Here is a 57671-nt window from a genome sequence, read left to right as displayed (position 1 = left end):
CATGTACGTGACCGACGTCCAGGGCATCAACGAAAACCCCAGCGCATTCGTCGACTACGCGGTGGTTTCCAAGTGAGCGAGACAGACCGAGTGGGTACACCTCAATCAGCTTCCCGCACAACAGATACGGAGAATAGAGAATGTTGATCGACGCACTCCAGTTCAGCAAGCCGGAGCGAGCACGATTCGTCGAGTGGCGCGAGGGCAACGTAACCGCCGTCCACGTCACGATCGCGATTTGGGAAGACTCGACCGAGACAATGCGCGAACTCGGAAAGTGGCAGCGTCGCCTGGAAGAGAACGCCGATCTCATCGTCCAGGCGCGCACGGTCGAAGACATCGCAGCCGCAGAACGAGAGAACAAGACTGCCGTCATCCTCGGCTTCCAGAACTCTTCCCCCTTCGAGAGCGACCTCGACTTGGTCAGCGCCTTCTACGAGGCCGGCGTGCGGATCGCACAGCTCACGTACAACACTCAGAACTCCGCCGGCGCCGGATGCTGGGAAGATGACGAAGCGGGCCTGTCGAAGACCTACGGACTGAACCTGATCCGGGAGATGAACCGGATCGGTATGCTGATCGACCTTTCGCATTGCAATGAGAAGACGAGCTATCAAGCAATCGAAGCGTCCGATTGCCCGGTCGCAATCACTCATGCCAACCCCGTCGATTGCGTCGGAATGGACGCCGAGTTGGCCGTCCGGAACAAGTCGAAGGACCTACTGAAGGCGCTGGCTCAGCGGAATGGTGTTGTGGGGCTTAGCATGTACCCGCGAATCGCTCCCAACGGCGTCAACTGCTCGATCGACGACTTCTGCGACATGGTCTTCTGGACGGTGGAGAACATCGGTATCGATCACGTCGGCTTCGGGTCGGACTTCTACATCGGATATGCCGACGAGGAGGTCCTGTGGTGGAGACAGGGCCGATGGTCACGCACCTCGATGATCCCGCTCACCGGCTACACACCGTTCCCACGCTGGTTCGACTCCTCGCGTGGATACACGGACCTGCTCGCCCGCCTGGAGCAGCGCGGAATGTCCCCGGCCGAGGTGAGCGCGGTCGCCGGCGGCAATTGGGCTCGTGTCTTCTCGGCAGCATGGAAGTAAGGAAGAACGTCATGGAGTTTCTCGTCAACATTCGCATCAACATTCCGGCCGACATGCCCGAGGAACAGTACAACAAGCTCGTCGTAGACGAACGAGAGTTGGCCGCGCTGCTCGCCGAGAAGGGAACGCTCAAACGTATGTGGCGGGTCCCGGGGCGCCGCGAGAACTGGGGTCTCTGGTCGGCGATCGATGCCACCGAGCTGCACGAGACGCTGTCCTCACTACCGGTGTGGCCCTGGATGGACCTGGATGTACACCCCCTGGCCCAGCACCCCGTCGATCCCGCTTCTCGATAAATTCCTCCGATGACACTGCACAGCAGCGGCTTTCGAATCAGCAAAGGTATGGGATATCGGTGACTGAGAACCTTGTGAGTGAACTGGATCGAGTGGTTTCTCGCGCGACCTCTGCGCATTCCGTGTGGGGAGGTAGCGTTGCAGTCGAGCGTTCCCGCGGACTCCATGCGGCGGCACAGGCCCTCCGAGTGGAGTCGACCCGTCTCGCCGAACTGATTGCCGCGGAGACGAAGAAGACCGTGAAGGAGGCTCAGGGCGAGCTCGCAAATGCCTGCAATCTCCTCGACTTCTTCGCCGGTACTGCCCTACGGCCCATCGGTGACACGTTTCCGTCCAATCGTGCCGGGGTCACCGTGTACACCCGACGGTTTCCGCTCGGCGTCGTCGGGGTAATCACGCCGTGGAACTTCCCTGCCAATATGGCGATCCTCAAGGTCGCCCCCGCGATCGCCGCCGGGAATGCGGTCGTCATCAAGCCCTCCGAGTTCGTGCAGCAGTCGACCGCCGCCATCGCAGATGTCTTGGCACCCCACTTCCCCCACGGGTTGATTGCGTCTGTCGGTGGATCAGTGGAGGTAGGCAAGGCGCTCGTCGCCCATCCCGAGATATCTGCAGTCGCCTTCACCGGGTCTACCGCTGTCGGCAGGGAGATCGCGGCAGCCGCGGCCAGTCGCGGCATCCCTGCCCTCTGCGAGATGGGTGGAAAGAACTGCATCACGGTCACTGAATCAGCCGAGTTCGCCAAGAGCGTGGACGCAGTGCTGACGAGCGCGTTCTCGATGAACGGCCAGAAGTGCACCGCCGCCGCGAATGTGTTCGTCAGCACCCAGGTCTACGACGCCTTCAAGGAGACGCTGCTAGCGCGGCTGCCGAACTGGGCGGATGAACAGCGAGAAATGCTCGGCGAGGACTTCATCGAAACGGGTCTGGTCGACCAGGCGGCATGGGACCGAGTGAAAACCGTTGTTGCCCAGTCGAAGGGATCGAATGCCCTGGTTACCTATCCCTCAGACGGGGTGATCGACCGGAACACTCCGGTGGTGCTCGAGGACGTCACGCCACAGATGCCGGTGTACCGCGAAGAGGTGTTCGGTCCCGTCATCTCCCTCATCCGGTACGAGAGCCTGAGCGATGTGATCGCGGAGATCAACTCGCTTGAATACGGCCTCGTGGCATCGATCTACACCAAAGACCTGCCGGAGGCGCTCAGCTTCAGCGAAAGCGTCGAAGCCGGAACGGTATTGGTGAACCAGCCGACGACCGGTCTCGACTTCAACATCCCCTTCGTCGGATGGAAGGCTTCCGGTTTCGGACCGAGCGAGCAGGCCGATGACGCCGTCAAGGCCTACACGCGTGAGAAGACGATCTACCTGTCGTGAGCCCGTACCAGCTTGCGGCCGAACAAGTCACAGAAGACAGAAATTGGAGAACCAGAAAATGATGCTTGGCTGGCGTGCAAAGATCGGTCAGATTCGTCCGGCAACGGCCATCGAGGGTGCCGAGGAATGGCGCACTGTGGCCCCGAAGGGAGTGGCGTTCGCCGACGCTCGCACCATCGTTCCGCGAGTAGACAACGACGGACTCGAGGTGATGATGGCCCAGGTCATCACAGCTGCAGAGCAGCTCGCGACCTCGAAGGTGGACCTGATCGTGCAGTGCGGCGCTCCAGGCACCTTCCTCAAGGGTGCCGGCGCCGATGAGCAGATCAAGAAGGAGATCTTCGACGCAGTCGGAATTCCTGCAATCACGATGGCGGAGTCCGCGATTGTCGCCCTCAAGGCCGTCGGAGCCGAGAGCGTAGCAGTCGGCACGATCTACACAGACGATGTCAACGAAGCACTCGCGAAGACGATCGAAGCCGCAGGACTCCGCGTGGCGGCTATCGAGGGCCTGCAGATCACCGATCCGTACGAGGCGAGCCTGCACGACGCCGACAGTGCGTACCGTCTCGGTCGCTCGGTATTCCGGAAGGCTGGCAAGGCCGACGCCATTCTGATTTCCTGCGGCACTTACCGAACCTTCGAGACACTCCCCTACCTCGAGATGGACACCGGCGCAGCCGTCATCTCGAGCAACCAGTCGACACTGTGGCACGCGCTTCGCACCCTCGGCCTTCCGGACCGCATTCCGGAGCTCGGCCGCCTCTGGCAGTACTGACAATCCACGAAGAAGGTGCTCGGCATGGCGCTGCTCCAGTCAAGACAACCTGTACCCAATAGCCAGACCAGAAGACGATTCTCGCTGAAGTATCGAGGAGGGACGCTCTATTCGCTCGCCGCAGCGTCGTTGGTGATCCTGTTCTTGGTGGCTGTGTTTGCGCCTGCCGTGGCACCCTACGATCCACTGGCCGCGAATCCGATCGACAAGTTTCTTCCACCGCTGAGCAGTGGGCACATCCTCGGTACCGACGAACTGGGGCGCGATATCCTCAGCCGGCTGATCTACGGTGCGCGAATCGCTCTCTTCCTCGCCGTCGTCCCAACTTTGATTGCGCTCGTCGTCGGCGGATTGATCGGACTTCTCGCGGGCTACTGCGGCGGAGTCGTCGACGCGGTCATCATGCGAGTCTTCGACGTGATGTTCGCGTTCCCCGGAATCCTTCTGGCGCTGGGCATCAGTGCGGCGCTCGGCGCCGGATTCGGCTCGATGCTCACCGCCATGGTTGTGGTCGCGATACCGGAGTTCGGCCGGCTGGTACGCGGCTGCGTACTGACGGTGAAGGAGAACCTCTACGTCGAGGCCGCTCGCACTCTCGGGCTCAGCAACATCAAGATTGCATTGCGCCACGTCCTGCCCAACCTGCGTGCGCCGATCATCGTGATGACAGCCATGCAGACCGGAAACAACGTGATCCTCGGAGCAAGTCTCAGCTTCCTCGGGTTGGGGGCGCAACCGCCGACGCCGGACTGGGGCGCGATGCTCGACGGCGGCAAGTCGGCAATGCTCAACGCACCCCACGTGGCAACAATCGCGGGACTCGCCATCGTGTATCTGACGATCTGCTTCAACCTCGTCGGTGACGCCGTCCGTGATCGCTTCGATCCGTCCTCAACCAACCGATGACCGCACGAATCACCGCACTTGGGAAGGCCTGGAAGCTATGTCGAGATTCTTGCTGAATCGTGTTCTTCAACTCGTTCCAGTGGCACTGGGCGTCACCATCGTCGTGTTCCTGATGGTGCAGATCATCCCCGGAGACATCGTCGATGCGCAGCTCGGAAGCCAGGCGTCCGGCGCAGAGAAGGCCGCATTGCGCGAGAGCCTCGGCCTCAACCAGAACATCGTCGTCCAGTACTTCGTCTACCTCTCCAACGTAGTTCGGGGTGACCTCGGAGTCTCTTCGACGTACCACGAACCGGTAACCAGCATTCTCTTTGCACGCCTTGGCAATACCGCAATTCTGGCCATCCCGGCAGTCATCATCGCGGCGGTGTTCGGCATTCTGCTCGGTACCGCAGCGGCGCTGCGGCAGAACGGACCAGTCGACCGCGTCGTGACGATCTCAGTCCTGTTCGTCACCAGCATGCCCTCGTTCTGGCTTGGCATGCTCTTGGTTATCGTATTCGGTGTAGGCCTCCAGTGGGTGCCGACATCCGGCATGGAAAGCACCCTCGGTGGCGGTAGTTTTTCGGATATCGCCTGGCACGCAATTCTTCCCGTGATGACACTCTCGGCCTGGTCGTTGGCGGTGATCGCTCGAATGACCCGCTCGTCGATGATCGAGACACTCAAGAGTGACTACGTCCGCAGCGTTCGAGGTAAAGGCTTGCCGGAGCGACTGGTCGTCGCCAAACACGCCCTTCCCAATGCTCTGCCTCCCGTCATCACCGTCGTCGGACTTCAAGCCGGCTTCCTGCTCAGTGGTGCCGTACTGACCGAAACGGTATTCGCTTGGCCTGGTATCGGATTCGCTATGTCGCAAGCGATCGAGAATCGTGACACCGTGCTGCTCCAAGGAGGAATTCTCTTCATCGCGATCATCTTCGTGCTGGTCAACTTCTTCGTCGACGTGCTGTATGCATTCCTCAACCCCAAGCTGCGCCGACAACTCCAGCGGGCATAGCCCGGAGTCCGTTTCCATATGAAGATTCCATCGACCCGGGAGAAGGATCGGTTCATGACTACATACGACGCCGTGGTGATCGGTGCCGGCCACAATGGCCTGGTATCGGCGTCCTACCTGGCCAACAACGGCTACTCGGTGCTCGTTCTGGAATCCAGATCGGTGCCAGGCGGAGCTACAGGCGATTTCGAGTTTCTCCCGGGCTACCGTGGAGCGTTCACAAACTCGCCCGGATCATTCGACCCACTGGTGCTCCGGGAACTCGAGCTCGAACGGTACGGGCTCCGGTTCTTCAGACCCGAACTGGCCGTAGTTCACCGCTTCGAGGACCAAACGTTCATCGGATGGCGCGACAAGACGAAGCTCGCCGCGGAGATCGACCAGTTCCGCAGGGGCGAATCGGACCGATACGCGACGCTCATTGCAGACCTGGACTATCTCGGCAAGAGCCTGCCGGTCTCGCTCTACCATGTCCCGGACCCACTCGAAGTTATCGAGCGCAAACTCGAAACAGACAGGGCGCGAGCACTGTTCAAGAAGGTCTTCCACGGGTCTCTGCGTGAACTCATGGACGAGTATCTCGAGACGCCGCAGATGAAGGCAGTACTCATGATGCTCGCGCTCAATGGCAACCGAATCTCGCCCGAGGAGCCGGGAAGCGCCGTCGGCCTGCTCCTGCGGCCGCTGTCCATGTCGGCCCACACCCAACTGGACGCGGCATTCCAGGCATCGCCACTGCGTGGCTCCGCCGGCCTGCCCGTCGGGGGCATGAACAGTATCGTCCGAGCCCTCGTGAACCTGATCTCAGCTCATCCGGGGAGCGCGGTGCGCACGGACAGCCCCGTCACCGGCGTCCAGCGCAATTCCCGCACCGGAGCGCTCGATGTGGTGCTCGCAGACGGAACGACCGTTGCTACGCGGCGTGTCCTGTCGGCGATCGACCCGCGCCAAACCGTCTGCGAGATTTTCGGTTCGTTCGAGGAGCTGGAGTCGGCGCGGAACGATTTTGCTGACAAAGAGATTCACGGTAGCGCATTCAAGATCGCGCTGGCGTTGGACGCCCTGCCCGAGTACGCGGGGCTGCCTGAGGGCGTGACGAGCGCAGACGCATCGACCTGCCAGTTCCGCGTGGCCCATTCGGATCAGGCGATCTCCGCTGCACTCGCTGAGGCCCTGACAGATCAGCCCAGCACCAATCCGATCATGTGGGGCCTCAATCTATCGGTCGCATCGCCCGGCTATCACTCACCGACAGGTAAGTACCTGCTGAGCGTCAATGCTTGGCACGCGCCGTACAGTCTGGCCGATGGGACGTGGAATCGCGAAACCGTCGATGCTTTCGGCAGACGCTGTCTCGACGATATTCGGGGACTCCTGCCCGATATCGACTCTAAGATCGTGGATACCCGTTTCATGGGGCCGGTTGAGATAGAAGCAACCCTCGGGCTGCCCAAGTCGAATATCACCTACGGCGACATGAGTGTTGCCGGGCTGTTCGAAGGCCGGCCATTACCGTCGTTGCAGGGAGCCCGCACACCAGTTGCGGGGCTTTATCTGTGCGGAAGTGGAGTTTGGCCCGGCGGCTACGTCACGGGTATTCCGGGCCGAAACGCTGCGCAGGCGCTGATGGCGGACTCACCACCCGGTGGGGTTGCTGAACGAGGGAGTTTGACGTGAGACCACCGATGATGAATTCAGAGGCTCCGGGGAGCGAGGCAGAAGCGCCCGTTCACCAACCTCTCGCTGAGCGCAGCTCGAACGAGGTCGCCACGATCGCGGACGTCGCGCGCATCGCGGGGGTATCCGTTGCGACCGTCTCGCGTGCGTTCAATCGCCCGGAAATGGTGAGTGAGAAGACCAGGCGAGCAGTCTCGTCGGCCGCCGAATCTCTCAATTTCCATCTCAATCGGGCGGCGTCCGGCCTCCGCTCCGGACGGCACTTCTGCTTGTCGATGCTGATGGCGGATGTGTCCCAGCCTTGGTATGGAGGCATCGCGCGCGCCGTCGACAGAATCTGCGATAGCGAAGGATACGCGGTCAAGATTCGCAGCTTCAGCCATGACCGACAGCGGATGCTCGCCTATCTGGAAACTGTCATGTCAGACGGCGTCGACGGGATCATTCTCAATACAGGCGATGAGCTCGACGACCCAGAAATCACCGCGGCTATCGAACGCGTCGTGGCATCTGGGGTGAGCTTTGTGCTCATCGGCCAGCGAACCAGCGCCGTGAACTCGGTGGATACCGTCCTCTACGACGATGTGCACTCCGCATACGAAGCAGTTGGGCACCTCCACAGCGTATGGGGCAGCAAGATCTGCTTCGTCGGCGACATCGCCGGTTCTGCCGGTGCGACCGACCGCAGACTGGGCTTCGATCGCGCCGTCTCCGAACTCGACATCGAAGACACGGTCCTGCGCCTCGGCTTGGACGGCTATGGAGCCGGACACGGCTATGCCGCCATGAGCGCCCTGCTCGAAACGGCGAACCGGCCGAACGGGATCCTGGCAGTCAACGACCAGATCGCACTCGGTGCATTCAGGGCCCTTCAAGATCACGGACTGGCTGCAGGAGTGGACGTCGGGGTGGTCGGCTTCGGCGACGTCGAGTTCGCCTCGTACCTGGCGCCGTCGTTGAGTTCGGTGTCGGGCTGCGTCGACGAGATCGCCAATACGGCCCTCGAAATGCTCTTTACACGAATCAACTCGCCTGTGGATGAGCGCTTGGAATCACGAACGGTCGTGGTGAAACGAGCGCTGACCATACGCGAATCATCGTCCGGAACGTTGAGGAGAATCTGATGAATGTTCCCAAGGTGCAGCCGGGAGATGCCGCTGTGTTGTCAGTCGAAGAACTGACCATCAAGTACTCGCACCGCGGCAACGCGGTGGCAGCGGTCTCTCAGGTGTCATTCACAATCGAACCGGGACAAAAGGTCGCACTCGTCGGAGCCTCGGGTTCCGGCAAGAGTTCAACCATCGCAGCAATCATCGGATTGCTCGCGGAGAATTCGTCGGTGGCGCACGGGAGCATCAACTTCCTGGGACGGAATCTGCTCGAGTTGTCGACTCGGGAGATGCGCCGGGTCCGCGGACTCCACATCGGGTTCGTTCCGCAGGACCCCCTCTCCAACCTCAACCCGATGCTCAAGATCGGCACCCAGGTTGCAGAGTGCCTCACCGCCCACGGCAAATTCTCCCGCGATGCGCTCGAGGAGCGGGTCCTCGAAGCCCTGCGATCTGCGGGAATCGCCAACCCCGAGGAACGAGTCACTCAGTATCCGCATGAGCTTTCCGGGGGCCTGCGGCAGCGCGTACTCATTGCGATGGGGCTGGCCAACAAGCCGGAGTTACTGATTGCGGACGAACCGACGAGCGCACTGGATGTCACTGTGCAGCGGCAGATCATGAATCAGCTCGACGAGATGGTCGCTCAAACCGGCACCTCACTGCTCCTGGTGACGCACGATCTCGGTCTGGCTGCGGAGCGCTGTGACCGTGTGCTGGTGATGGAGCAAGGCCACATTGTGGAAATGGGATCTTCGGCGGATGTACTCCAACGCCCACAGCATCCGTATACGAAGGCGCTACTCGCCGCGGTCCCTGCCGGATCCGCTCCTGCGTCAACAGAAGTCGACGCATCGAGCACTGCACCCGCACTGGTCAGGTTCGACGGAGTCAACAAGACGTACCAACTAGGAAGGCGGCGCACGCCCATCGCCGCAAACAAGGACATCCACCTCGAGGTCCCCCGGGGCAGTGCTGTCGGTGTCGTAGGTGAATCCGGATCCGGGAAGACCACCATCGCCCGATTGTTGTTGCAGCTCGAGAAGCCGACATCGGGCCGAATAGTCTTCGACAACGAGGACATCGGTACGATGTGCAAGCAGCGCCTGCTCGCTTTTCGTCGCCGGGTGCAACCGGTCTTCCAGGATCCGTACTCCTCTCTCAACCCTTCGTTCACGGTCCGGTCGATCCTGGCCGAACCACTGAAGGTGCACCGAATCTGCCCCTCCTCCGAGGTTTCGGCGCGAATCGACCAGCTGATGGACCAGGTGGGCCTGTCGCGGACGCTTCGGGACAGACACCCCGCAGAGCTCTCCGGCGGACAGCGTCAACGAGTGGCGATCGCACGGGCGCTCGCGGTCGAGCCCGAGCTTCTCGTTTGCGACGAACCGGTGTCGGCGTTGGACGTTCTCGTGCAAGAGCAGGTTCTCGAGGTGTTCGAGAAGCTCCGGCTCGAGTTCGGGCTGAGCTACATGTTCATCTCGCACGACCTCGCCGTCGTGAGAAAGCTCTGTGACTACATCTACGTGATGAAGGGCGGCCACATCGTCGAATCCGGTGCCACATCCACGGTTTTCGACAACCCCCAACACGACTACACCAAGCTGCTACTCGAATCTGCCCGGATGCGTCCCGTCGAGAGCATCTGCGAGGTCCTCCGTCCGGGTGCGTGAGAACGGGCCTTCACAGCTTCACCGCACCCAGATCCCGCCGGCCGGGCACGAGTCGACCAATCGGGCCCGTTCGTCTGACCCGGTCCGGCTAGCGGCTACGCGAGGTGGTCGCGGTCCGTGCGACTGATTGTCACGGCCGCAACGAGAACACCCACCACGACACCGATCACCGTATCGGCGACCCGACTGATCGCGACCTCCGGCGAGATCGGCGAGGTGAAGCCGATCAGCACCAAGGCCATCGGAGTGACCACGAGCGTTGTGAGCGCGTAGTTGACGAGTACCAGCAACTCCGCGGCGATCTGCAGCAGCACTACCGCGATCACCGCCTGCCAGTAGCCCGGCGACGCCGCGATCAGCGCCACCGCGATGATCGCTCCCCCAACATTGCCTACAGCTCGCTGGATCCCACGGTGCAACGTCTGGGTGAAGTTGAGACCCTGCAGTGCCGCAATCGCGCCCATCGACGCCCACAGCGGATGCTCGACACCCGCGGCGATCGCTACCCACCCCGCAACCGCTGAAGCGACCACCACCCGGACGGCGACGTTCCGCAACGACGCCGATCGCAACCGCGCCATTCCGGCCGACATCACTCCCACGGACGGCGGCAACTCCGACGCCACGGATGGACGCTCCCCGACACCGCCAAGGGTGCTGACGCGCTTGAGTTTCCGCAGTTCACGCTCGTGGCGTGTGATCTCCTGGAGCACCGAAGGATCACCGACCGCGGCCCAGTCGTCCATTGCTTCGTCCGCCGCATCGAGGAGCGTCGCAAGATCCCGGGCGTGGCCATGCCAGAGATGCGAACGTCCGCTTGCCACAAGCACTTCGCGCGCCCGCCAGATCGCTGACCGTGCGCTGTCGACACTGGCGCCGTCCCCGTGCTCGAGAGACGCGACCGATGCCAGCGCCCGTGCGGCGGCGAGGCGTGCGGGACCCAGTGGCAGGACCAAGGCCGGAACCATCGCCGCCACCCATCCGACCAGGACGCCGATCGCGGCCGCCAGCGTCACCTGGCCGACATCCACTGCGGACGTGGTGTATCCCGCCGCGCCTGTCGCCGCGAAAACGAGGATCACCGGTCCCGGACCGATCAGCTGGAAGCCATTCATATACGCGGACGCGACGCCCGCCGACAGTGACAGCACACCTACCAGCGCCCACATCGGGAGTCCCAAGGCACCCAGGACACCGCCTAAGCCGACGAAGCCGATCACTGCGACGCCGACGAGCGCGAGCTTCCCGGCCAGCCTCGGGTACGGCTCGTATCGCCCGAATGCCGACGCGAGCGCGCCCAGCGCGCCGAAACCAGCGAGTTCCCAGAATCCGAGCAGCCCGCCGCCGACCAGAACTACCGCCGTGGCGAGTCCCACCCGAAGCGCGGGTGCGATGGTCGCGTCAGCCGTCCGCAAGTGGAAGGCACGACGCCAGGCTCCCCGCGAGACCGAGTGCGCCAGCGCTCCCCGAGCATGGCCGATCCTTGTCGTGCCCGGGGTACCTGCTGCGCTCACGCGCCCCAGTCTAGGGCATTTACTTCACTAGTAAATTACTAATGAAGTTGTGTTCGCTCGTAGATAGGATGGTCGTGTGGATTCCGCGGATGAGCACGATTTCATCGACCGGGTGCGCCAGGAATGGGCGAACTCGAGGCCGGGTATCGACACATCGCCGATCGAGGTCATCGGCAGGATCACGCGGATCAGCTCCCAGACGTTGCACCGCCTTGAACGTGCGCTGGGACCCAGCGGCGTCTCCCGGGCCGAGTTCGAGGTGCTCTGCGCACTCGCACGCAGCGACCGACCGCTCCGCGCAAGCGAGGTGACCGCTGTGACGATGGTCAGCGGCGCCGCGACCACCAAACACGCGGATCGACTGGTCCGGATCGGGTTGCTCGAACGCAAGAGATTCGAGCGGGACGGCCGAGTCGTCCTGCTCGAGCTCACCGACGCCGGCCGCGAACTCGTCGACCGCGAGTTTCCCCAACGCGTCGATCGGGATCGGCTATTGCTGGACGGCCTCGATGACGACGAGCGCGCCCAGCTGACCCGCCTACTGCGAAAAATCGGGCGCAACAGCGACGACGCCGAACGCGCCTAGAGCAGCAGACGCCGCACCCCCGACGGATGCGATCACGCCGCATGGAATCGTCGCAGGGTGGTCAGGCTCTCGCCAGGTCTCTTCTCCTGCAAGTCCGCACCGGCGGTCTCTATCCACTCCGATGTTGCTGTAACAGTGCGGTCGGTGATGCTGACGTCCAGTCGCGGTGGGAGGTTGTGGCCACTTCCGACGAGCGCTTCGACGACGCAGCAGAGCTATCTGGTCAACAGGGGTCACGTTCGGAAAGCCGGGACGGAGTCTGTCGTCGCTGTCGGGGATGGCGCCCGGCCGAAAGGCGTCAAGGTTGGCAGAGATCAAAAGTCCCGGCCTGGAAGGACGACCGGAGTCTCCCAGCGCACTCCGCTTGTGATGTCCTCAACTACGAGGTGGAACCGGTAGGGAGGACCGGGCAAATCTGCGGGTCGGCGTGCCAGGAACTGGAATTCGGCGCGCCGGTTCGTATTGCTTCTTCCGTAGCCGACCTCGTGCTCGGCACCGCCAAAGGCGAGAAGCGCACGAGCCCGGTAGTCGAGGACCGATGGTACGTCTTCCCAGACTGCCATCGCGGTATAGACGAACTGGAGCCCATCCAATCCGGACGTCACTGCCGAGATCCAACTGGCTATCCCGTTATCCTCGCCCGTCGAAACGAGAGACGGCGGCACGCACACCTCGAGGTTGGGGCCAGAGAACCCGCGGGACCGGTAGTTCTTGATCATCTGACTTCCTCACCCCGAGGTGTGCGCGAATGAATGCCGATCCTATGCGGTTGTCAGGACTCCGATCTGGGAGGCGCCGTCAGCGGCGAACACAGGGATGTCACGCGACGGCGTCTTCGCAACTCCGTTGTTCTGGGGCAAAGACCGAAGGCCATCGATCGACGCCACAGGTACGTTGAGGTCCGCGCTACGGATGTACCCCTGCTGGCCATCGTTGGTGTACGCAGCAACGAAATCGGGTTGCACTGCGTCCGACTGCTCGGGATCCAGGACGCCGAATGTCTTCCCCTCCTTCGTGAAGGGGTTGATTTCGGAAGGTGCCGACCGGAGGGCCGGCGTCGGTGCGGTGTAGCCGATTCCGCTGCTGGGGAAGGTGAGGTGCTCCTGGAAGCCGTTCGTCGAGCTGAAGGTCTTGACGAACCCATGACTGTTGTACGGGCCTGAACCGCAGTCGCCTGACGTGGCGATCTCGAGGCTTGCCGCCCACGTCGCGTTGTACTGGTAGTCCACCACCTGGCAGATGACACTGCCTTTGAACAGCCTTGCGCGCACTGCCATGTGGAACGCATCAACTTCGGCGCCGGTCATCGTCCAGATCTTGCTTTTCGCGGCCAGAGGGCCATCGTTCGTGACCGTCGAGTTGTGCATAAAGATCTGGCCATCAATAGGGAGTGTGGCGCCCGTCCACCCGATCTGAGTTTCTGCCACGGCGGGGGTGGCTCCGAGCCCCAGCGGGGGATCGCGTGGCTGGTACTGGACCTTGGGATAACGTTTTGGCATCGCACGACCCTGTGCATGCCGCGACCACGGCCTAGCTGGGCCTCATCCGTGGTCGTGGAGTCCTCTGTAAGTCACTGCGGCGCGCTCTCGCATGGATCGTCCTCCGAGTCTGTATGCAACAGTCTTCAATTGGCGAGAGATACGCCGGCCGAGAACCTGCTGCCTTCATCAGCCTCAGCCTGATCGAGGTCGAGTCCGTCCAGAGCGGCATGTCCGGTGATGACCCGGAGATGTTTGTCGTTGGGAAGACCTGCCGGACCGCCTTCGATGTCACGATCATCGTCGGGTCGTCAGGGCCTCGTACCCATGCTGCAAGCATCCATCAAGAGCAAGGACCCAGGTGCAGATGACCGACATCCGAACCGTCTCGTGGTGCATCAGTCGCCTTCCGACTCGTCGAAGCGTGTACGCGCGTCTTCGATCTCGGGCATGTGCTTGTCGGCCCACGCGAGCAGGACGTCGACCGGATGACGAAGGGTCTTTCCGAGTGGGGTGATCCGGTATTCGACGGCTACCGGGCGGGAACTGAGAAGCTCGCGCTGAACGATGCCGTTGCGCTCCAGTCGACGCAGGGTAGCGGTGAGTGATTTCTGTGTCACCGCGGGGATTGCGCGGCGCAGATTGTTGAAGCGGCTGGGTCTCTCGCACAGTTCGTTGAGCACCGCCAGTGACCACTTGTCGAGGACCTGATCGAGCAGCTCTCGATGAGGCGGGGTGATCGTGAGTTCGCCGGGATCGGCCTGGGGAGTATCGCGCATGCTACCTAGTCTCGTTGAAGTGCTCTTCATGTACCAGGTATCAAAGTTATACCTATCCAGTTCGGTATTTCGAGGAGAGCTTCATGGCCGTTCGTTATCTCACCCCCGAAGGCATGACACACCCCACTCCGTATCACCACGTCGCTGTCGGGTCCGGGACCAGACATGTTCATGTCGCCGGTCAGATCGCGCGGCTCGCCGACGGAACCCCGGTGGCCGAAGGCGATCTCGCGGGACAGGTCGCGCAAGCGTTGCGCAACACTGCGACGGGGCTGGCCGGCGCGGGGGCGAGATTCGACGACGTACTTCGCCTGACCTTCTACGTGACGGACTGGCGGCCCGAGAAGATCGGTGAATTCATGGCCGGTGTCGAACAGGTCGGCGAGGAGATCGGGCTCGCACTGCCGCTACCGCCGGCATCGCTGATCGGCGTGGACTACCTGTTCGAGCCGGGCGTGCTCGTCGAGGTCGAGGCGACCGCCGTCGTCGACTGATCCCACAGCGGGACGCGGCCTCGGGTGGTGCGTAAACAATGCGCCCACTCGGGGTTCCGCCCGGCCCTGGGTCCAGAGAGATTCGGCCGTGACGATCAGTATTCTCCTCGCGGGAAAGGAACGCCGCCCACGGGAACACCTCGGGCAACACATCGGTGACCAACTCCCGAGCCCGCGAATCACGCTGCGTCAACGCCACGAACATCCGTGTCGGCACCGACGCCACGGGGTGCTGGGGCTCCGCACGCAGTCCACGGGAGTCGGCCTGATGAGCTGTTGATTCGGGCCATACCGGATCAGCTACGGAGGAACGTAAGCACGGCGAGTACGCGCCGGTGACCGTCTGTGTCAACGGGCAGGTCGAGCTTGATGAAGATGTTTCGAATGTGTTTGTTGACTGCAGCCTCGCTGACGAAGAGCTTCGCCTGGATTTCCGAGTTTGATCGACCCTCTGCCATGAGTTCGATGACCTCACGCTCTCGGCCGCTCAGCCGCTCGAGTGGATCCTTACGCTGGTTCAGGAGTTGCCGGACTACCTCGGGGTCCACGATTGTGCCACCTTCGGCGACACGCTCGACCGCATCGTTGAACTCGGCGACAGCTCCGACACGGTCCTTGAGCAGATAGCCCACGGCCACGCCATCATTCGACCCGAGTAGCCGAGCAGCGTACGACTGCTCGACGTACTGGCTGAGCACCAGCACGGGGAAACTTGGCTTGTATGTCCGCAGCGCTACTGCGGCCTTCAGTCCGTCGTCAGAGTTGCCGGGAGGCATGCGCACGTCGGTAATGAGAATGTCCGGCTGGTACGCCTCCATGGCGGCGGGGATTTCGGTGGCGCTACCCACGGCTGCGACGACCGTGTGGCCGAACCTGTGCAGCACGCTCTCGAGCCCTTCGCGCATCAGGATCGAGTCCTCGGCCAGTATCACTCGATGCGGCATGGGATTTCGACTCTGAGTACCGTCGGACCTCCAGCCGGGCTCGACAGCCGCAGCCTTCCGTCGACGACGTCGAGGCGATCGGCGAGCCCGGACAGGCCTGTGCCACGGCGAGGGTCGGCTCCTCCGATCCCATTGTCGGATATCTCGATTACGAGAATGTCGGTGTGATGACGCCCGTACACGGTGGCGTCGCAGGCCTGGCTGTGCCGCGCGATATTGGTCAACGCCTCTGCGACGACATAGTAGGCCGCAGTCTCGATACCGACAGGAAGTCGGCTGGGCAGGCACACGTCGACGGAGATCGGCACCGCCGATCTCCCCGCGCTGTCGGCGATCGCCGCCACGAGCCCGTTGTCGGTGAGCACTTGCGGATTGAGGCCGCGAACAAGGTCACGCAACTCGGCTAACGCCAGAGTCAGCTGATCCTGTGCGTCATCGAGACGGGCCGCGAGAGCGGGGTCGTCGATATCCAACCGGGTAAGGCCCAGCGTCATTCCCAGAGCCACCAGACGCTGCTGCGCCCCGTCGTGCAGATCGCGTTCGATCCGAACCCGTTCGATCTCGAAGGCGTTCAACAGTCGCCTCTTGGTTCGATCGACATCGGTGATTTCCGCACCGATCTCGTCATCACGTGGTGCAAGGAATATGCGGGTCAACCCAGCGCGGGCTCCTGCCCAGGCCGTGATCATGTAAGGGCCGGAGCCGATCGCTACCAGGCCGATGATCACCCACGGCCATGCCGCAGGGTCGCCGATCGGTGCCCGGAAGCACAGAACAGGGAGGACGAAAGCGAACCCGAGAACGGTGGCGTCGATCCACGACAGCGTTGTCGCTGAAAGCAGGGCGAATCCCAGCTCACGCCACGTCGACCGTTCAGCCAGCCTGGTCGAAAGCCAGGCACCGACACCAGAACCGAGAGGTGGCCTGTGCGGATCCGGAGCACCGTCGAGATCGACCAGTCGAAGGCGCCACCGTTCGAGCCGCCCGACCACGATGCCGGAGAACCCGATCAACACGAACAGCGCAGCGCCCACGACCACCACGAAGAACGCTATCCCGAGCGCAGCAGAGGTCGCGAGAACAACGAACATCGCCCCACCTACGAGCACGCCAGACGCGAGATAAAGCAGGCAACGCCACGGCCACCATGAGAGCAGAAACCGAAATGGGTGTTGTGCCATCGCTTGCCAAGCCGTCGCGACGCGCATCGTCCCACCGTATGTCACCAAGTCGACCATGCGCGGTAGTGCCAGCACTACCCCATTCGTACAGATCGGGTGACTGCAAACCTGACGCTAGACCAATTCGATAGCAATATGACGACGACTCAACAAACAACGATGTCCGTCCAACTCGCTGATGTACGCAAGACCCATGGGCAAGGAAATCGCTCTGTCACCGCTCTCGATGGAGTCACGATCGCTTTCCCTCGAAGCAGTTTCACCGCAATCATGGGTCCATCCGGGTCAGGCAAGTCGACACTCCTGCACTGCGCGGCAGGCCTCGACCGCCCCACCAGCGGCACGGTCGTCATTGCCGACTCCGACGTCGCAGCGATGGACGAAAGAGCTCGCACCGAACTGCGCAGACGCCACGTCGGGTTCGTCTTCCAGGCGTTCAACCTCGTCAGTTCACTGACCGCCGCACAGAATGTCGAGTTACCTGCCCGGTTCGCGGGCCGTCGCGTCCCACACGATGGGGTCATGGCCGCCCTCACCGAGGTGGGGCTCGCCGATCGCGCTTCGCACCGGCCGGCGGAACTCTCCGGCGGTCAGCAACAGCGTGTGGCGCTGGCACGGGCCTTGATCACCCGCCCCGCAGTGTTGTTCGCCGACGAACCGACGGGTGCACTCGACACGCGGACTTCACACCACGTCCTGACACTTATGCGGCGCCTCGTGGACGAACAGGGGCAGACAACTCTCATGGTCACCCATGACCCAGTCGCAGCCTGCTATGCCGACTCCGTGGTCTTCCTCCAGGACGGGAGGATCGCCTACTCCCAGCGGCTCGAACGAAGCCGGGCTGACAACGCCGCGGTGATCGCCACTCGCATGGCCCGGATGGAGCCGTAAACGTGCTTGCCGTCGCAAATCTTCGCACCCAATGGACCAGCTTCCTCGCCGCGTTCATCGCGACCGCCTTCGGAGTCGCGCTGATCACCTCGACCTTCATCGTGTTCGACTCCTCCCGCCCACTCGTGCAACCCCGTCTGTCCGAGTCGACAGCACTGGCACTGCCCGCCCGGTCGTTCGACGAGTTCGGCAACCGCGCCGACTACATCCCGTGGAGTGAAGAAGAGGCCCGACGGATCGCCACCGACCTGACCACTGTGCCCGGTATCGACACCGTGGTGACAGACCGGGCCTTCTACGTACAGCCCTTCTTGGACGATGTGCCGGTCGCTGACGACGGAGCAAGAGAGGCCGGTCACGGCTGGTCGAGTGTTGAGCTCGGACCATTCTCGCTGGTGGACGGCGACGCACCGGCCACACCCGAGCAGATCGTCGTTCCCGCAACCCTCGGAGTCGACGTCGGCGGCACGGTCGCGGTCAATCTCAGTGCAGGCCCGCGTGAGTTCACGGTGTCCGGTGTACTCGACGGCCCAGGCTTCTACGTCACCGACGAGCTCGCGGAGACGCTCCAGCCAGGGGTTCGCGCCATCGGTGTGGTGAAGGCGGTCGGCGCCTCGGAAGATGACGTGGTCCGGCAGGCGGAGGAGGCGCTCGCTGCCCGAGGCACCGTTGTCAGCGGCAACGATCGCGCAACATTGGAACCCGAATACCTCTGGCACCGCCGTCACCTCGGTGATCAACTGATCGTCGCGATGGCGGTTCTCGCAATGTTCACCACTGTTTTCGTGGTTGGTTCGACGCTGGCTCTGGCTACCTCGGAACGCCGCCGCGAGATCGGCCTCCTGCGCACAGTCGGTGCCAGCCCGCGGCAGATCCGGCGAATGGTCCTCGGGGAAGCTGCGGCGTGTGGGCTGGGAGGGGGAATCGTTGGTGCGGCGGCGGGGCTGGCCCTCGCTCCGGCGCTGCGCCTGCTTCTGCTCGGACTCGAGGTTCAACCACCCGACTTTCAGATCCGTGTCTCGTTGTGGCCGTTGGCAATCGCGATTGGATTCGGGGTGGCTGCGGCAATGACGGGGGCGTGGATTCCCGCTCGGTCGGCTGCCAAGGTGGCCCCGATCGAGGCTCTGCTGGATGCAGATGTGGAGCGCCGTCCGATGACGGGGGGCCGGTGGATCGGCGGGCTGTCAGCTCTCGTTGCCGGTGTTGCCGCCACGCCGGCGACCGCCACCGCAGGACCCGACGCCCGGGTCAACGCAGCCATTGCGGCCGCGATGGCCTTCATCGTCGCGGCCGCAATGCTCGCGCCGGTCATCATCGGTGCGATCGTCAAAGTCGTCGCCGTGCCGCTTACCTCCCTGTCGAAGTCTGCGGGTCCGATGCTGATCTGCGCCGAACTCCGGACAAGGACGCGGCGAGCCGCAGGCACTGCAGCTCCGGTCATCGCCGGCGTCGGATTCGCGGTGCTCCTCAGTGGAATGGTCGAGACCATGTCCGCCGCCTATCCGGCAGAGCAGACACGGCAGCTCGAGGGACTCGCCCTCGTAACTCCTGCAGACGGTGCGGCAGGGTTGAACGATGAAGTCGTAGCGCAAACGGGAGCCGGACCCGTCGGGACTCGCGCACCGCTTCCGACTCGGCTTTTCGTACCGTCCGCCGACGGGAACACCGTTGTCATCGATGCTGTCGGCAGCCTTGACCCGCGCTACACGGCCCCCGGCGAGGCGGTCCTGGACGAACCGACCGCCCAACTGCTCAACGCACGGGTGGACCAGACCCTCGAGGTTCGTTTCGCCGACGGACTCACCGAGTCGATCACCGTTGCACAGGTTCTTCCATTGGATCCGGCACGAGGCCCGTTCGTGATGCCCCGCGAACTCGTCCGTGCTCACGACATCACCGCATTGACCGATTCCGTCTTCGTTCCGAAAGACCATACACCGAAGGAACTCTCGCCTGGCGCGGCCGTCGAGGATGCCTACAGCTATGCGCTGAGGGACTACGAGGTCGACGCCCGACTCACGAACGCACTGGCGATGGTTCTCATCGCTATGTCGGTGGGATACAGCGGCCTCGCTGTCGCGAACAGCATGGCAATGTCAGCCCACCGCAGGCGATCCGACACCGCTGTCCTCACGGCGTCAGGTGGCACCACTCGTCAATTGCTGTCATCGGCAGGCGTCGAGACCGCGATCGTCGTGCTCATCGGCGCCACGCTCGGGATGCTGGTGACACTTTTGCCGTTGACGGGGATGGCCATTGGCCTTTCCGAAATCACGTCGACCAAAGTCGGGGTGGAGGTCAGCTGGGGCATGGTCGCTGCCGTCGTCGCGGGGAGTCTGGCACTCGCAGTCGCCGCAACACTCGCGGTCACGCACCGAGTGCTCCGTACCCACAACAGCTGCCGCGTCGGAGTCAGCTTCGGCGCTGCCGGGACACGGGGCACTGTCTGAATGACGGTGGATCCGGGTTGGCCTGACAGGCCGAGCAAGGAGCTCGGCGGGAAGAACAGACCGTGGCGGAAACACTGGAGTCCCTGGCGGACGAGGTGAACCAGCTGGCGCTGGCCAAGGAGCAGGGCATCGAGCTGATGGGCCCGGACGGGCTGCTCGGACAGTTGACGCACACGACGCGTAAGACGCCAGGTGACAGCGCAGACGACCTCAGAAACTGACATGGGTACGCGAGGGTCTCGACCGCCGGCCAGACCCTTGATCTGCCGAGCGACGTGTTGAGCGTCGCGAGGTGCTGCCGGATCTCGACCGAAACCGCGAGCGGTGCGATGACGCGACCACAACTCGACGAGTTCTCCTATCAGAACGCGTCTAAGACGTCAAAATCCAAGTGCCGCTGTTGCTGTCGAGGTGCCAATCCTGTCGCGGTCCGTCTCCTTCGCGTGCGACATCGGTTAGCCAGATGGTGCTGCCTGGGTCCCAGCCGGCGATGACCGAGGCGATCTCGGTATCAACCTGAAGGACCCGCGTCGCGCTGCTGAGATAGCACAAAGGTGTGAGGTGCACGGCGTCCCACTCGCTCGCGACACGTTCCCAATCGGGGATGACCCACCGGTCGTCGCGGCCGGTGGCGCGGAACCAGTCATGCCGCCGCGACGCGGTGACCTCGAGCGGAAAGGAACGGCACAGCAGTATCCAGTCCTCTTCCGAGTGGACCTCGAAAGTTCGGCCTATCCCGCGGACAGGTATCGCTGTCGCTTGCTGCCACCCGAACCCATCTTCCACGAGACTCAACTCAGCAGGAAGACGGCCGACAGTCTTGATGAGTCCCAACGGGATTGACCACCAGGTTCCGGTCCAATCGGCATGGGGGTCACGGGGGCGTTCGCGCGCGGCCTGTGCTTCCTCCGTGCGCACGCCGGCCGCCCACTGCCTGAGCGTTTGTTGCGGATCCTTCGGCAGTGGCGCCCAGGCGTTGGCTGATCGCCAATCGATAGCCCACTGCTCGGTCCGACGGGGCTCCCTGAACCACTCCATGATCGGGGACGACGCGAGGTGTTCGGCGAGGCGTGAGAGGGCAGCCCGGACAGTCGGGTGGCCCGCGAGCACGTCTGCACCGTCGGGCTCCTGCCAATACGTCGCGGAATCCACCGACCGCGCCAAGGCAGTTTGAATCCGGCCCGTGCCGAGGTCGGCGAGATCGACAGACACAAGGTCGGCCGAGAGCTGCTCCAGTGACGAAACCGGGAAGGGATCGCTGCCGACCCCAGCGGTCGGGATCAACCGGACCCCAGATGAACCACTCACTACTTCGACGCCGTGCGCGAGTTGGAAGACGGCGGTTGAAATGTCCGAGTCCAGATCCCTGGCAAGCTCGAGGCAAAGACGTCGACCCCGCGGCCCCGCCAGGATCATTTCCGCAATTGGATTCATCTGACTACCTTGCACCGTCCCGTCGTGGCCGAGAGATCCCCAAGGCATCTCATGAGGCTAGGCGCACCTCCCGGAAGTTGCCGGGGCACAACAGCGTCAGCCCCATTTGCCAGCCCTCTTCAGTCAGCCAACGCTGGACCAGCTCTGGCGGTGCGCTGTTGGAGTTGTTCACGACGGCGCTAGGCGCGTCGCTTCCAGAGGCGGCCGATCACGTAAGTGTTGGCCACAGTGATCGCGAAGTACGGGACGAGGACAAGGAAAGCTGCGGAGGGAGAGAGCACCGGCGCCCAACTGTTCGGGTCCCTCCACTCATCGGGCGACGCCATTTCGGCGACGATGCCGTAGGCGAGGGTGGCGAAGGCGATCGCCGCCGCTGCGCTGCCGAGTGAAGCGAGCCAGCGCCCGAAGCGGAACTGTTGTTTCAGAGCGGCCGCGCCGAACAGAGCCACCATTGCCACCGGGACAGTCACCACCAGGCCGAAAATGCCGAACAGGTTCCAGGTGACAAGCACATCGCCGATCATCGTTCCGCGATTGTCCTCGAGGAGGGCAGCCGGGATCGAGACGACGAGGAGAAGGATTGGCAACAGCGCCACCCACGTTACCCAGGCAGTATCGTGCGGCCGCCACCCAGGCTTGCGCGAATAGCGCATGTCCTTCTCGGCCTCGACGGAGCATCGCTGTGTACCAGTCCCTCCCCGCCCAGTCATATCGTCAGATTGCCACAGCGTTTCGAAGCTGCCAACCACAGCGTTCGCGACCACCGGAACGTGACGGGAGAGCTGCGCCCGCATCTGCCATCGGAAAGAGTCGTAATGTACACAATTCAAGGTAGAAGTCGGGATGTGCCCGCCGTAGCACGGTGATCCGATCCCGTCGGCCTGAAAATACGCACTCCGAGCTTCGCACCGAGCAGTCTCGGAGACCCTGCCCTACTCAACCCACATCTATCGCTGAAGATCACAAGATCCTACTTGCAGCACATGTTCGAGAATCATCGGCATATTCTCACAGGATTGAACCAATATTTGATGCAGAAATGCCGAAGGCCCCCACGGTGATCCGTGGGGGCCTTCGGTGAAAAGGTGTTCGGCGGTGTCCTACTCTCCCACACCCTGTCGAGTGCAGTACCATCGGCGCTGGAGGGCTTAGCTTCCGGGTTCGGAATGGGACCGGGCGTTTCCCCTCCGCTATGGCCGCCGTAACTCTATGAAACTGTCACACATTCACCTCTCCCCGCCCGAACCATCCGTCGACCCGAAGGCCCCGGAATGTGGGGGGTGAATGATATCTGTGTGTTGTTTCAGATACCGCACAGTGGACGCGTAGCTTCTTTGTGGTAAGTCCTCGGCCTATTAGTACCAGTCACCTCCATCCGTTACCGGACTTCCAGTTCTGGCCTATCAACCCGGTGGTCTGCCGGGGGCCTTACCCCCTCGAAGGGGTGAGAAACCTCATCTTGGAACAGGCTTCCCGCTTAGATGCTTTCAGCGGTTATCCCTTCCGAACGTAGCTAACCAGCAGTGCTCCTGGCGGAACAACTGGCACACCAGAGGTTCGTCCGTCCCGGTCCTCTCGTACTAGGGACAGCCTTCCTCAAGTTTCTAACGCGCGCGGCGGATAGAGACCGAACTGTCTCACGACGTTCTAAACCCAGCTCGCGTGCCGCTTTAATGGGCGAACAGCCCAACCCTTGGGACCTACTCCAGCCCCAGGATGCGACGAGCCGACATCGAGGTGCCAAACCATCCCGTCGATATGGACTCTTGGGGAAGATCAGCCTGTTATCCCCGGGGTACCTTTTATCCGTTGAGCGACACCGCTTCCACTTGCCGGTGCCGGATCACTAGTCCCGACTTTCGTCCCTGCTCGACTTGTCAGTCTCACAGTCAAGCTCCCTTGTGCACTTGCACTCGACACCTGATTGCCAACCAGGCTGAGGGAACCTTTGGGCGCCTCCGTTACATTTTGGGAGGCAACCGCCCCAGTTAAACTACCCACCAGGCACTGTCCCTGAACCAGATCATGGTCCGAGGTTAGATATCCAATACGATCAGAGTGGTATTTCAACAACGACTCCACGAACACTGGCGTGCCCGCTTCACAGTCTCCCACCTATCCTACACAAACCGAACCGAACACCAATACCAAGCTATAGTGAAGGTCCCGGGGTCTTTTCGTCCTGCCGCGCGTAACGAGCATCTTTACTCGTAATGCAATTTCGCCGAGTCTGTGGTTGAGACAGCAGAGAAGTCGTTACGCCATTCGTGCAGGTCGGAACTTACCCGACAAGGAATTTCGCTACCTTAGGATGGTTATAGTTACCACCGCCGTTTACTGGGGCTTAAATTCTCAGCTTCGCCATCACTGGCTAACCGGTCCTCTTAACCTTCCAGCACCGGGCAGGCGTCAGTCCGTATACATCGTCTTACGACTTCGCACGGACCTGTGTTTTTAGTAAACAGTCGCTTCTCTCTGGTCTCTGCGGCCCCCACCAGCTCACGGAGCAAGTCCGATCACCAGCGAAGGCCCCCCTTCTCCCGAAGTTACGGGGGCATTTTGCCGAGTTCCTTAACCACAGTTATCTCGATCGCCTTAGTATTCTCTACCTGACCACCTGTGTCGGTTTGGGGTACGGGCCGTGTGAAAGCTCGCTAGAGGCTTTTCTCGGCAGCATAGGATCACTGAATTCGCCTCAATCGGCTACGCATCACGTCTCAGGCTGTATGCGACCCGGATTTGCCTAGGTCACGCCCTACACGCTTACACCAGTATTACCACTGACTGGCTCAGCTACCTTCCTGCGTCACCCCATCGCTTGGCTACTACCAGATCGGTTCACACGCATCCACCACCCACCGTCCCGAAGGACAACGAATAGCTTCAGGGTGCTTAGCATCACTGATTCACCAGGGGCGCGTTCACACGGGTACGGGAATATCAACCCGTTGTCCATCGACTACGCCTGTCGGCCTCGCCTTAGGTCCCGACTCACCCTGGGCGGATTAACCTGGCCCAGGAACCCTTGGTCATTCGGCGGACGAGTTTCTCACTCGTCTTTCGCTACTCATGCCTGCATTCTCACTCGTGTGGCCTCCACACCTGGATCACTCCGGCGCTTCCATGGCCACACGACGCTCCCCTACCCATCCACACCACTGCACATCCCCCCGCAAGGGAACATGGGTGTTATGCGAATGCCGCAGCTTCGGTGGTGTACTTGAGCCCCGCTACATTGTCGGCGCAGAATCACTTGACCAGTGAGCTATTACGCACTCTTTCAAGGGTGGCTGCTTCTAAGCCAACCTCCTGGTTGTCTTCGCGACCCCACATCCTTTTCCACTTAGTACACGCTTAGGGACCTTAGCTGGCGATCTGGGCTGTTTCCCTCTCGACTACGAAGCTTATCCCCCGCAGTCTCACTGCCGCGCTCTCACTCACCGGCATTCGGAGTTTGGCTGATTTCGGTAAGCTTGTGGGCCCCCTAGACCATCCAGTAGCTCTACCTCCGGTGAGAAACACGCGACGCTGCACCTAAATGCATTTCGGGGAGAACCAGCTATCACGGAGTTTGATTGGCCTTTCACCCCTACCCACAACTCATCCCCTCAGTTTTCAACCTAAGTGGGTTCGGGCCTCCACGACGTCTTACCGTCGCTTCACCCTGGCCATGGGTAGATCACTCCGCTTCGGGTCTAGAACATGCCACTACGAACGCCCTATTCAGACTCGCTTTCGCTACGGCTACCCCACACGGGTTAACCTCGCGACATGTCACTAACTCGCAGGCTCATTCTTCAAAAGGCACGCCATCACCCCCCACCCGAAGGTGCAAAGGCTCTGACGGATTGTAAGCGCACGGTTTCAGGTACTATTTCACTCCCCTCCCGGGGTACTTTTCACCTTTCCCTCACGGTACTAGTCCGCTATCGGTCACCAGGGAGTATTCAGGCTTATCGGGTGGTCCCGACAGATTCACAGCAGATTTCACGGGCCCGCTGCTACTTGGGTGTCCACTACGACAGTCGTCATGTTTTCGTCTACGGGATTCTCACCCTCTACGACAGGCCGTTCCAGACCACTTCGACTAACACAACGATTTCTTACTGTCGGCCGACTCGGCAGAATCGACAAAATGAATCCCACAACCCCACGAATGCAACGCCTGCCGGCTATCACACATCCACGGTTTAGCCTCTTCCGCTTTCGCTCGCCACTACTCACGGAATCACTGTTGTTTTCTCTTCCTGTGGGTACTGAGATGTTTCACTTCCCCACGTTCCCTCCACACGCCCTATATATTCAGGCGCGGGTAACCACACATCACTGTGGCTGGGTTTCCCCATTCGGACATCCTCGGATCTCAGCTCGGTTGACAGCTCCCCGAGGCTTATCGCAGCCTCCTACGTCCTTCATCGGCTCCTGGTGCCAAGGCATCCACCGTACGCTCTTCATTACTTACAACAAAGATGCTCGCGTCCACTGTGCAGTTCTCAAACAACACACCCCACTCGAACTCCGCCAGCACCATGCCCACCACCGAAGTAGTGCGGTCTGCCTGACATCCGAACAGGATCGTCTCTCCTTCGAGGAAACACTCACGTGTTCTCTCAGGACCCAACAGTATGCCGATATATCACCTGCCGAACAACCATCATGGCCATCCGATACGCAGACGAAACAGTCAGTGTTCCACCCATGAGCAACCGCAGTGAAACATGTGTTCACTCAACGGCCTCTGCCTCACTCCCCCAACACCTACGTGCTGGTCCGAGAAGGAGATGCTCCTTAGAAAGGAGGTGATCCAGCCGCACCTTCCGGTACGGCTACCTTGTTACGACTTCGTCCCAATCGCCGATCCCACCTTCGACGGCTCCCTCCACAAGGGTTAGGCCACCGGCTTCGGGTGTTACCGACTTTCATGACGTGACGGGCGGTGTGTACAAGGCCCGGGAACGTATTCACCGCAGCGTTGCTGATCTGCGATTACTAGCGACTCCGACTTCACGGGGTCGAGTTGCAGACCCCGATCCGAACTGAGACCGGCTTTAAGGGATTCGCTCCACCTCACGGTATCGCAGCCCTCTGTACCGGCCATTGTAGCATGTGTGAAGCCCTGGACATAAGGGGCATGATGACTTGACGTCGTCCCCACCTTCCTCCGAGTTGACCCCGGCGGTCTCCTGCGAGTCCCCACCATTACGTGCTGGCAACACAGGACAAGGGTTGCGCTCGTTGCGGGACTTAACCCAACATCTCACGACACGAGCTGACGACAGCCATGCACCACCTGTATACCGACCACAAGGGGGGCCGTATCTCTACGGCTTTCCGGTATATGTCAAACCCAGGTAAGGTTCTTCGCGTTGCATCGAATTAATCCACATGCTCCGCCGCTTGTGCGGGCCCCCGTCAATTCCTTTGAGTTTTAGCCTTGCGGCCGTACTCCCCAGGCGGGGCGCTTAATGCGTTAGCTACGGCACGGATCCCGTGGAAGGAAACCCACACCTAGCGCCCACCGTTTACGGCGTGGACTACCAGGGTATCTAATCCTGTTCGCTACCCACGCTTTCGCTCCTCAGCGTCAGTTACTGCCCAGAGACCCGCCTTCGCCACCGGTGTTCCTCCTGATATCTGCGCATTTCACCGCTACACCAGGAATTCCAGTCTCCCCTGCAGTACTCAAGTCTGCCCGTATCGCCTGCAAGCCAGCAGTTGAGCTGCTGGTTTTCACCGACGACGCGACAAACCGCCTACGAGCTCTTTACGCCCAGTAATTCCGGACAACGCTCGCACCCTACGTATTACCGCGGCTGCTGGCACGTAGTTGGCCGGTGCTTCTTCTGCAGGTACCGTCACTCTCGCTTCGTCCCTGCTGAAAGAGGTTTACAACCCGAAGGCCGTCATCCCTCACGCGGCGTCGCTGCATCAGGCTTTCGCCCATTGTGCAATATTCCCCACTGCTGCCTCCCGTAGGAGTCTGGGCCGTGTCTCAGTCCCAGTGTGGCCGGTCGCCCTCTCAGGCCGGCTACCCGTCGTCGCCTTGGTAGGCCATTACCCCACCAACAAGCTGATAGGCCGCGGGCCCATCCTGCACCAGTAAACCTTTCCAACCTCCACCATGCAGTAGAGGCTCATATCCGGTATTAGACCCAGTTTCCCAAGCTTATCCCGAAGTGCAGGGCAGATCACCCACGTGTTACTCACCCGTTCGCCGCTCGTGTACCCCGAAGGGCCCTACCGCTCGACTTGCATGTGTTAAGCACGCCGCCAGCGTTCGTCCTGAGCCAGGATCAAACTCTCCGTTGAAGACTCTAGATTACGCAGCCGAAGCCACCAATCAGTCATAGACATCGAGTCAAATCACTAGCAAAAAAACTCAAACTAGCTATTGCGCTGACCATCCCAGACGGAAGAATGGAACAATCAGCAAACCCACACCCAAAAAAGATGCGGGGCACCAAAATAATTGGCACTGACATTCATCGACACACTGTTGAGTTCTCAAAGAACACGCGCACACCACCACTCCGAACCCACAGGCTCATCGTTTCGGGGCAACTGTTCCAGCCTAACCAGATCAACACCCGAACGCAAATCCGAGATCCTGAACCAGTCGAAGCAGATTCGCCAGGCGCTCTCCGTACAACCTCGTTTTCCCAGTCCCTCAGGCCCGGGTCGGTGTCCGTGTCGCTCTGACCTGGAATAAGTTACGCGAAGCTGTCACCGAATGCCAAATCGCCTGGTCAGGGCGCATCGACGGCGTACTTTGCGTGAACATCGGGTGCCGGAGACCCCGTCAGGGCATCTCGACGGTTTCTGCTCGCGCGATCTCCCCGATCGCGTCCCGGATGTACCCGGTTGACGGCATATCGACGGTCGCCAGGAGATCGGCGATCACCAGGATCGCGCTACGGAGGTAGTCGGCCGGACCGATGCGCTGAGCGTCGTCGCTCATCTCCGTCAGTCCCAGAGAGCCGGTGAGGACGGCGGCGAGTGCGGGAATGTCGAGGCCCGGGATCCATGTGAGTGCCGATCCGGCGACCCGCGTCAGCGCGTCCTGGATGTCCTCCCCGGAGAAGCCGTCGGGATGCAGGTCTTCGAGCAATGCCCGCACGACGCCGGCATGGACCAGCGTCACCTGTTCGAAAGGAAGGGCGAGCAGTTCATCGAGCGCGTCGGCCAAGTGCTCGCCCGAAGCAGTCCGGGCGGCGGTGAGTGCGTCGTCGGTGGAGACGGCGATCTGCCGCGCAGTCTTGGGCCACTCGCTGGGCCAGGTGTCGGGGCGCGGCACCGTTGTCACACCGCCGCGCTCAGCGCAACGGAGAGCGGCACCGCCGTCAGGCACAGGACCGCGGTGACGAGGAGAACGCCGACCAGGCGCTTGTCCCACTTTCCGCGGGCACCGCTCGCCGCGAGAACGAACAGGACGAACCCGATACACACGGAAACAATGGTGACGATGACCGGCGTGGAGAGCATGACTGGATTGTGCCTCAGCCGTGTTTCCGCAGATCGGCCAGGAGTTCCGCGAGGTGAGCCCCGTCTCGTGCGGTCAGGTCGCCGATCTGGGTGCGGCACGAGTAGCCGTCGGCGAGGATCACCGTGTTCGGGTCTGCCCCATCGACCGCGGGCAGCAATTGGTGCTCCGCGACTGCAATGGAGACGTCGTAGTGCCCCTTCTCCACTCCGAAGTTGCCGGCCAGTCCACAACAGCCTCCGAGCCTCGTCACGTGTGCGCCCGCCCGTCGGAGCAGCTCGGCATCGGCGCCCCACCCCATCACCGCGTGGTGGTGGCAGTGCGGTTGCGCGATGACGCTGGTTCCGGACAGGTTCGGCGGCTCCCAGCCGTCCCGGTCGGTGAGCAGTTCGGCCAGGGTGGCGGTGGCGTCGGCGACCCGGCGGGCATCGTCGGTGCCGAGCAGGTCCGGGCCGTCGGACCGCAGGACCGCCGTGCACGACGGTTCCATTCCGACAATCGGCACATCTTCTTCTGCCAATGCTGTGACGGTGCGGCCGAGGATACGGCGGGCCGCGTCGAGCTGGCCGGTGGTGATCCACGTGAGTCCGCAACACTGCCGCTGCGGAGTGAGCCGGGGACGGAAGCCCGCGTCTTCGAGCACCTGGACGGTGGCCATCCCGACCTCGGGTGTGAAGTGATCGGTGAAGGTGTCGACGAACAGCACCACCGGGTCCCCCGACGCGCGTCGCTGACCGGCGGTGGCGTCGAACCAGCGTCTGAAGGAGAGCGACGCGAACTGCGGGATGTGCCGTCGCCGATCCGCACCGCCCAACGTCAACGCGGCCGGTGCGACACCGGGTAGACGGGTCACGGCGTTCACCAGGCGCGGTGCCCGGCCGGCGATCGCGGCCCAACGCGGCAGCCAACCCAGCGAATAGTGGGAGGCCGGACGCAGTCGCCGCCGATAGCTCTGATGCAGAACCTCCGCCTTGTAGGAGGCCATGTCGACACCGGTGGGACAGTCGGACGCGCAACCCTTGCAGGACAAGCACAGGTCGAGAGCGTCGTGCACCTCGGGCGAACGCCAGCCGTCGCGGACGAGGCTGCCGTTCACCATCTCCTGCAGGACGCGAGCGCGTCCGCGCGTCGAGTCCTTCTCTTCCCGCGTTGCCAGATAGGAAGGGCACATGACGCCACCGCTGCCGGTGGTGTCGGCGCGGCACTTACCGACGCCGGTGCAGCGGTGCACGGCCTGGGCGAAGTCACCGTCGTCGTCGCGATACGCCAGTGCGAGCCCGGCCCTGAGCGGGGAGGTCTGCGGAACGCGCAGATCGGCGTCGACCGGGCGGGGATCGACGAGGACGCCCGGATTGAGGAGGTTGGCGGGGTCGAAGACGTGCTTGACCGCACCGAACAGGCGCAACGCATCCGACGAGTACATGATCGGCAGCAGGTCGCTGCGTGCGCGGCCGTCGCCGTGCTCCCCCGACAGCGAGCCCCCATACCGCGCGACGAGTTCGGCGGCGGCGATCAGGAAGCGCCGGAAGACGTCCGTGCCGGACGGCCGATCCAGCGGCAGGTCCAGACGGATGTGCAGGCAACCGTCGGCGAAGTGCCCGTACGGCAGACCGGTGAGGCCGAATTCGGCGAGCAGGGCGTCGAACTCACGCAGGTAGGGACCCATTCGGCCAGGCGGGACGGCGGCGTCCTCCCAGCCGGCATACGCGGGCTTGCCCGCAGGGCTGCGCCCGGCCAGACCGGCACCGTCCTCGCGGATCCGCCACAGCGCTGCGACCCGTGTCGGGTCCTCGACAACGAGCGAGTCGATCGCGCGGCATCCGTCGGCCAACGCCCGTGAACGCTCGAGCACTTCGTCATGCGACGCACCCGCGATCTCCACGAACAACCAGGCGGCCCCGCGAGGCAACGGCGGTACGGCCTGCGGACCGCGCCGTTCCCGCACTATGTCGACCAGGCGCGAGTCGATGCCCTCGCAGGCCGTCGGCCGGAAACCGAGGACCATCTCGGCGTCGTCCCCGGCGAAGGCGATGTCGTCGTAGCCGAGCGCGACCAGCACCCGGTGGGCTGGATCCTCCACTAGTCGGACGGTGGCCCCCGTGACGATCCCGAGCGTGCCCTCGCTGCCGACGAGGAACTTGACGACATCGAAGCCGTTCTCCGGCAGCAGGTGCTCGAGTGAGTATCCGGATGCTTGGCGCCCGAAGTTGCCGAATTCGGTTCGTACGGTAGCCAATCCGATGCGGATGACGTCGCGCAAGTTCTCGAGAATCGACGTGCTCGACTCGACGGGCAACGACAGCGCCTCACCGGTTCCGGCGATGAACTCAAGCCCGACGACGTTGTCCGAAGTACGGCCGTACCCGAGAGTTCTTGCACCGCAAGCGTTGTTGCCGATCATGCCACCGATCGTGCAGCGATTGTGCGTCGACGGATCGGGGCCGAAGCGCAGCCCGTGCGGCGCGGCGGCCCGTTGGAGCATCGCCTGCACGACACCCGGTTCGACGACGGCCGTGCGCGTGCCCGGGTCGACGCCGAGCACCCGGCCGAGGTGCCGACTGAAATCGAGGACCACGCCCGGACCCACCGCATTACCCGCGACCGATGTCCCGGCGCCCCGTGCCGTGATCGGGACGCCCTCCGCACGACACATCTCGAGCACCGTCGCGACCTCGTCGATCGCGCGCGGAAACACCACCATCCGAGGCGGAACCCGGTACAGCGAGGCGTCCGAGGAGTACATCGCACGGGTGGTGCCGTCATCGCGGACATCTCGGACCCCCGCGCGTCGAAGCGCGTCGGAAAAGGTCCGGACCGGCATACGAGCAGCCTAGTGCCGCACACCGACACCCGTCCCGATGCGCTGAATGCCTGCATCCGTCAAGTGGCGACCCGACATCGCGGCGACAGCGATCTTCACGATCGCCGCCGTAACACGCGCATCGCCACCGGTCTGGGGAGTGTGTCCGTCAACGAGAATCGGGGCGCTCGGCATGCATCTTGATCCGCTCCAGCCGACGATCCCAGCCGCTCGCGATCCGCTCGAGCTGAGTCGCCGCCTCGTTCAGCCGGGCACCGATCGCTACGAAGCGCAGCTCCCGGCCGTCCCGCTCGGCCTCGACCAACCCCACGTCCTGCAGTACCGCGAGGTGCTTGGCGATCGCCTGCCGAGATACCGGAAGCTCCCTCGCCAACGCCGACGCGGACGCCGGGGACTGACCGAGCCGCATCAGGATGCTCCATCTCGTATCGTCCGCCAGCGCGGCGAACACGACCGGAGGATCGTGAGATTCACCCGACCGCATCCACCGGCTCCTCCATGTGGCGCTTGGCGAGCGAGAGTTCTATCGCCCAGCCCTCGACATTGCCGTCGTACCGCTGGCGGCGCTCCGCCTCACTGCCCGGCAGCGAGGCGAACCCGCTCTCGACGACCGTGAGCACCACCCTCGTCGGAGAGACCTCCGCAATGGTGAACTCCACCAACGTCGACGGCCCGTCCGGATCGTCGGGGTCGGCAAGCCAACGGAATGCCGCGTATCGCGGTTCATCCAACTCCACCGTCGCGAAAGCGAACGCGCCGTGCGTCGGATCGTGCACGATGTCCAGGTCGCCGCGTCGCTCGATCCGGTGCGGAACGATCTGTTCCGAGTTGATGTACCAGCCCGGCTCGCTGATCAGCAGCCACACCCGTGATGCGGGGGCCTCAATCTCGATCTGTCGTTCGATTCGGTCCAAGACGTCCATCGTTGCCATCCTCGAGTCAGCTACAAGCTTTCTACAACGCCAGCCTTGCAGATGATGGCTTTTACTGCAACCTTAGAGTTGCACTTTTGTAGCCGGTGGCGAAGCTGCCCGAATCCACCGCGATGTGTTGTCCCGTATGTCCGCTCTGTCCCCGCAAACCCGCTACTTCTCACAGATGTCACCCAGCTAGCTGCGGTATTGTCGCCTCCGGTCACCCGACGGCTGCACGGCGCCCCGCCCCACCGTCCAGCGATGCGAAGGGACGATGCGTGAGCGAGACCCTGGGACTGGTCGACGGGGACTCCTCGACCGCAACCACCTCCACTGCTGTCTCCACCCCTGCTCGCACACGACGGCTCCGGATCGCGCCGGCCGATGTCGCCGCGGCCGCATCGTTTCTCATGCTCGCGATATTCGTGCTCATCCGGCAATGGCGGCACCTCGGTGACGGCTACCTGGTCCACAGCGGCCAGGACCAGACCATGTGGGAGTGGTTCTTCGCGGTCACCGAGCGCTCGCTCGTGAACTTCGACAATCCGCTGTCGAGCACCCTGCAGAACTATCCGCTCGGGGTGAATCTGATGGCGAACACCGCGATGTTCGGCGTCAGCATCCCACTCGCTCCGATCACCCACTTGTTCGGTCCGACCGTCACATTCACGCTCGCGCTCACGCTGGGCCTCGCCGGCACCGCGACCGCCTGGTACTGGGTGCTGTCGAGGCACGTGGTGACCTCCAGGTTCGCGGCTGCGGTCGGCGGTGTGTTCTGCGGCTTCGCGCCTGCGATGATCTCGCACGCCAACGGGCACCCGAACTTCGTGGCCCTGTTCCTGCTGCCGTTCATCGCGCTGCTGGTGATCCGTCTGGGATCCGGAGTGCGCCCCGTCCGCAACGGCGTCGTGCTCGGACTGGCGGTCGCCTACCAGATCTTCCTCGGCGAAGAACCGCTGCTGGTGTACACCATCGCGTTCACCATCTTCGGCGTCGCATACGGCGCGTCCCGCCCGGCCGCGGCAATCGCCGCTGCCCGACGCGGATTCAAGGGACTGTGCATCGCCGGCGTGGTCTCGTTGGCGATCGTCGCGATCCCGTTGTGGTGGCAGTTCTTCGGACCGCAGAGTTACCACGCAATCGAGCACGGCTCGGTCGGCAACGATGTCAACGCGTTCACCCGCTTCCCCACCCAGTCCCTCGCCGGTGACCCGGGATCGGCGGAGGGGTTGTCGATGAACTCCACCGAGGAGAACGCATTTTTCGGATGGCCGTTGCTGCTGCTCACCGCAATGACCGCCGTATGGCGGTGGCGGCTGCCGATGGCCCGAGCCGCCTCCGCGACCATCGTGGTGATGGGCGTCCTCTCCCTCGGCGTCGAGCTGACCGTCGCGCACAACGACACCGGAATCCGGCTGCCGTGGTCATGGTTCGCGAAGTTGCCCCTGCTCGAATCGGTCCTCGAATCCCGCTTCGCGATGGGATGCATCCCCGCCATCGCGATTCTGCTGGCGCTCGGCACCGACCGTGCAATGGCGTCCGGCCGTGCTGGCCAGAGAGCGACGACCCTGCTGTGGCTGGGCTGGCTCGCCGTCGCGCTGATACCACTCGCACCGGCGCCCCTCGCCGTCGCACAGCGCACCCCGGCACCTGCCTTCTTCGCCGACGGCACGTGGCGCTCGTACGTCACCGACGGCTCCGTCGTGACCGTCCCGCTGCCACGGCCCGAGGATGCGAAGATGCTGAGCTGGCAGAGCGACGAGGGTTTCGGGTTCCCCATCGCGGGAGGGTATTTCGTGGGCCCTGCCGGACCCGAGGGCAAGGGCAAGTACGGCCCCGACGACCGCCCGACAGCACTGCTGCTCGGCAAGACGCAGAACACCGGCGTCGTCCCCGACATCGACGACGCCACGCGTGCGACCGCACTCGACGATCTCCGATTCTGGGATGCCGACGTCGTGGTGCTACCACCCGGCAAGAACGAACAGGCCCTGCTCACCACCGTGAATCAGCTACTCGGCGTGGCCGGAAAGCACGTGGACGGCGTGTGGGTATGGGATGTGCGACCACTGACCTGACCGCGGTTTCGCCTAGCATCGACTACCGTGCCCGACGACGCGACCGCCTCACCATCCGACACCCGCTCCGCCGCGGCGTCGGTCCGCACAGCCCGCCTCATCGCGATCATCACCGGCCTGCTCGGCATGATCCTCGCGGTGGCGACCCCGTTCCTGCCGGTGAAACAGGACGCAGCGGCGGTGAACTGGCCACAGGACGGCAGTCTCACCAGCGTCGAAGCACCGCTGGTGTCCTATACCCCGCAGCAGTTGCACGTGACCATCCCGTGCACGGCGATCGGGCAACTCGGCCCCGACGGCGGTGCGTTGGTCGCGACCGCGCCCACGCCGGCGCCACGCGCCGAGGCCGACGGACTCGTCGTCAAGGTCGACAAGGCATCCGGAAGCGAACCGGCGCGGCTGCGCGCGATCCTGCGGGACACCGCGCTGCTGTCGATACCGGTGACCGATCTACAGGACTGCACCGACATCGTCGTCACGTCGGATGCGCAGGGCACCACCGCCGCGGTCGCCGGGCTCGCAGATCAGCAGGCGACGACGATCGAGGGCGACGTCCGGCCGCAGATGGTGGGTATCTTCTCCGACTTGAAGGGCGCACCGCCCGCAGGTCTCGACGTCCGCGCCGACCTGGACTCACGGTTCTCGTCGAGCCCCACACTGATCAAGCTGGTCGCGATGATCGGCGCCGCCCTCGCCACCGCGGTGTCACTGATCGCGCTGCACCGCCTCGACGGCGTGGACGGCCGCCGCGCGCGCCGCTTCCTGCCGTCGCGCTGGTGGAAGTTCACCGGCATCGACGCTGTCGTCATCGGCGTGCTCCTGCTGTGGCATGTCGTGGGCGCCAACACATCCGACGACGGCTACCTGCTCAACATGGCCCGCGCGTCCGAGAACGCCGGCTACATGGCCAACTATTTCCGCTGGTTCGGCGTCCCCGAGGCCCCGTTCGGCTGGTACTACGACGTCCTGGTGCTGTTCACCAAGGTGAGCACCGCGAGCATGTGGATGCGTCTGCCCGCGCTGATCGCCGGAATTCTCTGCTGGATGATCATCAGCCGCGAGGTGATCCCGCGGCTCGGGATCATGGTGCGGCGCAACAGCGTCGCCGTCTGGACCGCCGGCCTCGTGTTCCTCGCATTCTGGCTGCCGTTCAACAACGGCCTGCGTCCCGAGCCGATCATCGCGCTCGGCGCTCTGCTCACATGGTGCTCGATCGAACGCGCCATCGCCACCGGCCGCATGCTGCCCGCCGCGGTCGCAGTGCTGATCGCGGCCTTCTCGCTCGCGGCCGGGCCGTCCGGGTTGATCGCGCTCGCCGCATTGATCGCCGGCGCGCGCCCGGTCGTCCAGATCGTGGTTCGCCGCCACCGGGAGGTAGGCGCTGCCGCACTGATCGCGCCGGTCCTCGCGGCCGGCACCGTCGTCCTGGTCGCGGTGTTCGCCGACCAGACCCTGTCCACGGTCCTCGAAGCCACCCGGGTGCGCACCGCTGTAGGCCCCAACGTCAGCTGGTTCGACGAGCGATTCCGCTGGGACGCACTGCTCAACGTTTCCCCCGACGGCTCGCTGGCCCGCCGCTTCGGCGTCTTCGTCATGCTGCTGTGCCTCGTGGTGTGCGTGATGATGGTCCTGCGCCGTGGGGGGCGAATCCCGGGTACCGCAGCCGGACCCTCCCGCCGCATCCTCGGCATCATCTTCGCGTCGCTCCTGTTCATGAGCTTCACGCCCACCAAGTGGACCCACCACTTCGGCGTATACGCGGGCCTGGCCGGATCCGTCGCCGCACTCGCCGCCGTCGCAGTCGCCGGCGCGAGCCTTCGCTCCAAACGCAACCGGACCCTGTTCGCAGCCGCGGTGCTGTTCATCCTCGCGTTGGCCTTCACCGGCTCCAACGGCTGGTGGTACGTCTCCAGCTACGGCGTGCCGTGGTGGGACAAGCCGCCGTCCATCGCGGGCAAGGGGTTCTCCACTGCGCTGCTGGGCCTGACCGTCCTCGCGCTGCTGCTCGCCGCCTGGTACCACGTCCGCGAGCCGTACGAGAAGGACCGGCCTACCGGAAACGGTGGTCGGCTCGCCCGAATCCGCCGCTGGTCGCCCGCACCACTCACCCTGGCCGCGGCCGCGGTAGTGCTGTTCGAGGTGCTCTCGCTGCTCAAGGGCGCGGTTTCGCAGTACCCGGCCTACTCGATCGCGCAGTCGAACCTGAAGTCGGTGACCGGCAGCTCGTGCGCGCTGGCCGACGCCGTCCTGGTCGAGACCGACCCCAATGCGTCGATACTCACCCCGATCACGCCCGGCGCGGACCCGGCGGGCGCGGGGGCGTTCGGGGCCACCGAATCCACCGGCTTCACGGCAAACGGTGTTGCCCGCGACCTCACCGCCGACGAACAGAACGTCTCGCAGGGCGGGGCAAACTCCGTCGAGACCGACTCCGGCACCACCACATCCGGCACCAGCGCCGGCACGGGCGGCGGTACCGGAACCGCCGGCGTCAATGGCAGCACCGTGGCACTGCCGTTCGGGCTCGACCCGGCGACCACACCCGTACTCGGCAGCTACCAGACCGGCGAGCAGGAACGCGCCGAGCTGGTCACCGGCTGGTATGCGCTGCCGGCTCGCAGCGAGGACGCCCCGATCCTGTCGATCGCCGCCGCCGGGCGCATCCAGTCCGTCGACCCCGACGGCATCGTCACACCGGGCCAGCTGCTCGAAGTCGAGTACGGCCACCGCGCCGCGGACGGTGGCGTCACCGCGCTCGGCCGCATCGCACCGATCGACATCGGCCCGGCACCGTCGTGGCGGAACCTGCGGGTGCCGCTCGATCAGCTGCCCGCCGACGCCGACACCGTCCGGATCGTCGCCTCCGACACCGGCCTCGCACCCGACGAGTGGCTCGCGGTCACCCCTCCCCGGGTACCGCGAATGCAGACCCTGCAGAACGTCGTCGGGTCCACCGCACCGGTGCTGCTGGACTGGTCGGTGGGACTTGCATTCCCGTGCCAACGGCCGTTCGGCCACCACTACGGAGTCGCCGAGGTGCCCGAGTACCGGATCCTTCCGGACCGGGTCGGCGCCAGCTCCACCAATGCATGGCAGGACGCCGTCGGTGGCGGCCCACTCGGGTGGACGCCACTGCTGCTCGACGCTCAGACCATCCCGACCTACCTGTCCGACGACTGGCGCCGCGACTGGGGATCTCTCGAACAGTTCACCCCGATCGTCGCGTCGGCACGGCCGGCCCAGGTCGACGTCGAGCAGATCACCCGTTCCGGCCTGTGGTCGCCGGGTCCGATCCGGGATACCCCACCCGCGTGACCAGCCTGTGAAGTCGCTGAGAGCCATCGACCTCATTTAGGTCACGGGAAGATCTCGCCTACGATCGACAACCGTGCCCGACGTTGTGACAGCTCCCCTGCCCGGTCCCGAGGCCAGCGCTCCACCCCCGGACACCCGAGCCAGCAGCGGGTACTTCCGCAACGCACGGCTGATCGCCGTCGTCACCGGCCTACTCGGTGTGCTGCTGGCCCTGGCAACCCCTTTCCTGCCGGTCAAGCAGACGGCGGCGACGGTGTCGTGGCCCGAAAGCGGTGTCGCTGCCAACGTCGAGGCACCGCTGATGTCGCAGGTTCCGCTGTCGCTGTCCGCGGCGATCCCGTGCAGCGCGGTCGCCGACCTGCCGGCCTCCGGCGGAATGCTCCTGGCAACCGCCCCCGCACAGGGTGAGGGCGCGGCACTCAACGCCATGTTCGTGCGGGTCTCCGAGCAGTCCGTCGACGTCCTCGACCGCAATGTCATCGTGGCGTCGGCCCCGCGGTCCGACGTCGTGTCCGGGCAGTGCTCACAGATCGTGATCAGCTCCGACATCGACCGGACGTCGGCAGAGTTCGTCGGGCTCACCAACGCGGCCGGCCAACCGGTTCGCGGAGAACTCTCCGGCGATCTGCGACCGCAGGTGGTGGGGGTCTTCACCGACCTCGACGGCCAGTCGGTGCCGGGGCTGAACTTCACGATGGTCGTCGACTCGCGGTTCTCGTCGAGCCCGACGCTGACCAAGCTGGTCGCGATGATCGGGGCCATGCTCGCGACCGCCGTCTCGTTGGTCGCGCTGCACCGCCTCGACAGCGTCGACGGCCGCCGCACCCGACGCTTCCTGCCCTCCCGCTGGTGGAAGATCACCGGCGTCGACGGCGTCGTCATCGGCACCCTCGTCGGCTGGCACTTCTTCGGCGCCAATACCTCCGACGACGGCTACCTGCTCACGATGGCACGGGCATCCGAGCACTCCGGCTACATGGCCAACTACTTCCGCTGGTTCGGCGTCCCCGAGGCCCCGTTCGGCTGGTACTACGACGTGCTCGCCGCGATGGCGAAGATCTCCACCGCGAGCCCGTGGATGCGACTGCCCGCGCTGATCGCCGCCGTCCTGTGCTGGATGGTGATCAGCCGCGAGGTGGTCCCCCGTCTCGGGCGCGCGGTGCGCCACAACTCCGTCGCGCTGTGGACCGGCGGCCTGGTCTTCCTCGCGTTCTGGCTGCCGTACAACAACGGCCTGCGCCCCGAACCCATTGTCGCCGTCGGCGCACTGCTCACGTGGTGCTCGATCGAACGAGCCATTGCCACCGGACGCCTTCTGCCCGCGGCCATCGCAGCCCTGATCGGTGCGTTCACGCTCGCCGCGGCCCCGACCGGCCTGATGTGTATCGCCGCACTGCTCGCCGGCATCCGACCCATCACCCGTCTGATCGTCCGGCGGCGCCACCAGATCGGTACGCTCTCGCAGCTGCTGCCGCTGGCCGCCGCCGGCACCCTCGTCCTGACCGTCGTGTTCGCTGACCAGACGTTTGCGGCCGTCATGGAGGCCACCCGCGTCCGGACCATCATCGGCCCGAATCTCGAGTGGTACCAGGACTTCTTGCGCTACTACTACCTGTTCGTCCAGACCACCGACGGTTCGCTGGCCCGGCGCTTCGCCTTCCTGACGATGCTGCTGTGCCTGTTCACGACACTGTTCGTGTTCCTGCGGCGCAAGCGGATCCCCGGCGTCGCCGCCGGACCGTCATGGCGCCTGATGGGCATTGTGTTCGGAACGATCTTCTTCATGATGTTCAACCCCACGAAGTGGACCCACCACTTCGGGGCGTACGCGGGAATCGCCGGCTCGCTGGCCGCTCTCACCGCGGTCGTCGTATCGGCCAGCGCGCTGCGGTCTCGTCGCAACCGGACCATCTTCCTGGCCGGGCTGCTGTTCGTGCTCGCACTGTCATTCTCCGGCATCAACGGCTACTGGTACGTCTCGAGCTACGGCGTGCCGTGGTTCGACAAGACCGTCTCGCTAGGCGGCCGCGAATCCAACACCCTCTTACTGGTGCTGTTCGGCCTCGCCCTGGTCCTCGTTGCGTGGCAGTACCTGCGCGAGGGCTATGCGCCCCCGCCAGAGAAAGCCGGCACAGCGAAGGGCCGACGCATCCGCAAGTTCGCGGCCGCCCCGCTGACTCTGGTGGCCGGTGCGATGGTGCTGTTCGAGGTGCTCTCGCTACTCAAGGGCGCAGTGTCCCAGTACCCCGCATACTCGTTGGCACGCTCCAACATCGACGCCCTCAGCGGTCAGACCTGCGGCCTCGCCGAGGACGTGCTGGTCGAGTCCGACCCCAACGCGGGCGCACTGACCCCGATCATCGACCCCGCGAACCCGAGCGACCCGCTGGCCGGTGGCAACCCGGTCGGATTCACCCCGAACGGTGTCCCGTCCGACCTCACCGCCGACTACGTCGAGGTCAAGCCCGGCATGGGCAACACCGACAACCAGAGCGTCGGGCCCGCCTTCGCGACCGGCTCCGGATCGGGCACCACCGGCGGCAGCGGCGCCCGCGGCGTCAACGGCAGCACCGTCAAGCTGCCGTTCGGCCTCGACCCCGCCCGGACCCCCGTCCTCGGCAGCTACCAGGAAGGCGTCCAGCAACAGGCGTCGGTGATCTCGAATTGGTACCGCCTGCCCGAGCGCAGCGACGCCTCCCCGCTCGTCGTCATCTCCGCAGCCGGACGCATCTGGTCCGTCGACGACACCGGCAAGTCCACGTACGGTCAACCGCTCAACCTCGAATACGGCAAGCTGCAGCCCGACGGCAGCGTCGCCGTGCAGGGCACCTACCTGCCCCGTGACGTCGGCCCCGCGCCGTCCTGGCGGAATCTGCGGATCCCGCTCGACGCTCTGGCTCCCGACACCGATGTCGTGCGGGTCACCGCGTTCGACCCGAACCTCACCGGCGACCAGTGGTTCGCCTTCACGCCGCCGCGCGTGCCGAAGCTCGACACACTGAACAGCGTCGTCGGGAGCACACAGCCCGTCCTGCTGGACTGGGCTGTGGGCCTGCAGTTCCCGTGCCAGCGCCCGTTCGACCACTGGGCCGGTATCGCCGAAATGCCGAACTACCGAATCCTGCCGGACCGGCCCCTCGCGGTGAGCTCCACCGACACCTGGCAGTCCGCCGAGAACGGCGGACCGCTGGGCTGGACCGAATTGCTCGCCAGTGCCACCGCTGTCCCGACCTACCTGAGGGACGACTGGGCTCGCGACTGGGGCTCCCTCGAGCGCTACGACCGGTACTACCCCGACGCCGGCCCGGCGACAGTGAACACCGAGCAGGTCACCCGCTCCGGCTTCTGGTCGCCGGGGTCGATGCGGGTGTACGAGTAGCCTCGCCGGCCTACTGGCTGAAGGGCCCGTTCATGCGCTCCCCGCGCGTGAACGGACCCTTCAGCTGTTTGGGGGTGGGTGGTTGTCTGTTTGGGGGTGGGTGGTTGTCCACAGCCAGCGCGGTTGTCCACAGGTGAATCCCCAGACGCCATCGGACGCGGTACCCGGGAATCACCGCGCGGCATGCTGTCATCCATGGCGCGGACGAGGTGGACATCTGAGAGGGTCGGCGAACTACGGCGGTTCGCGGAGTGCGGTGTCGTGCGGGTGCGCGATCTCACCGCGGCCGGCATGTCCGGCTCGGCCATCAGTTTCCGCTGCCGACCGGACGGACCGTGGCAGCGACTTCTTCCCGGACTCGTCCTCCTCCACAACGGCGTACCGACTCGACGAGAACGGCGAACGGCAGCACTGATCTACTGCGGGCCCGACGCGATGCTCACCGGACGCAGCGCACTCGCCGAGCACGGCTACAGCTCCGCGGAGAGCTTCGCCGACGTACACATCCTGATTCCCCACGAACGCCGCACGCACTCTGCCGGTTTCGTGGTGGTGGAGCGGACAACCCGGCTGCCCGCTCCCGTCGTGCGCGGCGGCCTGGCCTGTAGCCCTCTCCCACGCGCCCTGCTCGACGCCGCGCGCCGGTGCAGCACCACCCGTTCCGCGCGTGCACTGATCGCGGAGGCCGTTCAACGCGGCGACGTCACGCCCGCGACACTGGCTCGAGAACTCGACGCCGGCAGCCGTCGCGGGTCGGCCTTGCCCCGAAAGGTACTCGAAGAGGTCTCCGCCAACGTCCACTCCGTTGCCGAGGCCGACGCCCGGGCGCTGTGGCAACGCAGCGGACTTCCGACCATGTACTTCAACCGCGAGATCGAGGACGGTGCCGGCGCTTTCATCGCCATGCCGGACGGCTGGATCGACGACGTCGCGCTGGCGTGGGAGATCGACTCGTTGGACTGGCACCTGTCCCCCGACGAGTACGAGGCAACCCTCGCGCGTCGGGCACGGATGCAGAGCGCGGGCATCATCGTGCTCGCCGTGATCCCCCGGCAGCTCCGCGCGACACCCGGGCGGGCACTGGCAAATCTCCGAGCACACTACGAACTGGCGCGGTCACGACCCCGTCCGGACCTGCGGATGCGACCACTGCCCACCACCCGGAACGACTGATGGGACCGTTCATGCGCTGCGAGCGCACAAAGGGTCCCATCAGCCCGGGAGCTCGATCAGAACGGGAGCAGGTGGTGCTTGCGCGGGTTCTTGAAGACCGTCTTGCCACGGAGCAGTGTGAGCGCCTTGCGGATCTCGAGTCGGGTGGTCGACGGCTCGATGACCGCGTCGACGTAGCCGCGCTCGGCCGCGATGTACGGCGTCGCGACATGCTCGTTGTAGAAGTTGATCAGCTGCGCCCGGACCGCGGGAGCGTTGTCGCCGGCAGCTTCGAGCTGACGGCGGCCGATGATGTTGACGGCGCCCTCGGCACCCATCACCGCGATACGGGCGGTGGGCCATGCGAAGTTGACATCGGCACCGAGCTGCTTGGAGCCCATCACCGCGTAGCCACCGCCGTACGACTTACGGACCACCACGGTCACCTTGGGGACGCTGGCCTCGACGTACGAGAACAGGAAGCGGCCGCCGCGCTTGATCACGCCGACCTTCTCCTGCTCCACGCCGACCAGGAAACCGGGGGTGTCGACGACGAACACCAGCGGAATGTCGTACGCGTTGCAGACCCGCACGAAGTGGGCGGCCTTGTCCGACGCCGCGGCGTCCAGCGCACCCGAGAGATGCATCGGCTGGTTCGCGACCACGCCGACCGGGTGGCCGTCGACCCGTGCATACCCGGTGATGATGTTGTGCGCGGACTGGCTGCGGACCTCGAGGAACTCACCGTCGTCGAAGATCCTGAGCAGGATGTCGTGCATGTCGTAGCCGGCGTTGTCGGCATCCGGCATGAACGTGTCGAGCGAAAGATCGTCCTCCGTGATCTCCGGCTCGAGACCCGGATTGATGATCGGGGGCTTCTCGGTGCAGCTCGACGGCATATAGCTCAGGTACTGGCGCGCGTACTCGAACGCGGCCTTCTCGTCGGCCGCGACGTGATGGATGTTGCCGTACTCGGCCTGGTTGCGGGCGCCGCCCAGCTCGTCGAGGCTGACGTCCTCGCCGGTGACCGACTTGATGACATCCGGGCCGGTGACGAACATGTACGACTCTTCGGTCGCGATCACCAGATCGGTGTTGATCGGCGCATACACCGCGCCGCCCGCGCATTTGCCGAGGATGATCGAGATCTGCGGGCACATACCCGACAGCGGCTCCTGGCGCCGACCCATCTCGGCGTACCACGCGAGCGAGGTCACCGCGTCCTGAATGCGCGCACCTGCGGACTCGTTGATGCCGACGACAGGGCAGCCGATCTTGATGGCAAAGTCGTTGACGGCGGCGACCTTACGTCCGAAGATCTCGCCTGCGGCACCGCCGAAAACGGTCTGGTCGTGCGCGAACACCGCAACCGGCCGGCCGTCGACCAGGCCGTGGCCGGTGACAACGCCGTCACCGTAAGGGTTGGAGATGTCGCCGGGCTGGCGGGCCAGCTGGCCCATCTCGACGAACGTGCCCGGATCGAGGAGCATGTCGATCCGCTCGCGCGGCGTCGGCAGGCCCTTGTCCTTGCGCTTCTGGATCGCTTTGGGGTTACCCGGGGCCTTCGACAGCTCGAGCTTTTCGTGCAGTTCCGCAAGCTTTTCTGCGGTGGTGGTGCTCACTCAGTTGCTCCGCTTCTCGATCTCGGCCAGCTTGTTCGACAGGTCCGCCCCGACCTTGGAGATGTAGGGCTCGTCGACGATCTGGATGTGGTCGCCACCGATGTGGACGACCTCCAGGTTCTTCGCCACGTCACCCCAGCCGCCATCGGGCCGACGCGTCCCGAACGAGGGCTCGAGGTTGATCGCGTCCTCGTGATATCTGTCCGCCATGTACAGCACGACGTCGCCGTCGTATTGCTGCGGGTCCGCAGTCTGGATGGCCCGATTGTCGAGCCACGACGTGCGCTGGTGCTCGATGATGCCGCCGGGGATCTTTGCGCCGCTCAGTCGCAGCAGGTCCATCAGGATCCCGATCTGCTCCTCGTCACTGCCCGCCGCGGCCAGCTGATCGAAGGGCAGCGGTGCGTCAACGCCGTACGTCTTCTTCGCGAACTCGGCGTAACGCTGCCAGCGGGCCCGGATCTCGTCCGGAGTGTTCTCGACCTTCTCGCCGGCCATGACAGTGTCGATCAGCCCGACGATGCGGACATCGGCACCCTGCTCTCGCAACAGGCGGGCGACCGCGTAGGCGAGCACGCCGCCGAGCGACCAGCCGGCCAGCACGTACGGGCCGTCGCCCTGGATCTCGCGCAGCAGCGGCACATAGGCCGCGGCACGCTCATCGATCGGACCCTCGACCCGTTCGAGGCCGAACATCGGGGTGTCCGCCGGCAACCGCTTGAGCAGCGGCTCGTACGCCACCGTCGAACCACCGGCAGGGTGGAACACGAACACCGGCACCGCATTCGAGCCCTCGGCGCGAGGACGCAGCGTGCGAACCAGACCGTCGATCTTCAAACCGTCCTCGAGATGCTGACGCACCGTCTCGGCCAACTGCTCGATGGTCTCGGCGTCGAAGACATCGTCGACGGTGATCTCGCCGCCGGACCGCTCGGTCAGACGGGCCGCCAACTTCTCGGCAGATTCGTCGTCCAGGATCGGCAGAGTCGCGAAGATGCTCTTCGCGGACTTGCCGGTGACCACCGCCCACGTCGCGAACGTCAGACGCTCGGCCGCATCACGCGGCGGCACATCGGCATCGCCGGACCCGACAGCCACATCCTCGATCTCGGCAGACTCCGAAATCTCCGGGGCCGCCGCCGAAACGGTCTCCCCGGCGTCCTTCTCCGCCTGCTGCTGTGCGGCCAGGGCCGCAACCTCCTCGCGGTTCTCGACCGCGTAGTGCAGGTACTTCGCGACGTCCTGCATGCTCGCGTCCTTGACGGTCGCCAGCTGCAACTGCGGGATGTCGAACTCGTACTCGACCCGGTTCTTGATCCGCACCGCCATCAGCGAGTCCAGGCCAAGCTCGACCAGCGGGATCTCCGCCGGCAGGTCCTCGGGCGAGTAGCCCATCGACTCCGCGACGATGATCGTCAGCCGGTTCTCGAGCGTCTGCGAGCTCTCGGGATCCCAACGGTCACCGAAGGTTTCGACGACCTCGTCCTGGACCTCGTCCGACACGGTGGCCGCGGAGGCCACCGCGATGACGGGCTCCGGCAGCGCCTCACCCGACGATACGACGGCGTCGAGCAGCAGCACGAAGCCGAGCCCGTTGGAATCCCCACTCGCCTGGCCCTTGCCGTGCACCTGTATGGAGGCACCGCCGAGGTGCGGCACGAGTGTCGTGGTGACGGTGCCGGTGGACGGGACGTCCCCGTGCGCAACAGCACCGGTGAGGACGACGTCCGCGAGCACCTGCGACGCGGCGGCGGTGACGAGCGCATTCAGGTCCGAGACTGCGGACGCCTGCACCTCCCAGGCGTGGCGGCCGTCCGGCAGCGCAACATGCGAGCCCGGGATCCGGCCGTTGCCGCTCGACGAGACACGCGCGTCGATCCAATGCCGCTTGCGCAGGAATGCGGTGCGCGGCAGGTCGGCGTAGTCACCGGTGGGCAGCAACGACGGCAGATCAACCTTGTGTCCGTAGACGTAGAGCTGTGCAAGGGCGGTGAGCACGCCGAGTGGCTCGTCCTCCTTGCGCTTGAGCGTCTGGATCAGCTGAGTGTCTGCGACACCAGCGGCCCACGCGGTGGCCGCGACGGACATCAGAGTCACCGGATTGGGCGCGAGCTCCACGAACGTGGTGTGCCCGGCGTCGACTGCCGCCTTGACGGCGTTGGTGAAGTAGACGCTGTGCCGCAGACCCTTGGTCCAGTACTCGACCGGATGAATCGGGCTGTGACCCGCGCGGTAGAAGGTGTCCTGGTCCACCGACGAGTACTGCCCGACCTGGAGCTTGTGCGGCTCGATACCGGCCAGCTCGGCCGCCAGCTCGCCGAGCAGCGGATCGACCTGCGAGGTGTGGCTGGCGCCCTTGGTCTGCAGGACTCGGGCCATCTTCTCCTCGGCCTCGGCGCGCGCGACGATCGCGTTCACCTCGGACTCGGGGCCACCGATGACGGTGTGCGTGGGTGCCGCGTAGACGCAGACCTCGAGGTTCGGGAAGTCCGGCAGGACCGTCTCGATCTCGTCGGCCGAGTACTCGACGAGCGCCATCAGGCGGATGTCGTCGCCCTCGAGCAATCCCTCGGCCTCGCCCATCAGGCGCGAGCGGGAGCAGATGACGCGGACGGCGTCCTCGAGCGACAGCCCACCCGAAACGTACGCGGCCGCAGCCTCGCCCATCGAGTGACCGACGAGCGCGGTCGGCTCGGCGCCGTGATGACGGAGCAGCCGTGCCAGACCGACCTGGATCGTGAAGATGCCGACCTGCGAGGTCTCGACGTCGTAGTCGACCGAATCGTCGAGGAACTTCTCCTTCATGGAGTAGCCGGCCTCGTCCTCGATCAGCGCGTCGACCTCGTCGACCGCCGCCGCGAAGACCGGGTTCTCGAGATACAACTGCTTGGCCATCTTGCGGTGCTGCGAACCGAAGCCCGAGAACACCCAGACCGGGCCCTTCGCGGCCGGTCCGTCCGCGGACAACACGCCTGGGCCGGGCTTGCCGGCGGCGACGGCACGCAGGCCCGAGATGGCTTCGGCACGATCCTTCGCGATGACGACGGCACGGGAGCGGCCGTGGTTGCGCTTGGCGAGCGTGCGCGCGACGTCGGCGAGCGGAGTACGGCTGCCCTCCTCCGTCTCGAGCCAGTTCGCGAGGTCCTCGGCGGCACGGCGACGGCGCGACGGCATCGATGCCGACACCGGCAGCACCACCGCGGTCTCGGCAACCTGCACGGCATCGTCGAGACCCACCGATTCGGCAGCCTCGGCGAGCATCCGCTCGGCCTCGGCCTCGATGGTGGTGTTCTCGTGGTCCAGGTCGATCTCGAACTCGGCCGGGGCAGCCTGCTCCGCAACCTTGACGTACTCGCGCACCACGACGTGCGCATTGGTGCCACCGAACCCGAAACCGGACACGCCCGCAACGGCCTTGCCGCTGTAGCGCGGCCACGCCGTCGGCTCCGGGATCACCCGCAAATGCGCCTTGTCGAACTGGATGTACGGGTTGGGGCCCGCGTAGTTGAGCGACGCCGGGATGACATCCTCCCGCAGCGCCAGCACGACCTTGATCAGGCCCGCGGCGCCCGCGGCGGCCTCGAGGTGACCGAAGTTGGTCTTCGCCGAGCCGAGCAGAGCTGGCTTGTCCTCGTCGCGGCCGCGGCCGACGACGCGTCCGAGCGCGTCCGCCTCGATCGGGTCGCCCAGGATCGTGCCGGTGCCGTGCGCCTCGATGTAGTCGACATCCGACGGGACGATGCCCGCGTCGCGGTAGGCATGCCGCAGGCAGTCGGCCTGCGCGTCCGGGTTGGGCGCGAGCAGTCCGTTGGACCGACCGTCCTGGTTGACAGCGGTACCCGCGATGACCGCGAGGATGTCGTCACCGTCGCGCTCGGCGTCCTCGAGACGCTTGAGTACGACGACACCACCGCCCTCGGCGCGGACAATGCCGTTCGCGTCGGACGAGAATGCCTTGATCTTGCCGTCGGCGGTGAGGACGCCGCCCTCATCGAAGCCGAGCGTCGCGGGCGGCGCGAGCAGCATGTTCACGCCACCGGCCAGCGCGATCTCGGACTCTCCGGACCGCAGGCTCCGCACCGCCTGGTGCACCGCGACCAGCGACGACGAGCACGCCGTGTCGAGAGCGATGGACGGGCCGCGGAAGTCGTAGAAGTACGAGACTCGGTTCGCGACGATGGCGGTCGACGTACCGGTCAGCGCGTACGGGTGCGCCGACGCCGGATCACTCACAGCAATCAGCTGGTAGTCGTTGGCCGACGAACCCAGGAAGACACCGACCTCGCGGCCTTTGAGCTGGTTTGCGGGGATGTGGGCGTGCTCGAGTGCCTCCCACGTCAGCTCCAGCGCGAGCCGCTGCTGCGGATCGACGTTCTGGACCTCGAGCGGCGACATCGCGAAGAACTCTGCGTCGAAGCCCTGCACATCGTCGAGATAGCCACCCTTGGTGGCAGCATTCTCGACGGCAGCCGCCACCACCGGGTCGGCGGTGAACTCGGACCAGCGGCCCTCGGGCAGATCGGTGACCGCATCACGGCCCTCGATCAGCAGCTTCCACATTTCCTGCGGGGTGTGCCCGGTGCCCGGGAATCGCGATGCCATACCGACGATCGCGATGTCGTGGGACTGTCCGGCCGGGAAGCCACCTCGGTAGTACGCGGCGTCCTCGCCGTCCGCAGGCAGATCCGGTTCGCCCTCGATGATGCGCATGGCCAGCGAGGCGATGGTCGGATGCTGGTACACGACCGTGGCCGACAGGGTGACGCCCACGAGATCTTCGATCTCACCCGAGAGAGCGACCGCGTCACGGGAGGAGAGCCCGAACTCTTCCAGCGGCCGATCGTCGGAGATCGCCGAGGCCGGTTGCCCGGTGGCCTCTGCGATCCAGTTGCGCAGCCATTCGCGCAGCTGCGCGACCGTCATCTCGTGTTCAGCCATCAAATCACCAAGCTACCCGTCAGGAAAGGACTAGTCGGAAACGCTATCGGGGAAAGCGGTCTGGGCGTGACCGCCACGCAGCGTTCCCTCGATGTAGCTCGCCTTGCAGGCACGACGCGCCAGCTTTCCGCTCGACGTACGTGGAATCGACCCGGCCGGCACCAGCAGCACATCGCGCGCGGTGACACCGTGGCGGGACGAGATGGCGGCGCGCACGGTATCCGCGATCGGCTGCGGATCAGCCTTGCCGGCGCCCGGCGCCCGCTCGGCGACGATCACCAACTGCTCCGACGCATCGTCCTGGTCGAACTGCAGACCCGAGTGGGAGTTCTCGAACACAACGGTCGGCAGCTGGTTCGCGGGAACCGCGAACGCAGCGATGAAGCCGGGACGCAGCGCCGGGCTGGCCTCCTGCGCCGAGTACTCGAGATCCTGCGGGTAGTGGTTGCGACCGTCGACGATCACCAGGTCCTTGACCCGACCCGTGATGTACAGCTCGCCGTCGACATAGACGCCGTAGTCGCCCGTGCGCAACCAGTTGCCGTCGTCCGGCGCGCCTTCGGCCTCGCTGTTCTCCGGCAGACGATTCAGCAGCTTGTTGTGGAAGGTCTCGGCGGTCTCCTGCTCACGGCCCCAATAGCCCTGACCGATGTTGTCACCGTGCAGCCAGATCTCGCCGACATGGCCCTCGGCGCACTCGGTGGAGGTCTCGGGGTCGACGATCGCCGCCCACTGGCTGCGCGAAACGTGGCCACACGCAACCTGCGCGACCGCACCGGGCGCATCCTGATCGACGCGAACCATGCGACCGCCGTTGAGCGCGTCACGGTCGACATAGATGACCTTGGCCTCATCGCTGTGCTTGGTGGTCGAGACGAACAGGGTCGCCTCGGCCATGCCGTACGACGGCTTGATCGCGGTCTTGGGCAGTCCGTACGGGGCAAACGCCTCGTTGAACTTGCGCATCGACGACACCGTCACCGGCTCGGAGCCGTTGATCAGGCCGATCACATTGCTCAGGTCGAGGGACTCGCCCTCCTTCGGCAGGCCGCGCACGGCAGCGTGCTCGAAGGCGAAGTTGGGAGCTGCCGCGAAGGTGCCCGCACCGTCGGTGACGGCCGCAAGTTCCTTGATCCAGCGGTACGGACGCTGTACGAACGCCCGCGGGCTCATGATCGTGATGTACTGTCCGCCGAGCGCGGGCACGATCACTGTCAGCAGGCCCATGTCGTGGTACAGCGGCAGCCATGTGACACCGCGCGAGTGCTCGGTGAGTTCGAGCGAATCGACCATCTGCAGAACGTTGGTGCCCACCGCGCGATGGGTGATCTCCACTCCGGCCGGAACACGAGTCGAGCCGGAGGTGTACTGCAGATACGCGATGTCGTCGAGGCCGACGTCCGGACGGACCCAGGTCTCGCCGACGCTGTCCGGGATCGCGTCGACCGCAATGATGCGCGGCCGCTTCGCCGCAGGCAGTGCCCGGAAGAACTGACGAACACCCGCGGCCGAGGACGTCGCGGTGAGGATCGCGGCAGGCTCGCAGTCGCCGAGAACCGCGTGCAGACGGTCGGTGTGACCAGGCTCGTCCGGATCGAACAGCGGAACCGCGATCCTTCCGGCGTGGATCGCAGCAAAGAAGGAAATGACGTAGTCGAGGCCCTGTGGGGCGAGAATCGCCACCCGGTCGCCGGGCTCGGTCACCTGCTGCAGGCGAGCAGCGACCGCACGCAGACGCAACCCGAACTGGCCCCAGGTCAGCTCGTGGGCCTCACCGTCACGCTCACGCGAGTAGTCGATGTAGCGATATGCCAGATCTCCCGCGTTGTTGCGTGTGTGCTCGTCGACATAGTCCACCAGCGTGTGCCCCGGTGTGAGCCGGATATGGCCCTGTTCGTCGAGGTAGTCGTCGAACAATGCGTTCATTCCTTCTCCTGTCGAAGCGATCACACAACCATCAACCGGCATGGTTGCGCCCCAGACTTCCTTCGCCGCGCGGATTCATTGCTTGTCACTGCTTGACACTGCTTGTCACTACTTGTCGTTACTGGCAGTTGCATACTGTCGCCCGCGGCCACCTGGTCATTTGTAGCCACTTGCAACATGCGGGACGTGGACGACACGCCTACGCGTCTGTCCATCGACTCGAAACCAGCAACATGTTACAGATGCGCATCTGTTACTCGTCTCGGAGCAGCGGGATCACCGGCGCAAAAGCTTCCATCTGGGTCGGGAAGACGCCCACATATGACATCGACGTCTTCTCCCGCACGTTACGGATCTGGTCCGCGATCTCCTCGTGGGACCCGATCGCGAGGTAGGGCGAGTTCAAGATCTCCTCGACCGAAAGCCTGGCGTCCACCTCGATGTTCGGTGGGAAACCCTGGTCGAGCGCCGCCAACGCCATCTCGGCCGCCTGCTCACGGTCGTCAGTGACGAGGATCATCGTGATGGTCCAGTTGAGTTCGATGTCATCGAACCGGGTTCCCGCGGCTTCCCGGATCCGCTCGACACGCTCGATGGTCTTCTCCATCGTGATTCCCGACAGCAGCAGGCGACCGTCCGCGCTCGTCGGGGTCGCGACCGAGATCACATCGGCATACTTTGCCGCCAACGCCAGCATCTTCGGGCCACCGCCACCGACGGCGATCGGGGGCCGCGGACCCTGCCGCGGACGCGGGCTGCCCTTGAGTCCGCGGATCTGATAATGCTTGCCCTCGAAGTTGCATTCCTGACCACGCAGCAGCGTGTCCAGGATCTGCAGCGATTCTTCGAGTTTCGCGATCCGGACTCCCGGGCGCTCGTACTCGATGCCGCCCTTGTCGAACTCTTCCTTCATCCAGCCGGCACCGATACCGAGCTCGAGACGCCCACCCGACAGCACATCGATGGTTGCTGCGTCCTTCGCGAGGACGGCCGGATGCCGGAAGCCGTTCGCGAGGACGGCAGTCCCGAGCCGAATCTTGTCGGTGGCGACCGCGAGCGCACCGAGCGCCGCAATGGGACCGACCTGGTTGCCGAGATGATCGGGAATCATGAAGCTGTCGTATCCCAGCTCCTCCGCCTGCTGCGCCAGCTTGATGAATCGACGGGCACCGCCCTCTTCGGCGTTACCTTCGCCACCGGCCGCGAACCGGAACTTACGCGGCACTCGGGGATCCGAGTTGTCGGTGGAACTCATCAAAGCCTTCTTCCTCAGTTCACGCATGCGGAAACGGTGGAACCCTGTCGGTCAACAACCCACCAGCATAGGGATTCGCAAGCGCAACCCGTAATCGGGGCACGAGGACGGACACTACCGGCCGGATATGCCATCCGGAGCCGCATCGACAGACCCGATCGGCACGATTGGCTACTACTCGATTCGCTACTACTCGTGTGCCGGCGTCGGCGCGGACTCGATCTTCCCGGTGGCCCAGCCCGTGATCCACTGAGTTGCAGTGGTCCCGTTGCCGTCGACGACGAACGAGTTGTACAGCGCGTGAACGGGATTGTTGTAGTACTCGCCGAGACGGGTCGCGCTACCGAGCAGATTGCCGAACTTGAGCGCTTCCGCCGGGGCGTCGCAGATGCCGTCGCTGGGGGCGCATATCTGCACCGTCCGGTCACCGAGTGCACCGAAGCCTCCTGGGCGTGCACCGGTCATCGTGATGCCGGGGATCTTCAGGCCCGCGAGCGATAGTTCGGCGCCGACGCCCGCAACAGGCGGGCCGATCGTGGGTGCCGCTGCCGGATCCCGACGACCGTCCGCGATCAGGCCTACCCCGAGCACCCGATCCGCCGGCACCGGGCCGTCGCCCATGCCGATCCGCGCTGCGATGTCACCCGCGATAACCGCACCCTGAGAGAAACCGGTGAGCAGGTAGGTCGTCAACGGACACTCGGCATGCCGACGACTCATGACGTCGGTGGCAGCCGTGGTGCCGGCGGCGCGGGAGTTGTTGTACGACTCCTGACCGTCCGGCGGGAGCGCGATCGGATTCGAAAACTGCGCAACATACGGGACCGTGTAGACATCCGCGCGCTGTGGCGAGAACTCCGCCTGCAGCGGTCGTGTGACGTTGAGCATCAGTGACGCCGGATTCGCCGTCGGGTTGTATGGGTCGTCCGACGCGCTGGACTCCCATGTGCCGGGAATCGCGATCACCTGGACGTCCGGACAGTCGGCGGGCTGCGCGCTGGGCGGCGTCGGCCCGGGCGGCGTAGGAGCCGGAGGCTTAGGGACCCGACCGGCCATCATGTACCAGATCGCCAACACGACCAACAACAGGACCAGCATCGCCGCCAACACGGCGACCATGCCGAACCTACGCCGTCCCTGCGACTTCCGCGCTCCGCTAGCTCTCGTCATGTGCCGGTACTACTTGCAGTACTGAGCCTGTGCAACGCGGATGTAGACCTGCGCGTTCTTCGCGGCCTGGTCCGCCGACAACTGCTGCCCTGCGGCGGTTGCCTCACTACCCACAGCAGCTGTCACGAATGTCGTGACTTCCCCGGGAGAGCTGCCCTGCTGCTGCGCCGCGCAGATGTAGTCGGCCGTGGAGATCGCGATGACCCCGCCGGCCGCGGGCGTGATGCCCTCCTTCTGCAGCGCGTCCAGGAACGCCTGACCCCGCGGACTCAACGGGATCTCGGTGGGGCCGGGGAAATCGCTGGGCAGCGCCTGCGGCTCCTCGACCGGGGCGGTGGCCGCGTCCCCCGCGACCGTGACAGGCGGGGCCGCCGGCGTCTGCGATGCCCCACTCTTCACCGCGGCAGAGGTCGTAGGCGAGGCGGACGACGACGTCGGACTGCCGGTCGCCGACGAGTCGTCACTGCCACACGCCGCCAGCAGGCCGCCGGCGACGAGCGTCAGGGCACTGACAGCCACGGTGCGGCCGAGCACGGAACGGGTGCGGGAGAAGTGCGGCATATCAGTCCTTGCGTTTGCTGGTGTCGTGTCGACTACGAACCGGTATCGACTCTTCGAACAGGCTACAGATGCCGTGCGGGCGGTGACCGGATCGTGGATCCTGTCACCGCCCGCACGGAGTCGGCTCACAATCAGCGGATGTCGGCCTTGCCGTCCCTGATGGTGATCACGCCACGCTGGAACCGCTGTTCCACACCACCCGGAACGTCGAACTGATCACTGATCGGGAAGCCGATGCGACCGTTCTCGTAGTCGACGGACTTCCAAGCGTCGAAGATCGGGCCGTTCTTGACCGACCAGGCGCCGGTGCCCGGGCTCCAATAGATGTTGCCGTTCTGGAACTGGTTGAACCGGCCGTTGTCCTTGACCTTGATCTCACTGGTCTGAGGGAAGCCGAGCCACCCGTTCTCCCAGTTCAGTTCGCCGTACTTCTTCATGATCATGCCCTGGACGGCGTTCGCGCCGGTCTGCGGACTCCAGTACATGGCGCCGATCTCGAAGCCCTGCACCAGACCGTCCTTGCCAGGGGTCTTGATCTGATCCGCGGTCGGGTAACCCAGCGGACCCTTCTCGTAGCCCTGCTTGGCCCACTCGTCCTTGATCGCACCGCTCACGGCATATCCACCGGTCTGCGGGGTCCAGTAGATCGAGCCCTTCTGGAAGTGGTTGAACCGGCCACGACCGTCGGGGGTTCCGAGCTCACCGGTGGTCGGGAGACCGAGGACTCCGCCGGGTCCCCCGGCGTTCTGGTAGGCGCCGCCGACCCGGCCGGCCACAGCATGGGTGCCGGTGGGGTTGCTGAAGAAGATGCGGCCGAAACGGTAGTCCTGGGCGATGCCACCCGGAACCCCGTACTCACCCGTCAGGCAGTCGCCGATCCACGGGCTCGAGTTCGCGACACCGGCAATGGCACCACCCGGGGCGCAAGCCGGCTTGTCAACCTCGACACCGAGCGTGGTGGCGAGCTGCGGCCACAACTGGTGCAGCTCGAACTGCCAGTACGGCCACGTGTGTGTGCCCGACGGGCGGTAGTTGACCGTCGCGGGGATACCGAGCTTGCGAAGCTTGGTCGCGAAGGTCTGCGACGTCAGCCGCGACAGGATCTCGAGACCCATGCCCGCGTAGTTGGTGCTGATACCCGGGATGCCGGACGGCTGATCGTACGGCCCGGTGGTGCCGCTGCCACTGGAGATGTAAAGGCTGACGCCCTTGAGCTTGTCGGCGAGCAGATACGGATCGTGCGCAGCCCACGCGTCATTGGTGGGGTTGCCCCACATTGCACCGGCGTCGAATCCGCCAGCGTCACTCATCGCGAACGAGATGGCCTGCGGCATACCGAGTGTGGTGGTGGTGAGGATGCCCGACAGCGAACCGGCGAACTTGAAGAAGCCCTGGTTCCGTGCCGCCAGCATCATCGCGGACGTGCCGCCCATGGACAGACCGACGACGCCTCGCGTCTGCGTAGTCCGCCAGCTGCTCTCGAGAACCGGCGGAAGTTCCTTGGTGAGGAACGTCTCCCACTTGTAGTTCTGCCCGTTGTTCTGGTCGAGCCAGTCGGCATAGAAGCTGGACTGACCGCCGATCGGGAGCACGACGTTGACGTTCTTGTCCGCGTAGAAAGACTCCGCGTCACTCTCGAGCGTCCAGCCGTTCTCATCGTCCCGCGCGCGCATGCCGTCGAGCATGTAGACGACGGGGAACTTAGCCTCCGGCTTGGCATTCCAGTCGCGAGCCAAGAGCAGCTGGATCTGGATCGGGACACCCATCGACGGCGAGTTGACCCACAGGGCCACACGGCGATCGGTGATCCAATCGACCTTCTGGACGGTGCCCGGCGGCCCCGACTGCACGGTCGAGGGTGATCCAGGGGTGCCGATCGACTGAGCGGTGGCGATGCCACCAGAGGTCAGCCCCGCTGCGATCGGCATTACGAGCGCCGCGGCCACCAGGCCGAGGGCACGCCTCCGCCAGCCTCCGCCCGCTCTATCTCGGCGCTCGGGCCGCTCGAGACCTACTCGCATCGGACCAACTCTCCTTCGTCACAGCGGACTCCCCCGCCGTTCATGGGACAGAACTTCGCTTCCTTACTACACGAAGGAAGCGTCCAAACAGGTGTGCCGCGCTGGTATGGGTGGTGCATTTGTGAAACTGGGCGGGCGGACGCGGGGTCCTCCCAAGGTCCGAAATGCCATCCCCCGCAACCGCGGAGGGCGCGGGGCGAGCATCTCGAGTTCAGGTCGTGATCCCAGGTCACCAAGCTTTGAGGGTGTCCAGGATCTGGCCGCGAGCCTGCCACAACTCGGCAGACCAGTAAGCCCACGAGTGGGTGCCGTTGGCCGGGAAGCTGAAAGTGGCCGGGATCTTCAGCGTCGCCAGTCGCAACTGGAAGGCGCGAGTATTGATCAGCGACAACGCCTCGAGACCCATTGCGTTTGTCGTGTTGAAGTAGTCGATGGCCTTCCGCGGTTTGTCGTACTGACCCGGCAAGCCGCTGGCTGCCGAGATGTACAACGACATGCCCTCGAGCTTGGGCGCGAACACGAACGGGTCGTTTCGCAGCCACTCCTTGCTCCACGGCGGGCCCCACATGGAGTCGACATTGAAGCGGCCGGCGTCGAGCATCGCGATGCGGATGGCCTCGCGCATACCGGGTGCGGAGATGTTCAGATAGCCGGAGAGCGATCCGGCGAACTTGAACTGATCACGGTGGTAAGCGGCCAGCGTCAGTGCGGCCGAGCCACCCATCGACAGACCGAGCACACCGTTGTTGCTGCGTGAGACGCCGCGGGTCTCGAGATAGGCGGGCAGCTCCTGGGTAAGGAACGTCTCCCACTTGTAGGTGACCTGCTGGCCGTTGAAGTTACTGGGCGCGTACCAGTCCGAGTAGAAGCTGGACTGACCGCCGACCGGCATCACGAGCGTGAGATTGTCGTGGCGGTACTGATCGAGCGCATTGGTCTCATAGGTCCATGCGTTGCGGTCGCTGCGTGCGCGCAGTCCGTCCAGCAGGTACAGCGCCGCGTTGCCACCACGGGACGCCCACTGGATCTGGACCTTGATCGGGCCCATGCTCGAATCGACGAAGACTTCCTCGTAGCCACCTGCGGGGGCGCGGTGCGCGACCGGTGCAGCAGAGGCTGCAGCGGTCCCGGCGATCCCGGCGACCACCGGCAGAACGAGCGCTGCAGCGGTCACGCCGAGTGCACGCCGCTTGAGACGCTGCAACAGCCTTGGTCGAGCTAAACGCATGAACACTGCTCTCTTTCTTCATCTCCGGCATCCGCCTGGGCGGCCCGGTGGACTCCGTCGGTGGGCAGGACCCCCTCGATCCAGCCTTCCGGCCGGTGAGGAAACTGCTCCAGGTCACACTGCGCGTGGT

General features: G+C 64.5%; 40 protein-coding genes and 3 rRNA genes (1 of these 43 only partly in view). 19 read left to right on the top strand and 24 right to left on the bottom strand.

Annotated features, from left to right (window positions below; translation table 11 throughout):
* The 10 genes from ERC79_RS12650 to ERC79_RS12605 all read left to right on the top strand — a co-directional run.
* Positions 1 to 76, top strand: partial view of an ABC transporter substrate-binding protein gene (locus tag ERC79_RS12650; RefSeq protein ID WP_207390311.1) — the 3' end only. The gene continues 1391 nt to the left of window position 1, outside the view; only the last 76 of its 1467 coding nucleotides appear in the window; its start codon lies off the left edge, out of view; it ends in the stop codon at positions 74 to 76.
* 64 nt (positions 77 to 140) lie between these two features.
* Positions 141 to 1109, top strand: a complete 969-nt coding sequence (locus tag ERC79_RS12645) for a membrane dipeptidase (RefSeq protein ID WP_131578645.1) — start codon at positions 141 to 143, stop codon at positions 1107 to 1109.
* An 11-nt stretch (positions 1110 to 1120) separates the two neighbouring features.
* Positions 1121 to 1405: a muconolactone Delta-isomerase family protein gene (locus ERC79_RS12640; protein WP_131581067.1), complete on the top strand. Its 285-nt coding sequence runs from the start codon at positions 1121 to 1123 to the stop codon at positions 1403 to 1405.
* Between the two features lie 59 nt (positions 1406 to 1464).
* A complete protein-coding gene (locus ERC79_RS12635) occupies positions 1465 to 2784 on the top strand; it encodes an aldehyde dehydrogenase family protein (RefSeq protein ID WP_165497104.1) in 1320 nt (439 codons plus the stop codon).
* A gap of 58 nt (positions 2785 to 2842) precedes the next feature.
* Positions 2843 to 3562: a decarboxylase gene (locus tag ERC79_RS12630; RefSeq protein WP_131578642.1), complete on the top strand. Its 720-nt coding sequence runs from the start codon at positions 2843 to 2845 to the stop codon at positions 3560 to 3562.
* 147 nt (positions 3563 to 3709) lie between these two features.
* The gene (locus tag ERC79_RS12625; RefSeq protein ID WP_207390310.1) at positions 3710 to 4468 is read left to right on the top strand and encodes an ABC transporter permease; all 759 of its coding nucleotides are present in this window, start codon (positions 3710 to 3712) and stop codon (positions 4466 to 4468) included.
* Positions 4434 to 5468: an ABC transporter permease gene (locus ERC79_RS12620; RefSeq protein WP_207390309.1), complete on the top strand. Its 1035-nt coding sequence runs from the start codon at positions 4434 to 4436 to the stop codon at positions 5466 to 5468. Before ERC79_RS12625 ends, ERC79_RS12620 begins: the two co-directional genes overlap by 35 nt.
* A 54-nt stretch (positions 5469 to 5522) precedes the next feature.
* Positions 5523 to 7145 carry an NAD(P)/FAD-dependent oxidoreductase gene (locus ERC79_RS12615; RefSeq protein ID WP_165497103.1) on the top strand — a complete coding sequence of 541 codons (1623 nt, stop codon included), beginning with the start codon at positions 5523 to 5525 and terminating at the stop codon, positions 7143 to 7145.
* A 275-nt stretch (positions 7146 to 7420) separates the two neighbouring features.
* A complete protein-coding gene (locus ERC79_RS12610) occupies positions 7421 to 8269 on the top strand; it encodes a substrate-binding domain-containing protein (RefSeq protein ID WP_242676883.1) in 849 nt (282 codons plus the stop codon).
* Complete coding sequence (locus ERC79_RS12605) at positions 8269 to 9927, top strand: ABC transporter ATP-binding protein (protein WP_131578636.1); 1659 nt, start codon at positions 8269 to 8271, stop codon at positions 9925 to 9927. The genes ERC79_RS12610 and ERC79_RS12605 overlap by 1 nt, the downstream gene beginning before the upstream one ends.
* Positions 9928 to 10022: 95 nt before the next feature.
* Here ERC79_RS12605 and ERC79_RS12600 read toward each other — a convergent pair whose 3' ends face one another.
* Entirely contained in the window at positions 10023 to 11441 is a 1419-nt protein-coding gene (locus ERC79_RS12600) for an FUSC family protein (protein WP_131578635.1), read from the bottom strand.
* A gap of 76 nt (positions 11442 to 11517) precedes the next feature.
* Here ERC79_RS12600 and ERC79_RS12595 point away from each other — a divergent pair, with 76 nt between their 5' ends.
* The gene (locus ERC79_RS12595; RefSeq protein WP_131578634.1) at positions 11518 to 12027 is read left to right on the top strand and encodes a MarR family transcriptional regulator; all 510 of its coding nucleotides are present in this window, start codon (positions 11518 to 11520) and stop codon (positions 12025 to 12027) included.
* 314 nt (positions 12028 to 12341) lie between these two features.
* Here the strand turns inward: ERC79_RS12595 and ERC79_RS12590 are convergent, their stop codons facing one another.
* From ERC79_RS12590 to ERC79_RS12580, 3 genes are all read right to left on the bottom strand, one after another.
* Positions 12342 to 12746 carry a hypothetical protein gene (locus tag ERC79_RS12590; RefSeq protein ID WP_131578632.1) on the bottom strand — a complete coding sequence of 135 codons (405 nt, stop codon included), beginning with the start codon at positions 12744 to 12746 and terminating at the stop codon, positions 12342 to 12344.
* 42 nt (positions 12747 to 12788) lie between these two features.
* Positions 12789 to 13334 (bottom strand): hypothetical protein, encoded by a 546-nt coding sequence (locus ERC79_RS12585; protein WP_131578630.1) that lies wholly within the window; start codon positions 13332 to 13334, stop codon positions 12789 to 12791.
* Between the two features lie 569 nt (positions 13335 to 13903).
* Positions 13904 to 14284, bottom strand: a complete 381-nt coding sequence (locus ERC79_RS12580; protein ID WP_131578628.1) for a helix-turn-helix domain-containing protein — start codon at positions 14282 to 14284, stop codon at positions 13904 to 13906.
* A gap of 83 nt (positions 14285 to 14367) precedes the next feature.
* Here ERC79_RS12580 and ERC79_RS12575 point away from each other — a divergent pair, with 83 nt between their 5' ends.
* Entirely contained in the window at positions 14368 to 14778 is a 411-nt protein-coding gene (locus ERC79_RS12575) for a RidA family protein (protein WP_131578626.1), read from the top strand.
* A gap of 296 nt (positions 14779 to 15074) precedes the next feature.
* Here the strand turns inward: ERC79_RS12575 and ERC79_RS12570 are convergent, their stop codons facing one another.
* Positions 15075 to 15722: a response regulator transcription factor gene (locus ERC79_RS12570; RefSeq protein ID WP_131578624.1), complete on the bottom strand. Its 648-nt coding sequence runs from the start codon at positions 15720 to 15722 to the stop codon at positions 15075 to 15077.
* A complete protein-coding gene (locus tag ERC79_RS12565) occupies positions 15707 to 16813 on the bottom strand; it encodes a sensor histidine kinase (protein ID WP_242676542.1) in 1107 nt (368 codons plus the stop codon). The genes ERC79_RS12570 and ERC79_RS12565 overlap by 16 nt, the downstream gene beginning before the upstream one ends.
* 360 nt (positions 16814 to 17173) lie before the next feature.
* Here ERC79_RS12565 and ERC79_RS12560 point away from each other — a divergent pair, with 360 nt between their 5' ends.
* The 3 genes from ERC79_RS12560 (at position 17174) to ERC79_RS23105 (ending at position 20468) form a co-directional block, all read left to right on the top strand.
* Positions 17174 to 17797, top strand: a complete 624-nt coding sequence (locus ERC79_RS12560; RefSeq protein ID WP_242676541.1) for an ABC transporter ATP-binding protein — start codon at positions 17174 to 17176, stop codon at positions 17795 to 17797.
* A 2-nt stretch (positions 17798 to 17799) separates the two neighbouring features.
* On the top strand, positions 17800 to 20247 hold the full coding sequence (locus ERC79_RS12555; RefSeq protein WP_131578619.1) for an ABC transporter permease: 2448 nt from the start codon (positions 17800 to 17802) through the stop codon (positions 20245 to 20247).
* A gap of 62 nt (positions 20248 to 20309) precedes the next feature.
* Positions 20310 to 20468: a hypothetical protein gene (locus tag ERC79_RS23105; RefSeq protein ID WP_165497010.1), complete on the top strand. Its 159-nt coding sequence runs from the start codon at positions 20310 to 20312 to the stop codon at positions 20466 to 20468.
* A 151-nt stretch (positions 20469 to 20619) separates the two neighbouring features.
* On the opposite strand, the gene ERC79_RS12550 is transcribed toward ERC79_RS23105, so the two are convergent.
* From ERC79_RS12550 to ERC79_RS12505, 10 genes are all read right to left on the bottom strand, one after another.
* Positions 20620 to 21555 carry a hypothetical protein gene (locus ERC79_RS12550; protein ID WP_207390308.1) on the bottom strand — a complete coding sequence of 312 codons (936 nt, stop codon included), beginning with the start codon at positions 21553 to 21555 and terminating at the stop codon, positions 20620 to 20622.
* Between the two features lie 305 nt (positions 21556 to 21860).
* On the bottom strand, positions 21861 to 22334 hold the full coding sequence (locus ERC79_RS12545; RefSeq protein ID WP_131578615.1) for a hypothetical protein: 474 nt from the start codon (positions 22332 to 22334) through the stop codon (positions 21861 to 21863).
* Positions 22335 to 22768: 434 nt separating this feature from the next.
* Positions 22769 to 22885, bottom strand: a 5S ribosomal RNA gene (gene rrf / locus ERC79_RS12540).
* A gap of 131 nt (positions 22886 to 23016) precedes the next feature.
* Positions 23017 to 26145, bottom strand: a 23S ribosomal RNA gene (locus ERC79_RS12535).
* Between the two features lie 328 nt (positions 26146 to 26473).
* A 16S ribosomal RNA gene (locus ERC79_RS12530) occupies positions 26474 to 27990 on the bottom strand.
* Together the 16S, 23S and 5S rRNA genes form the textbook arrangement of a ribosomal RNA operon.
* 490 nt (positions 27991 to 28480) lie before the next feature.
* Complete coding sequence (locus tag ERC79_RS12525; RefSeq protein WP_242676540.1) at positions 28481 to 28984, bottom strand: hypothetical protein; 504 nt, start codon at positions 28982 to 28984, stop codon at positions 28481 to 28483.
* The gene (locus ERC79_RS12520) at positions 28981 to 29163 is read right to left on the bottom strand and encodes a hypothetical protein (protein WP_131578613.1); all 183 of its coding nucleotides are present in this window, start codon (positions 29161 to 29163) and stop codon (positions 28981 to 28983) included. Before ERC79_RS12520 ends, ERC79_RS12525 begins: the two co-directional genes overlap by 4 nt.
* A 14-nt stretch (positions 29164 to 29177) precedes the next feature.
* Positions 29178 to 31982, bottom strand: a complete 2805-nt coding sequence (locus tag ERC79_RS12515; RefSeq protein ID WP_131578612.1) for an FAD-binding and (Fe-S)-binding domain-containing protein — start codon at positions 31980 to 31982, stop codon at positions 29178 to 29180.
* A 148-nt stretch (positions 31983 to 32130) separates the two neighbouring features.
* Positions 32131 to 32466, bottom strand: a complete 336-nt coding sequence (locus ERC79_RS12510; RefSeq protein ID WP_131578610.1) for a metalloregulator ArsR/SmtB family transcription factor — start codon at positions 32464 to 32466, stop codon at positions 32131 to 32133.
* On the bottom strand, positions 32453 to 32905 hold the full coding sequence (locus ERC79_RS12505) for an ATPase (protein WP_242676539.1): 453 nt from the start codon (positions 32903 to 32905) through the stop codon (positions 32453 to 32455). Before ERC79_RS12505 ends, ERC79_RS12510 begins: the two co-directional genes overlap by 14 nt.
* A gap of 269 nt (positions 32906 to 33174) precedes the next feature.
* Between ERC79_RS12505 and ERC79_RS12500 the strand changes: the two genes are divergently transcribed.
* The 4 genes from ERC79_RS12500 (at position 33175) to ERC79_RS12485 (ending at position 42841) form a co-directional block, all read left to right on the top strand.
* A complete protein-coding gene (locus tag ERC79_RS12500) occupies positions 33175 to 34974 on the top strand; it encodes a glycosyl transferase (protein WP_131578606.1) in 1800 nt (599 codons plus the stop codon).
* A gap of 126 nt (positions 34975 to 35100) precedes the next feature.
* Entirely contained in the window at positions 35101 to 38289 is a 3189-nt protein-coding gene (locus ERC79_RS12495; protein ID WP_207390516.1) for an arabinosyltransferase domain-containing protein, read from the top strand.
* Positions 38290 to 38362: 73 nt separating this feature from the next.
* The gene (locus tag ERC79_RS12490) at positions 38363 to 41668 is read left to right on the top strand and encodes an arabinosyltransferase domain-containing protein (protein ID WP_131578603.1); all 3306 of its coding nucleotides are present in this window, start codon (positions 38363 to 38365) and stop codon (positions 41666 to 41668) included.
* Between the two features lie 195 nt (positions 41669 to 41863).
* The gene (locus ERC79_RS12485) at positions 41864 to 42841 is read left to right on the top strand and encodes a hypothetical protein (protein WP_131578601.1); all 978 of its coding nucleotides are present in this window, start codon (positions 41864 to 41866) and stop codon (positions 42839 to 42841) included.
* 56 nt (positions 42842 to 42897) lie between these two features.
* Here the strand turns inward: ERC79_RS12485 and ERC79_RS12480 are convergent, their stop codons facing one another.
* From ERC79_RS12480 to ERC79_RS12445, 8 genes are all read right to left on the bottom strand, one after another.
* A complete protein-coding gene (locus ERC79_RS12480) occupies positions 42898 to 44442 on the bottom strand; it encodes an acyl-CoA carboxylase subunit beta (RefSeq protein ID WP_131578599.1) in 1545 nt (514 codons plus the stop codon).
* The gene (gene pks13, locus ERC79_RS12475) at positions 44443 to 49365 is read right to left on the bottom strand and encodes a polyketide synthase Pks13 (protein WP_131581049.1); all 4923 of its coding nucleotides are present in this window, start codon (positions 49363 to 49365) and stop codon (positions 44443 to 44445) included. It abuts the gene before it with no gap.
* A 45-nt stretch (positions 49366 to 49410) separates the two neighbouring features.
* Positions 49411 to 51306 carry a long-chain-fatty-acid--AMP ligase FadD32 gene (gene fadD32 / locus ERC79_RS12470; protein WP_131578597.1) on the bottom strand — a complete coding sequence of 632 codons (1896 nt, stop codon included), beginning with the start codon at positions 51304 to 51306 and terminating at the stop codon, positions 49411 to 49413.
* A gap of 253 nt (positions 51307 to 51559) precedes the next feature.
* The gene (locus ERC79_RS12465; RefSeq protein ID WP_131581047.1) at positions 51560 to 52561 is read right to left on the bottom strand and encodes an LLM class F420-dependent oxidoreductase; all 1002 of its coding nucleotides are present in this window, start codon (positions 52559 to 52561) and stop codon (positions 51560 to 51562) included.
* 189 nt (positions 52562 to 52750) lie between these two features.
* A complete protein-coding gene (locus tag ERC79_RS12460; RefSeq protein WP_131578595.1) occupies positions 52751 to 53731 on the bottom strand; it encodes a cutinase family protein in 981 nt (326 codons plus the stop codon).
* A 9-nt stretch (positions 53732 to 53740) separates the two neighbouring features.
* Positions 53741 to 54292, bottom strand: coding sequence for a DUF732 domain-containing protein (locus ERC79_RS12455; protein WP_131578593.1), 552 nt, complete (start codon positions 54290 to 54292; stop codon positions 53741 to 53743).
* A 131-nt stretch (positions 54293 to 54423) separates the two neighbouring features.
* Positions 54424 to 56313: an alpha/beta hydrolase-fold protein gene (locus tag ERC79_RS12450; protein ID WP_131578591.1), complete on the bottom strand. Its 1890-nt coding sequence runs from the start codon at positions 56311 to 56313 to the stop codon at positions 54424 to 54426.
* Between the two features lie 229 nt (positions 56314 to 56542).
* Complete coding sequence (locus tag ERC79_RS12445; protein WP_131578589.1) at positions 56543 to 57541, bottom strand: alpha/beta hydrolase family protein; 999 nt, start codon at positions 57539 to 57541, stop codon at positions 56543 to 56545.
* Positions 57542 to 57671: the final 130 nt, after the last annotated feature.

Origin of the sequence: Rhodococcus sp. ABRD24 (genome assembly GCF_004328705.1) — a bacterium.
Lineage (GTDB): Bacteria > Actinomycetota > Actinomycetes > Mycobacteriales > Mycobacteriaceae > Prescottella.
This window is presented reverse-complemented; position numbering and strand designations above follow the sequence as displayed.

What these genes read in the sequence shown, in the direction of transcription:
- ERC79_RS12645 (WP_131578645.1), top strand. Translation starts at nt 141, where the DNA reads ATGTTGATCGACGCACTCCAGTTCAGCAAGCCGGAGCGAGCACGATTC.
- ERC79_RS12605 (WP_131578636.1), top strand. Translation starts at nt 8,269, where the DNA reads ATGAATGTTCCCAAGGTGCAGCCGGGAGATGCCGCTGTGTTGTCAGTC.
- ERC79_RS12465 (WP_131581047.1), bottom strand. Translation starts at nt 52,561, where the DNA reads ATGAGTTCCACCGACAACTCGGATCCCCGAGTGCCGCGTAAGTTCCGG.
- ERC79_RS12575 (WP_131578626.1), top strand. Translation starts at nt 14,368, where the DNA reads ATGGCCGTTCGTTATCTCACCCCCGAAGGCATGACACACCCCACTCCG.
- ERC79_RS12450 (WP_131578591.1), bottom strand. Translation starts at nt 56,313, where the DNA reads ATGCGAGTAGGTCTCGAGCGGCCCGAGCGCCGAGATAGAGCGGGCGGA.
- ERC79_RS12640 (WP_131581067.1), top strand. Translation starts at nt 1,121, where the DNA reads ATGGAGTTTCTCGTCAACATTCGCATCAACATTCCGGCCGACATGCCC.
- ERC79_RS12585 (WP_131578630.1), bottom strand. Translation starts at nt 13,334, where the DNA reads ATGACCGGCGCCGAAGTTGATGCGTTCCACATGGCAGTGCGCGCAAGG.
- ERC79_RS12495 (WP_207390516.1), top strand. Translation starts at nt 35,101, where the DNA reads ATGATCCTCGCGGTGGCGACCCCGTTCCTGCCGGTGAAACAGGACGCA.
- ERC79_RS12445 (WP_131578589.1), bottom strand. Translation starts at nt 57,541, where the DNA reads ATGCGTTTAGCTCGACCAAGGCTGTTGCAGCGTCTCAAGCGGCGTGCA.
- pks13 (WP_131581049.1), bottom strand. Translation starts at nt 49,365, where the DNA reads ATGACGGTCGCGCAGCTGCGCGAATGGCTGCGCAACTGGATCGCAGAG.
- fadD32 (WP_131578597.1), bottom strand. Translation starts at nt 51,306, where the DNA reads ATGAACGCATTGTTCGACGACTACCTCGACGAACAGGGCCATATCCGG.
- ERC79_RS12580 (WP_131578628.1), bottom strand. Translation starts at nt 14,284, where the DNA reads ATGCGCGATACTCCCCAGGCCGATCCCGGCGAACTCACGATCACCCCG.
- ERC79_RS12485 (WP_131578601.1), top strand. Translation starts at nt 41,864, where the DNA reads ATGGCGCGGACGAGGTGGACATCTGAGAGGGTCGGCGAACTACGGCGG.
- ERC79_RS12520 (WP_131578613.1), bottom strand. Translation starts at nt 29,163, where the DNA reads ATGCTCTCCACGCCGGTCATCGTCACCATTGTTTCCGTGTGTATCGGG.
- ERC79_RS12590 (WP_131578632.1), bottom strand. Translation starts at nt 12,746, where the DNA reads ATGATCAAGAACTACCGGTCCCGCGGGTTCTCTGGCCCCAACCTCGAG.
- ERC79_RS12560 (WP_242676541.1), top strand. Translation starts at nt 17,174, where the DNA reads ATGGGTCCATCCGGGTCAGGCAAGTCGACACTCCTGCACTGCGCGGCA.
- ERC79_RS12630 (WP_131578642.1), top strand. Translation starts at nt 2,843, where the DNA reads ATGATGCTTGGCTGGCGTGCAAAGATCGGTCAGATTCGTCCGGCAACG.
- ERC79_RS12505 (WP_242676539.1), bottom strand. Translation starts at nt 32,905, where the DNA reads ATGGACGTCTTGGACCGAATCGAACGACAGATCGAGATTGAGGCCCCC.
- ERC79_RS12455 (WP_131578593.1), bottom strand. Translation starts at nt 54,292, where the DNA reads ATGCCGCACTTCTCCCGCACCCGTTCCGTGCTCGGCCGCACCGTGGCT.
- ERC79_RS12510 (WP_131578610.1), bottom strand. Translation starts at nt 32,466, where the DNA reads ATGCGGTCGGGTGAATCTCACGATCCTCCGGTCGTGTTCGCCGCGCTG.
- ERC79_RS12570 (WP_131578624.1), bottom strand. Translation starts at nt 15,722, where the DNA reads ATGCCGCATCGAGTGATACTGGCCGAGGACTCGATCCTGATGCGCGAA.
- ERC79_RS12545 (WP_131578615.1), bottom strand. Translation starts at nt 22,334, where the DNA reads ATGCGCTATTCGCGCAAGCCTGGGTGGCGGCCGCACGATACTGCCTGG.
- ERC79_RS12610 (WP_242676883.1), top strand. Translation starts at nt 7,421, where the DNA reads ATGCTGATGGCGGATGTGTCCCAGCCTTGGTATGGAGGCATCGCGCGC.
- ERC79_RS12615 (WP_165497103.1), top strand. Translation starts at nt 5,523, where the DNA reads ATGACTACATACGACGCCGTGGTGATCGGTGCCGGCCACAATGGCCTG.
- ERC79_RS12515 (WP_131578612.1), bottom strand. Translation starts at nt 31,982, where the DNA reads ATGCCGGTCCGGACCTTTTCCGACGCGCTTCGACGCGCGGGGGTCCGA.
- ERC79_RS12565 (WP_242676542.1), bottom strand. Translation starts at nt 16,813, where the DNA reads ATGTTCGTTGTTCTCGCGACCTCTGCTGCGCTCGGGATAGCGTTCTTC.
- ERC79_RS12460 (WP_131578595.1), bottom strand. Translation starts at nt 53,731, where the DNA reads ATGACGAGAGCTAGCGGAGCGCGGAAGTCGCAGGGACGGCGTAGGTTC.